This window comes from Collinsella sp. CLA-ER-H11 (genome assembly GCF_040092445.1).
Taxonomy (GTDB): domain Bacteria; phylum Actinomycetota; class Coriobacteriia; order Coriobacteriales; family Coriobacteriaceae; genus Collinsella.
The window spans coordinates 1-56,077 of the sequence record NZ_JBBNLN010000006.1 but is presented as its reverse complement, the minus strand read 5'-3'; the positions used below and the strand labels follow the sequence as shown (position 1 = coordinate 56,077).

Annotated in this window: 54 protein-coding genes, 1 tRNA gene and 1 pseudogene (1 of these 56 cut by a window edge); 14 read left to right on the top strand and 42 right to left on the bottom strand. The window is 60.9% G+C overall.

Features of this window, described 5'->3' with window-relative positions; translation table 11 throughout:
- Positions 1-828, bottom strand: partial view of a PTS transporter subunit EIIC gene (locus AAAX35_RS05855; protein ID WP_118226878.1) — the 5' portion only. It extends 516 nt beyond the left edge of the window; 828 of the gene's 1,344 nt are visible here — the first part of the coding sequence; it begins with the start codon at positions 826-828; its stop codon lies off the left edge, out of view.
- A 120-nt stretch (positions 829-948) separates the two neighbouring features.
- A complete protein-coding gene (locus AAAX35_RS05850) occupies positions 949-2,349 on the bottom strand; it encodes a glycoside hydrolase family 1 protein (protein ID WP_271738972.1) in 1,401 nt (466 codons plus the stop codon).
- A gap of 303 nt (positions 2,350-2,652) precedes the next feature.
- On the opposite strand from AAAX35_RS05850, the gene AAAX35_RS05845 reads away from it, so the two are divergent.
- Positions 2,653-3,372, top strand: a complete 720-nt coding sequence (locus AAAX35_RS05845) for a GntR family transcriptional regulator (RefSeq protein ID WP_118334227.1) — start codon at positions 2,653-2,655, stop codon at positions 3,370-3,372.
- Between the two features lie 68 nt (positions 3,373-3,440).
- Positions 3,441-4,379, top strand: a complete 939-nt coding sequence (locus tag AAAX35_RS05840; RefSeq protein ID WP_349117041.1) for a type I phosphomannose isomerase catalytic subunit — start codon at positions 3,441-3,443, stop codon at positions 4,377-4,379.
- 279 nt (positions 4,380-4,658) lie between these two features.
- Here AAAX35_RS05840 and AAAX35_RS05835 read toward each other — a convergent pair whose 3' ends face one another.
- Positions 4,659-7,559, bottom strand: coding sequence for a UvrD-helicase domain-containing protein (locus AAAX35_RS05835; protein WP_349117040.1), 2,901 nt, complete (start codon positions 7,557-7,559; stop codon positions 4,659-4,661).
- 333 nt (positions 7,560-7,892) lie between these two features.
- A complete protein-coding gene (locus AAAX35_RS05830) occupies positions 7,893-8,873 on the bottom strand; it encodes an undecaprenyl-diphosphate phosphatase (protein ID WP_055310402.1) in 981 nt (326 codons plus the stop codon).
- Between the two features lie 247 nt (positions 8,874-9,120).
- Between AAAX35_RS05830 and AAAX35_RS05825 the strand changes: the two genes are divergently transcribed.
- The gene (locus tag AAAX35_RS05825) at positions 9,121-9,558 is read left to right on the top strand and encodes a universal stress protein (RefSeq protein WP_006235921.1); all 438 of its coding nucleotides are present in this window, start codon (positions 9,121-9,123) and stop codon (positions 9,556-9,558) included.
- A 292-nt stretch (positions 9,559-9,850) separates the two neighbouring features.
- Here AAAX35_RS05825 and AAAX35_RS05820 read toward each other — a convergent pair whose 3' ends face one another.
- The 4 genes and pseudogenes from AAAX35_RS05820 to purH all read right to left on the bottom strand — a co-directional run bounded on the left by AAAX35_RS05820 (position 9,851) and on the right by purH (position 14,178).
- The gene (locus AAAX35_RS05820) at positions 9,851-10,894 is read right to left on the bottom strand and encodes a sensor histidine kinase (RefSeq protein ID WP_349117039.1); all 1,044 of its coding nucleotides are present in this window, start codon (positions 10,892-10,894) and stop codon (positions 9,851-9,853) included.
- 9 nt (positions 10,895-10,903) lie between these two features.
- Positions 10,904-11,576, bottom strand: a pseudogene (locus AAAX35_RS05815) (response regulator transcription factor).
- Positions 11,577-11,757: 181 nt separating this feature from the next.
- Positions 11,758-12,489 carry a hypothetical protein gene (locus AAAX35_RS05810; protein ID WP_349117038.1) on the bottom strand — a complete coding sequence of 244 codons (732 nt, stop codon included), beginning with the start codon at positions 12,487-12,489 and terminating at the stop codon, positions 11,758-11,760.
- A gap of 81 nt (positions 12,490-12,570) precedes the next feature.
- Positions 12,571-14,178 (bottom strand): bifunctional phosphoribosylaminoimidazolecarboxamide formyltransferase/IMP cyclohydrolase, encoded by a 1,608-nt coding sequence (gene purH, locus AAAX35_RS05805; RefSeq protein ID WP_349117037.1) that lies wholly within the window; start codon positions 14,176-14,178, stop codon positions 12,571-12,573.
- 277 nt (positions 14,179-14,455) lie between these two features.
- Here purH and AAAX35_RS05800 point away from each other — a divergent pair, with 277 nt between their 5' ends.
- Positions 14,456-15,097, top strand: a complete 642-nt coding sequence (locus AAAX35_RS05800) for a GNAT family N-acetyltransferase (RefSeq protein WP_349117036.1) — start codon at positions 14,456-14,458, stop codon at positions 15,095-15,097.
- A gap of 139 nt (positions 15,098-15,236) precedes the next feature.
- On the opposite strand, the gene AAAX35_RS05795 is transcribed toward AAAX35_RS05800, so the two are convergent.
- A complete protein-coding gene (locus AAAX35_RS05795; RefSeq protein ID WP_349117035.1) occupies positions 15,237-17,180 on the bottom strand; it encodes a DUF2207 domain-containing protein in 1,944 nt (647 codons plus the stop codon).
- Positions 17,181-17,736: 556 nt separating this feature from the next.
- Between AAAX35_RS05795 and gluQRS the strand changes: the two genes are divergently transcribed.
- A complete protein-coding gene (gene gluQRS, locus AAAX35_RS05790; protein WP_349117034.1) occupies positions 17,737-18,741 on the top strand; it encodes a tRNA glutamyl-Q(34) synthetase GluQRS in 1,005 nt (334 codons plus the stop codon).
- Positions 18,742-18,756: 15 nt separating this feature from the next.
- Here gluQRS and AAAX35_RS05785 read toward each other — a convergent pair whose 3' ends face one another.
- The 3 genes from AAAX35_RS05785 to AAAX35_RS05775 are packed head-to-tail and all read right to left on the bottom strand — an operon-like array spanning position 18,757 to position 20,399.
- A complete protein-coding gene (locus tag AAAX35_RS05785) occupies positions 18,757-19,482 on the bottom strand; it encodes a metallophosphoesterase (protein ID WP_349117033.1) in 726 nt (241 codons plus the stop codon).
- Complete coding sequence (locus AAAX35_RS05780; RefSeq protein WP_349117032.1) at positions 19,479-20,117, bottom strand: hypothetical protein; 639 nt, start codon at positions 20,115-20,117, stop codon at positions 19,479-19,481. Before AAAX35_RS05780 ends, AAAX35_RS05785 begins: the two co-directional genes overlap by 4 nt.
- A 42-nt stretch (positions 20,118-20,159) precedes the next feature.
- Positions 20,160-20,399, bottom strand: coding sequence for a hypothetical protein (locus AAAX35_RS05775; protein ID WP_349117031.1), 240 nt, complete (start codon positions 20,397-20,399; stop codon positions 20,160-20,162).
- 385 nt (positions 20,400-20,784) lie between these two features.
- Here AAAX35_RS05775 and AAAX35_RS05770 point away from each other — a divergent pair, with 385 nt between their 5' ends.
- The 4 genes from AAAX35_RS05770 to AAAX35_RS05755 all read left to right on the top strand — a co-directional run bounded on the left by AAAX35_RS05770 (position 20,785) and on the right by AAAX35_RS05755 (position 25,511).
- Positions 20,785-22,194 carry a hypothetical protein gene (locus AAAX35_RS05770; protein WP_349117030.1) on the top strand — a complete coding sequence of 470 codons (1,410 nt, stop codon included), beginning with the start codon at positions 20,785-20,787 and terminating at the stop codon, positions 22,192-22,194.
- Between the two features lie 691 nt (positions 22,195-22,885).
- Positions 22,886-23,428 carry a uBA/TS-N domain protein gene (locus tag AAAX35_RS05765; RefSeq protein WP_022093856.1) on the top strand — a complete coding sequence of 181 codons (543 nt, stop codon included), beginning with the start codon at positions 22,886-22,888 and terminating at the stop codon, positions 23,426-23,428.
- Between the two features lie 18 nt (positions 23,429-23,446).
- Complete coding sequence (locus tag AAAX35_RS05760; protein WP_349117029.1) at positions 23,447-24,232, top strand: response regulator transcription factor; 786 nt, start codon at positions 23,447-23,449, stop codon at positions 24,230-24,232.
- The gene (locus AAAX35_RS05755) at positions 24,216-25,511 is read left to right on the top strand and encodes an ATP-binding protein (protein WP_349117028.1); all 1,296 of its coding nucleotides are present in this window, start codon (positions 24,216-24,218) and stop codon (positions 25,509-25,511) included. Before AAAX35_RS05760 ends, AAAX35_RS05755 begins: the two co-directional genes overlap by 17 nt.
- A 295-nt stretch (positions 25,512-25,806) precedes the next feature.
- On the opposite strand, the gene AAAX35_RS05750 is transcribed toward AAAX35_RS05755, so the two are convergent.
- Together AAAX35_RS05750 and AAAX35_RS05745 are read right to left on the bottom strand one after the other, a co-directional pair.
- Positions 25,807-26,181: a VOC family protein gene (locus AAAX35_RS05750; protein ID WP_117769941.1), complete on the bottom strand. Its 375-nt coding sequence runs from the start codon at positions 26,179-26,181 to the stop codon at positions 25,807-25,809.
- Between the two features lie 11 nt (positions 26,182-26,192).
- The gene (locus tag AAAX35_RS05745) at positions 26,193-26,480 is read right to left on the bottom strand and encodes a PTS sugar transporter subunit IIB (protein WP_117564906.1); all 288 of its coding nucleotides are present in this window, start codon (positions 26,478-26,480) and stop codon (positions 26,193-26,195) included.
- A gap of 163 nt (positions 26,481-26,643) precedes the next feature.
- On the opposite strand from AAAX35_RS05745, the gene AAAX35_RS05740 reads away from it, so the two are divergent.
- Both AAAX35_RS05740 and AAAX35_RS05735 read left to right on the top strand, forming a co-directional pair.
- Positions 26,644-27,267, top strand: coding sequence for a hypothetical protein (locus AAAX35_RS05740; protein ID WP_349117027.1), 624 nt, complete (start codon positions 26,644-26,646; stop codon positions 27,265-27,267).
- Positions 27,268-27,298: 31 nt separating this feature from the next.
- Positions 27,299-27,383: transfer RNA gene (locus AAAX35_RS05735), tRNA-Leu, on the top strand.
- A 228-nt stretch (positions 27,384-27,611) separates the two neighbouring features.
- Here the strand turns inward: AAAX35_RS05735 and AAAX35_RS05730 are convergent.
- From AAAX35_RS05730 to AAAX35_RS05710, 5 genes are read right to left on the bottom strand one after another with little or no spacing between them, the layout of a single operon-like run.
- On the bottom strand, positions 27,612-29,399 hold the full coding sequence (locus AAAX35_RS05730) for an ABC transporter ATP-binding protein (protein ID WP_349117026.1): 1,788 nt from the start codon (positions 29,397-29,399) through the stop codon (positions 27,612-27,614).
- Positions 29,400-29,459: 60 nt separating this feature from the next.
- On the bottom strand, positions 29,460-29,726 hold the full coding sequence (locus tag AAAX35_RS05725; RefSeq protein ID WP_349117025.1) for a PqqD family protein: 267 nt from the start codon (positions 29,724-29,726) through the stop codon (positions 29,460-29,462).
- 25 nt (positions 29,727-29,751) lie between these two features.
- On the bottom strand, positions 29,752-30,522 hold the full coding sequence (locus tag AAAX35_RS05720) for a hypothetical protein (protein ID WP_349117023.1): 771 nt from the start codon (positions 30,520-30,522) through the stop codon (positions 29,752-29,754).
- Complete coding sequence (locus AAAX35_RS05715; protein WP_349117020.1) at positions 30,519-31,040, bottom strand: S24/S26 family peptidase; 522 nt, start codon at positions 31,038-31,040, stop codon at positions 30,519-30,521. Before AAAX35_RS05715 ends, AAAX35_RS05720 begins: the two co-directional genes overlap by 4 nt.
- Entirely contained in the window at positions 31,030-32,211 is a 1,182-nt protein-coding gene (locus AAAX35_RS05710; protein ID WP_349117018.1) for a nucleotidyltransferase family protein, read from the bottom strand. The genes AAAX35_RS05715 and AAAX35_RS05710 overlap by 11 nt, the downstream gene beginning before the upstream one ends.
- Before the next feature lie 316 nt (positions 32,212-32,527).
- Between AAAX35_RS05710 and AAAX35_RS05705 the strand changes: the two genes are divergently transcribed.
- A complete protein-coding gene (locus AAAX35_RS05705) occupies positions 32,528-32,656 on the top strand; it encodes a hypothetical protein (protein ID WP_349117017.1) in 129 nt (42 codons plus the stop codon).
- A 370-nt stretch (positions 32,657-33,026) separates the two neighbouring features.
- Here the strand turns inward: AAAX35_RS05705 and AAAX35_RS05700 are convergent, their stop codons facing one another.
- The 3 genes from AAAX35_RS05700 to eno all read right to left on the bottom strand — a co-directional run bounded on the left by AAAX35_RS05700 (position 33,027) and on the right by eno (position 36,298).
- Complete coding sequence (locus AAAX35_RS05700) at positions 33,027-34,037, bottom strand: hypothetical protein (RefSeq protein WP_349117016.1); 1,011 nt, start codon at positions 34,035-34,037, stop codon at positions 33,027-33,029.
- A 20-nt stretch (positions 34,038-34,057) separates the two neighbouring features.
- Positions 34,058-34,819: a hypothetical protein gene (locus tag AAAX35_RS05695; protein ID WP_349117015.1), complete on the bottom strand. Its 762-nt coding sequence runs from the start codon at positions 34,817-34,819 to the stop codon at positions 34,058-34,060.
- Positions 34,820-35,008: 189 nt separating this feature from the next.
- The gene (gene eno / locus AAAX35_RS05690; protein ID WP_349117014.1) at positions 35,009-36,298 is read right to left on the bottom strand and encodes a phosphopyruvate hydratase; all 1,290 of its coding nucleotides are present in this window, start codon (positions 36,296-36,298) and stop codon (positions 35,009-35,011) included.
- A gap of 343 nt (positions 36,299-36,641) precedes the next feature.
- On the opposite strand from eno, the gene AAAX35_RS05685 reads away from it, so the two are divergent.
- Positions 36,642-38,009, top strand: coding sequence for an ATP-binding protein (locus tag AAAX35_RS05685; RefSeq protein WP_349117013.1), 1,368 nt, complete (start codon positions 36,642-36,644; stop codon positions 38,007-38,009).
- Positions 38,010-38,048: 39 nt separating this feature from the next.
- On the opposite strand, the gene mazG is transcribed toward AAAX35_RS05685, so the two are convergent.
- The 3 genes from mazG to larC are packed head-to-tail and all read right to left on the bottom strand — an operon-like array spanning position 38,049 to position 40,004.
- Positions 38,049-38,909, bottom strand: coding sequence for a nucleoside triphosphate pyrophosphohydrolase (gene mazG / locus AAAX35_RS05680; RefSeq protein WP_349117012.1), 861 nt, complete (start codon positions 38,907-38,909; stop codon positions 38,049-38,051).
- Positions 38,910-38,911: 2 nt separating this feature from the next.
- Positions 38,912-39,460 carry a phosphodiesterase gene (gene yfcE / locus AAAX35_RS05675; protein WP_349117011.1) on the bottom strand — a complete coding sequence of 183 codons (549 nt, stop codon included), beginning with the start codon at positions 39,458-39,460 and terminating at the stop codon, positions 38,912-38,914.
- Between the two features lie 58 nt (positions 39,461-39,518).
- Positions 39,519-40,004: a nickel insertion protein gene (gene larC, locus AAAX35_RS05670; RefSeq protein WP_349117009.1), complete on the bottom strand. Its 486-nt coding sequence runs from the start codon at positions 40,002-40,004 to the stop codon at positions 39,519-39,521.
- A 193-nt stretch (positions 40,005-40,197) separates the two neighbouring features.
- On the opposite strand from larC, the gene AAAX35_RS05665 reads away from it, so the two are divergent.
- Positions 40,198-41,109, top strand: a complete 912-nt coding sequence (locus AAAX35_RS05665; protein WP_349117007.1) for a PHP domain-containing protein — start codon at positions 40,198-40,200, stop codon at positions 41,107-41,109.
- Positions 41,110-41,429: 320 nt separating this feature from the next.
- Here the strand turns inward: AAAX35_RS05665 and hisE are convergent, their stop codons facing one another.
- The 17 genes from hisE to AAAX35_RS05580 form a co-directional block, all read right to left on the bottom strand.
- The gene (gene hisE, locus AAAX35_RS05660; RefSeq protein WP_349117006.1) at positions 41,430-41,747 is read right to left on the bottom strand and encodes a phosphoribosyl-ATP diphosphatase; all 318 of its coding nucleotides are present in this window, start codon (positions 41,745-41,747) and stop codon (positions 41,430-41,432) included.
- A gap of 46 nt (positions 41,748-41,793) precedes the next feature.
- A complete protein-coding gene (gene hisI / locus AAAX35_RS05655) occupies positions 41,794-42,123 on the bottom strand; it encodes a phosphoribosyl-AMP cyclohydrolase (protein ID WP_349117005.1) in 330 nt (109 codons plus the stop codon).
- Complete coding sequence (gene hisF / locus AAAX35_RS05650) at positions 42,124-42,906, bottom strand: imidazole glycerol phosphate synthase subunit HisF (protein WP_349117004.1); 783 nt, start codon at positions 42,904-42,906, stop codon at positions 42,124-42,126.
- A 3-nt stretch (positions 42,907-42,909) separates the two neighbouring features.
- Positions 42,910-43,653 carry a HisA/HisF-related TIM barrel protein gene (locus AAAX35_RS05645; protein WP_349117003.1) on the bottom strand — a complete coding sequence of 248 codons (744 nt, stop codon included), beginning with the start codon at positions 43,651-43,653 and terminating at the stop codon, positions 42,910-42,912.
- Positions 43,650-44,351, bottom strand: coding sequence for an imidazole glycerol phosphate synthase subunit HisH (locus AAAX35_RS05640; RefSeq protein WP_349117002.1), 702 nt, complete (start codon positions 44,349-44,351; stop codon positions 43,650-43,652). The genes AAAX35_RS05645 and AAAX35_RS05640 overlap by 4 nt, the downstream gene beginning before the upstream one ends.
- An 81-nt stretch (positions 44,352-44,432) precedes the next feature.
- Positions 44,433-45,020 carry an imidazoleglycerol-phosphate dehydratase HisB gene (hisB, locus tag AAAX35_RS05635; protein WP_195919704.1) on the bottom strand — a complete coding sequence of 196 codons (588 nt, stop codon included), beginning with the start codon at positions 45,018-45,020 and terminating at the stop codon, positions 44,433-44,435.
- Positions 45,021-46,136: a histidinol-phosphate transaminase gene (gene hisC / locus AAAX35_RS05630; RefSeq protein WP_349117000.1), complete on the bottom strand. Its 1,116-nt coding sequence runs from the start codon at positions 46,134-46,136 to the stop codon at positions 45,021-45,023.
- A 1-nt stretch (position 46,137) separates the two neighbouring features.
- Positions 46,138-47,574, bottom strand: coding sequence for a histidinol dehydrogenase (gene hisD, locus AAAX35_RS05625; protein ID WP_349116999.1), 1,437 nt, complete (start codon positions 47,572-47,574; stop codon positions 46,138-46,140).
- Between the two features lie 104 nt (positions 47,575-47,678).
- On the bottom strand, positions 47,679-49,394 hold the full coding sequence (gene hisG / locus AAAX35_RS05620; RefSeq protein WP_349116998.1) for an ATP phosphoribosyltransferase: 1,716 nt from the start codon (positions 49,392-49,394) through the stop codon (positions 47,679-47,681).
- 169 nt (positions 49,395-49,563) lie between these two features.
- Positions 49,564-50,400, bottom strand: a complete 837-nt coding sequence (locus AAAX35_RS05615) for a sugar phosphate isomerase/epimerase (RefSeq protein ID WP_349116997.1) — start codon at positions 50,398-50,400, stop codon at positions 49,564-49,566.
- A gap of 83 nt (positions 50,401-50,483) precedes the next feature.
- Entirely contained in the window at positions 50,484-51,320 is an 837-nt protein-coding gene (locus AAAX35_RS05610) for a PTS system mannose/fructose/sorbose family transporter subunit IID (RefSeq protein WP_117564887.1), read from the bottom strand.
- The gene (locus AAAX35_RS05605) at positions 51,310-52,101 is read right to left on the bottom strand and encodes a PTS sugar transporter subunit IIC (RefSeq protein ID WP_349116996.1); all 792 of its coding nucleotides are present in this window, start codon (positions 52,099-52,101) and stop codon (positions 51,310-51,312) included. The genes AAAX35_RS05610 and AAAX35_RS05605 overlap by 11 nt, the downstream gene beginning before the upstream one ends.
- Positions 52,102-52,109: 8 nt before the next feature.
- Complete coding sequence (locus tag AAAX35_RS05600) at positions 52,110-52,580, bottom strand: PTS sugar transporter subunit IIB (RefSeq protein ID WP_099432278.1); 471 nt, start codon at positions 52,578-52,580, stop codon at positions 52,110-52,112.
- A gap of 17 nt (positions 52,581-52,597) precedes the next feature.
- Positions 52,598-53,014, bottom strand: coding sequence for a PTS fructose transporter subunit IIA (locus tag AAAX35_RS05595; protein ID WP_349116995.1), 417 nt, complete (start codon positions 53,012-53,014; stop codon positions 52,598-52,600).
- 95 nt (positions 53,015-53,109) lie between these two features.
- Positions 53,110-54,171 (bottom strand): SIS domain-containing protein, encoded by a 1,062-nt coding sequence (locus AAAX35_RS05590; protein WP_349116994.1) that lies wholly within the window; start codon positions 54,169-54,171, stop codon positions 53,110-53,112.
- 170 nt (positions 54,172-54,341) lie between these two features.
- On the bottom strand, positions 54,342-55,556 hold the full coding sequence (locus AAAX35_RS05585) for an MFS transporter (RefSeq protein ID WP_349116993.1): 1,215 nt from the start codon (positions 55,554-55,556) through the stop codon (positions 54,342-54,344).
- A 91-nt stretch (positions 55,557-55,647) separates the two neighbouring features.
- The coding region (locus tag AAAX35_RS05580) for a PTS system mannose/fructose/sorbose family transporter subunit IID (RefSeq protein ID WP_349116992.1) at positions 55,648-56,077 on the bottom strand (430 nt) is incomplete at its 5' end.

Genomic DNA, 56,077 nt, shown 5'->3' with positions numbered 1-56,077 from the left:
GGTCAGGATCGGCTCGACGGTAGCGCCAGAGATGGTGGACTGGTGAATACCGACGCAGAACAGCAGGTTGGCAAGGGTGTAGATGAGGATAACAGCCCACGGACCGGCGTTCATGATGCTCTTGAGCGGGTTGGAGATGCACGTGGAGATGATGGTGCACAGATCGGTGCCGGCGCACACGGCGAGCAGGGCCGCGGCAAGAGCGAAGATCGCGAGGTTGAGCAGCATCGGGATCATGACGTTGAAGGAGTTGGAGACCGCGGGGGGCACGCCCTCGCCCAGCTTAACCTTGAGCTTCTCGACGCCAGAAATCTTGATGAAGAGCGAGACGGAGAGCAGAGCGATGATAATGGCCGAGAACAGACCGTTAGTGCCGGTGTTGGCAGTCGAAAGGGCGCCCGTGACCTCGGCGGAGGTGATCTTGTCGGTGAGCAGCGGGCTCGTGGCGGCAAGCGAGGCGGTGATCTGCTGCGGCATCATGATGACGAAGGCAGAGATGGCGACGACCACGCAAGCGAGCGGGTTATCGAAACGCTTGTTCTTGGCGAGGCTGTAGCCAATCAATCCGGCCAAGATAATGGCAGAGACGTTGAGGGTGCCCAGCGTAATTGCCGAACCCCACGTCTGAAGGTTGGCAAGGCCCGCCGCATCGAGCGGGAACAGAGGGAACACGACGTTATTAATAAGAACCGCGATACCCGCAAGGATATAGAGCGGCGTGATGGTCGCGAAGGCGTCACGCAGGGAACGCAGGTGAACCTGATTTCCCACCTTCGCAGAGACCTCGGCAAACTTGTCGAGGAAGCTCTTTCCGTTGTCACTGGCCATGATTGCTCCTAACTTTCAAATCCGGCCTTTTCCTATGCGCACGGTGGTCTGTCGCCCTCTGCCACCAGATGTGCCATGTGTTGCGCGCGGCGGCGCGCGGTCTGGGCGTTCGCCCGGTCGCTAATCAACCACGTGGGTCGTGGCGACCTGTTTGAGCCAGGCTGCCGACTTCTTAAGGCGGCGCTTGTAGCCGTCCATGAGATCGACCTCGACAAAGCCATAGCGATTCTTAAAGGCATTGGCCCAAGACCAGTTATCGATGACGGCCCAGTAGTGATAGCCCCGGCATTTGGCGCCCTCGGAGATTGCCTTGGCAACCCACTCCAGGTGCTGGCGCACAAAGTCGACGCGGTAGTCATCCTGGATGGTTCCTTCGGCATCGCGGTTCTTGTATTCGTCCATGATGCCGATGCCGTTCTCGGAAACGAACCACTCAAGATCGGGGTAGTTCTTAGCGCAGTCCATGCCAAAGTCGTAGAGGCCCTGCGGGTAGATCTCCCAGCCGCGGCTCTCATTCATAACGGCATCGGGCCATACGTACTCGTCGGCAAAATGCGGCAGGCCGTACTGGTCGACCTTGCTCGCCGGTGCCTGAACACGCGTGGGGTGGTAGTAGTTGCAGCCGAGCCAGTCGACAACACCCTGCTTGAGAATCTCTTGGTCGCCGGCACGGAACGGGAGCTTAACGCCGCCCTCGGCCAGGCTGTCGAGCACATCGGCAGGAAGCTCGCCCTTGGTAATAAGGTCGAGCCACCAGCGATTGTTGATGCCGCTGGTCATACGCACGGCCTCGAGGTCTGCCTCGCTGGGGTTCTCCTTGGTGTAGACCGGAGTAAAGCAGTTGATCATGCCGATCTTGGCATCGGCGCGAATAGCGCCCTCGTCATAGGCCTTACGATAGTTGGCCACGGCCAGCGCGTGCGCCAGCGAGATGTGATACTGCACGGTGCGGGCGCGGTTGAAGTCGTGGAGCTGCGGGAACCACACGCCCTCCTGATAGCGCTGTTCGGGCTCGACGATGGGCTCGTTAAAGGTGAACCAGTACTTAATCTCCTGGCCAAACTCGTGGAAGGCGACGTCGGCGTAATGCGCGTAAGCCTCGACGACCTCACGGCTCTCCCAGCCGCCACGGTTAAAGAGGTAGGTGGGCATGTCAAAGTGGTACAGGTTGACGAACGGCTCCAGACCAGCCTCGCGAGAGGCGCGGAACAGCTCGTGATACCACGCGGCGCCCTCCTCGTTAAGGTTGCCGTCGGCATCGAGCAGACGGCTCCACTGGATGGAAGTGCGATAGGTATTCAGGCCCAAGTCCTTCAAAATGCGAAAGTCTTCCTGGTACTTGGCCATAAAGTCATTGCCGGCATAAGAGCCAACGCAGTTGTAGAACGAACCCAGATCCTGGATGGACCAGGTGTCCCACAGGTTCTCGAGCTTGCCGCCCTGGTTCCACTGACCCTCAGTCTGCGGGCCGGACATAGCAGCGCCAAAGAAGAAGTCGTTGGGCAGCTGATACTGTGCCATCAAAGTCCTCGCTTTCGTGTTCTAGAGCTTCCGGTTGGAGACGGGTTTGCTTTGGCAGGTTATCCGGCGCGGGCGCGCACCGGTCATACCGATATCCAACCCGCCAAAACAAAACCGTCCCCAAACGGTCGATCCTGTTGTGCGGAAGGATTCCGTTCGTTGCTTAAACTATAGCGCTCTAATTTTAAAAGTAAAGCGTCTTTTTCTTTTTTCTTTCTCGAACTTCTTAGATAAAAGTAATATGGGTGCCCTGTTGAGGGTTATACTTACTTTTGTATTCATATATGTCGGAAAGGAGGTTCCATGATTCCCAAATACGAGGCGATAGCTGCAGATATTCGTCGAAGTATCGAGGATGGCGCTCTTAAACCGGGCGACAAGCTTCCCACCGTCGTTGAGTTCTGCGAGCTCTATAGCGTTTCCAAAATCACCGTCAAACGAGCTATTGAACAAATCACCGAGGAAGGTCTTATTACCAGTCGACGCGGATCGGGTACCTACGTTAAGGACACGGCGGGGCTTCCCGGCCAGGCGTTTTTCCAGGGCAAAAACGACCGTGCCCAGGGTTTTTCGTATGAGCACCGCGGGGAGAAGGTGACCTCGGTGGTCTACGATTTCTCGATCGTTAATCCACCGGCGGACATCGCAGCCCAGCTGGGAATTGCCGAGGATGACTTTGCCTATCACGTCGTGCGCGTGCGTCAGGCCGATGAGAAGCCCATCGTTATCGAGTACACCTACATGCCCCTCGAGCTGATTCCGGGGCTGAAAAAGAAGGACCTATACGGATCGCTCTACCGATTCATCCGCGAGCAATGTGGGCTGAAGATTTCGAGCTTTCACCGTACCATTCGCGCCGTGGCAGCAACCGAGGAAGAAGCTGAGCGCCTGGATACCAAACCCGGCTCTCCCCTGCTCGAACTCAACCAGATTGGCTTCTTGGATAGCGGCGCCGCCTTTGAGTATTCGGTCTCGCGCAACGTTGGCGACCGCTTTGAGTTGCACAACGTAACGTTGGCATAGGTTTTTGTAGTCATGCGGGCGCTCGTTTTGAGCAGTTTTACGCGGCGCCCACGCAGCACAATGGGAGTATGAACATGTCCGATTTGATTAAACTGACGCCGATCTTCCACGAGAAGATCTGGGGCGGCCGTCAACTCGAAACCGTATTTGGTTACGACATTCCCGATGGTCCCATCGGTGAGTGTTGGGCCATCTCGGCCCACCCCAACGGTGACTGCCAGATTGCGGAGGGCCCGTATGCAGGCCACACGCTTTCGTGGCTGTGGGCCGAGCACCGCGAGCTCTTTGGCAACTGCGAGGGCAAGGAGTTCCCGCTGCTCATTAAGATTCTGGACGCCAAGGACGACCTTTCGATCCAGATTCATCCCAACGACGAGTACGCCGCTGAGCACGAGAACGGTAGCCTGGGCAAAACCGAGTGCTGGTATGTGCTGGATTGCGAGCCTGGCGCCACGATCATCGTCGGCCAGCGCGCGCATGACCGCGCCGAGGCCGCACAGATGATCAAGGACGGCCGCTGGGACGACATGCTCAACGTACTGCCGATCCACAAGGGCGACTTTTTCCAGATTGATTCCGGTACCGTGCACGCCATCAAGACCGGCACGCTCATTTTGGAGACGCAGCAGTCGAGCGACGTGACGTATCGCCTGTACGACTACGACCGTCCCGGCACCGACGGCAAGCTGCGTCCGCTGCACATTGAGCAGAGCCTCGACTGCATAAACTTTGATGCTCAGGCTCCGACCGACGGCACGATAACCGCGCCCGAGGTGGACGGCGTGACCGAGCTCGAGTCCAACCCCTGCTACACCGTCGATCGCGTGCGCGTCAACGGCAGCAAGACCCTCGACCAGCGCTGGCCCTTCATGTGCCTGTCGGTCATCGACGGCAAAGGCACCGTCTGCGGCGACCCCGTCCACAAGGGAAGCCACCTGCTGGCCCCCAGTACCGTCAGCTCCATCGACCTCGAAGGCAAGATGGAACTGATCATCAGCCACCTCTAGTTCGCACCAACAACCCAAACGCAACAAGGGGCTCCCCCGTTCACCAACGGGGGAGCCCCTTGTCCATATATATCAGCCCACCCGGCTCTCCAGACCAAAAAGCGAACGAGCAAAGCAACGCTCGTCTAGCAACGTTACCCAAGGACCTGGGCGGGCGTATAGGGCAACATCGATCGCGAGTTCCGCACGCAAAGGAGGCCACTTAATGTGGCCTCCGTCTTGCGCAGGACTGCCCGAGCAGGCGATGTTGCCCCATACGCCCGCCCAGGTCCGCCGGGATCACGACAGCTTGACGATCGGTGCAAAACCTTTCATAAGCTTTTTGGTCTGGCCGGTCTTTTCGAATTGAACCTCGATCATGTCTCCGGCGACCGAGATCACGGTACCCGTGCCAAAGGTCTTGTGGCTCACGGTATCGCCTGCGGCAAAGTCCTGCGATGCGCTGGCGCGATCGACCTTGCGCTCCACCGTCGGGGACACCTTGGACGAGGGCTTTTTGGCTCGCGGTGCGCCCGAGCCAAAGGTCGAGGCAACACGGCCGGCGTCTGGCGAGACCCCACGATGGCGCTCGGTCCCGTAACTGCTGCCGCCAAAGAAGTCGTCAAAGCTCGATCCGCCGCGCGAACCGGAACCGCCGGTCGAGCGCGTATGCGAACCGAACACCTTGCCGCCATACATGTCCGAGCCCATGCCCGATCCAAAGGTGCCGTGTCGGTCGCCGCGCTTCTCCCAGCCCGTGCCCTCAAAACCGGCAGAACCGATACCGCTAAACTCGATATCCTCAAACGGAATCTCGTTGAGGAAGCGCGAGCGCGGATTGGCAGAGGTCGAGCCGTAGGTGCGACGCGTTGCCGCATAGGTCAAGAACAGGCGCTTGCGAGCACGCGTGATGGCAACGTAGGCCAGGCGACGCTCCTCCTCGAGCTTGCCCGGATCATCGCTGCCGCCAAAATCGTGCACGTGCGGGAAGATGCCCTCCTCCATACCGGCCACGAACACCGCCGGGAACTCCAGGCCCTTGGCGGAGTGGATGGTCATCATGGTGATGGCATGCGTCTCGCCTGCCAAAGAATCCAAGTCGGAGCGCAGGGCCAGCCACTCCATGAGTGCCGGCAGTGCCTTACAGGTGAGCGGACCGTAGGTGCGCTCGATCTCGTCGGCATGCACGGCACCCGCCGGCATCTCCGTTGGCGTGGCATAGGCGTTACCCGCGATGGCGGCGGCCAGGGCATCCTGCGGCGAGAGCGCTGGAGCGGCTAGGCTATCGAGCGGGTTGGAACCAGCGGCGTCGCGAGCGCCGACCAGCGCCTCAAACGAAGACGCGGGCGCGGACGGTCCCGGCTCGGGCGCGGGCGCGCTCACCACGACGGGCTCGAGCTCGGCGCCGGCGGGCACGTCGGCAACACCGGCCGCGCGCAGCTCTTCTAGGCTCTCGAGCGTGCCCTCGATATCCTCGTGCGTCTCTTCAAATTCGGCAGCGACGCCCAGGAATTCCTGGATGTTCTCGGCGCGGCTCTCGGACTCCATGGTGCCTTCGGCGCGGAAGGCCTGCAGCAGGCCCGTCTTGTCGACGATCATCTCGACGACGTCCTTGAGTTCGCCGTCCATGCGGCGACCCTCGCGCACCAGCGACACAAAGCTCGACAGGCCGTTGCGGACCTTGGCGCTAAACATGCCCGTCTCGGCCGTCGCGATCTCGCAGGCCTGGAAGAACGAGCAACGGTTGTCGCGCGCCAGCTGCTCGATCTTTTGGATCGAGGTGGAGCCGATGCCGCGGCGCGGCGTGTTGATGACGCGCTTGACGCTCATCTCGTCGGCCGGGTTCACGATCATCTTGAGGTAGGCCATGACGTCGCGGATCTCGGCGCGGTCGAAGAATCGCGTGCCGCCCACGATCTTGTAGGGCACGCCCGCACGCAGGAACATATCTTCGAGAATACGCGACTGGGCGTTAGTGCGGTAGAACACGGCGATGTCGTCGTAACTCGTGCCCTTGGAGTGCAGCTTTTCGATCTCGCCGGCAATCCAGCGGCCCTCGTCGCGCTCATCGCTTGCTTGGAAGGCCTGAATCTTCTCGCCGTCGCCCTCGGCCGTAAACAGGCGCTTGTCCTTGCGCTGCGAGTTGTGACGCACCACGGCGTTGGCGGCGCTCAGGATATGGCCCGTAGAGCGATAGTTCTGCTCCAGCTTGACAGTCTTGCAGTCTTTAAAATCCTTCTCAAAGTCCAGGATATTGGTGATGTCGGCGCCACGCCAGCTATAAATGGACTGGTCATCGTCGCCCACGACCATGAGGTTTTGGTACTTGGCGGCCAGCAGATTGGCGATCTCGTACTGGACGTGGTTGGTGTCCTGATACTCGTCGACGCTAATGTAGCGGAAGCGCTCTTGGTACTTGTCGAGCACCTCGGGGCGGGTGCGCAGCAGCTCGAGCGTGCGCACGAGCAGGTCGTCGAAGTCCATCGCGTTGGCGGCGCGCAGGCGGCGTTCCAGCTCCAGGTAGACCTGCGCGGCCTTTTTGTCGTTGGGGCTGTCGGCGGATTTGAGCATGTCCTCGGGGCCGATCATGGCGTTTTTAGCTGAGCTGATCTTGCTGCGGATCATGTTGATGGGGAACTGCTTTTGTTCAATGCCGAGCGCCTGCATAATGTCGCGCACCATGCGCTTTGAGTCGTCATCGTCGTAGATGGTGAACTGCCCGGTGTAGCCCAGCAGGTCGGCGTCCTCGCGCAGCATGCGCACGCACATGGCGTGGAAGGTGCACACCCACATGCCGCGGGTGCCACTGGGGATGAGCGCCGCCAGACGCTCGCGCATCTCGGCCGCTGCCTTGTTGGTAAACGTGATGGCCAGGACCTGCCAGGGCTTAACGCCCAGGTCGCCAAGCATATGCGCGATGCGGAAGGTCAGGACGCGGGTCTTGCCCGAGCCGGCGCCGGCAAGGACCAGCAGCGGGCCCTCGGTGGTCAGGACCGCCTCGCGCTGGGCGGGGTTCAGGCTATCGATATCGACGAGCGGCTTGGCGGGTTTGGGCGCCGGAGCCGGGGCGTCGTAGATGTCGAGCGGAACGAGCTCGGGCTCCGGCGCAGCAGGGGCGGTGTATGCATCGAGCGGCACGGGTTCCGGCGCGGGCGGCACAGGTACCGCGACATTCTTTTCCCAGGGCAAGGGCTGGGTCATGGGCGACTCCTCATCTGACGGACGGCGCGCCTGCGGGCAGCGCCATAGTTTGAGCCGTACCAGTATACCGAGCCGCGCGGACACCGACGCAAATCACACCACGACTCCGTGCGTCACCGTCAGGCTCGCCCCAGCGGATTTGGTGCAATGGGGTCAGGTTAGTCTGCGCCAATCTATTGACAATCACGAAACCGCCGATGTCATGGCAGCAGCAGCGAGCGACGGTCAGGGCGAACAAATTAGCATGAAAAGGGGGCGGCATAGACCTTTTGGTCATGCCACCCCCTTTGAATGACAAGTTGTCGCCCTGGCCGCCGCGCAGTGTCGACTAAGTTAGAGGCCGAGCATCGGCTCCAGAACGAAGAAGTATGCGAGCACTACGATGCCCAGGATGATGCGGTAGACACCGAAGCACTTGAAGTCGTGACGGCGGACGAAGCCCATGAGCCACTTGATGGCGATGAGCGAAACCACAAAGGCCACAACGCAGCCCACGCCCAGGATAGCGACCTCGTTGGCACCGAACGTGCCGCCCTTGATGAAGTACTTGACCAGCTTGAGCGCACTCGCGCCAAACATGACCGGGATGGCCAGGAAGAACGTAAACTTGGACGCCACCGAACGCGTGCAGCCCAAAAGCAGGCCGCCGATGATGGTAGAACCGGAGCGAGACGTACCAGGCACCAGCGAAAGCACCTGGAAGCAGCCGATACCCAGCGCAGTCTTCCAGCTCAGGTCCTCGAGCGTGGCGATGGAGCCAAAGTCCAGATTCTCGTCATCGTCCTCATCCTCAGCGGTAGCCGCGGCGGGTGCCGCAAAGTGCGCACCGGCGGGACGTCCACCCGACACCACAGCACGCGAACCAAACGAACCGGCAACAGCCATTTCCTCGCGCTTGCTCGCGCGCCAGTTCTCGATCACGATAAACAGCACACCGTACACAATGAGCGCCAGCGCCACGACGGGAGCATTGTAGAAATGCTCCTCCATCCAGTCGTTGAGCGGCAGGCCGATTGCCGCGGCGGGAATGCAGCCAAGCACAATCTTGCCCCACAGCACCCAGGTGTCGCGGCGGCCCTCCTTGCCCTTGCTGGGCGAGAACGGATTGAGCTCATGGAAGAACAGCACGCAGACGGCCAGAATGGCGCCGAGCTGAATCACGACCAGGAACATGTTCCAGAACGTCTCGCTCACGTTCATCTTGACGAACTCGTCCACCAAGATCATGTGACCGGTCGACGAAACAGGCAGCCATTCGGTGATGCCCTCGACCAGGCCCATGAAGGCAGATTTTAGAAGCTCGATGATATCCAAAGGGACCCCCTCGTTAGACACCCGCCGATATTGTTCTGCGGACGGTGCGGGCGATGTCCCATTATCAACCGTTCGGGCGCGTCTGCGCCTACCCTTACCAAAAAACTCGTCCGTTCACAGAATTGCGAGCGGTCAAACCGAAATCCTTGGGTATAACTGCAACAAGATAAAGTGTTCGGCGGCCAACGCGCCCGCGCCCGCCCGAGGCACGAGCCCCGCGCCCGTGCGATAGACCAAGGAGGAAACCATGAACGAGGGCTACACCAAGGTATTTGTTTCACTCGATGGTACTGAGCAGCAGGATTTTGTGCTCGCACGCGCCATCAAGGTCGCCGCGAACAACGGCGCCAAGCTAATCATCGGCCACGTTATCGATTCCACGGCGCTCGAGAGCGCCGGTTCCTATCCGGTCGATCTGGTCAACGGCCTAGAGGAGGCATTTAAGAACTCCATCGCCAAGCAGCTCGAAGAGGCCAAGGCCAATCCCGATATTCCCGAGGTCGAGGTTATGATTCGCGCCGGCCGTATTCGCGAGACGCTCAAGGACGAGATGCTCGACGTGGTTAAGCCCGACCTGGTGCTCTGCGGCGCACGCGGCCTGTCCTCGATCAAGTATGCGCTGCTGGGTTCGATTTCGACGTTCCTGCTGCGCAACACCGACTGCGACATCTTGGTCGTGAAGTAGGTTCCTTCCCGCCGGCGCAGGGCCTGCGGGGTTATCACGCCGACGTCCTCGCCGCTTCGCGGCTGCGGGATGTCGGCTTAGATAACCCCTCCCGGCCTTGCGCCTTCGTCACCGTACTTCAACGAGTTGGCTGATAAAAGATGGCGTGCCGCCCCGTTTGGGGCGGCACGTTTTTTATGGGGCGATTCATTTAAATCCTTGCGGCTATATTCACGTTCGGGAACATAGCGCCAATTGCCTTAGCTAAGTTCACGTTCGGGAACATAGCCGTCCGCACCGTAAGACGGGCTGGCTACTCGAAATATTGGAACTTGTTGGTTGAGAAGGCGAATGTTACGACAAAGCCTTCGCCGGGCTCGGATGCCGCGGTGACGTCGATGCCCATCTTGGAGCACAGGCGCGCCACCAGGTAGAGGCCGATGCCCGTTGCGCGCTTGGTGGTGCGGCCGTTGTCGCCGGTAAAGCCCTTCTCGAACACGCGCGGCAGGTCTGCCGCACACACGCCGCAGCCGTTGTCCGCGACGGTAAGCTCGATGCGCTCGCTTGCCAGACCCTCGTCCAGCAACGCACCCGAAAACACGATCTTTGCGCCGTCCTCACGCGCATATTTAATGCTGTTCTGAATGAGCTGGCCCAGAATAAACTCGAGCCACTTCTCGTCGGTAAAGACCTCAAAGTCGAGGTTCTCGCACACCGACGCCACGTGTGCCGCGATGAGCTCACGCGCATTGGCCTTGATTGCGCCCGTCACCAAGGTCTTGAGATCCCAGCGGCGAATCAGGTAGTCGCGCTCCACGACTTCCGAGCGCGCATAGTACAGAGCTTGGTCGATATAGCGCTCCACGCGGGCAAGCTCGCGTGCCAGATCGTCCACGCGCGACAGGTCGTCTTCGCTACCGTCCAGGTTTTCCAAAATCAGATGGGCCGCCGCCAGGGGCAGCTTGGCCTCATGGACCCAGCTCTCGATATAGTCGCGATAGTCATCGGTCTGACGGCGGCCTTCGGCAACCTCGTCGCAAGCGGCTTTGCCCACCCGGCGCAAGACCTCGTACTCGAGCTCGCCCTCGGCATAGGTCGGGCATTGCACCATCTCCTGCACCCATGCGGGACTCTCGAGCTCCTCGGCCGCACGCTCCAGCTGGCGCAGAAAACGACGACGGCGCGCGTACTCGATCACGATGCCGAGCATACCAAAGATATAGGACACGCCGACCGCCACGACCACGATAGAAACGGGTGCGCCGGCGACCGTCAGCACAAAGCAGCTCAGCAGCACGCCGCACGTCCACACGGCGACGGGAAGCAGCGCGTCTTTAAAGAACTTGGCAAACGACATAGCCGGCCCCTAGACCGAATAGCCCTGGCCGCGGTGCGTGGTCAAATACCCCTTGATGCCGATTTTTTTCGAGCGTGGTGCGCAGGCGGTTGATGTTAACGGTGAGCGTATTGTCGTCCACGAAGGCGTCGGAGTCCCACAGGTCCTGCATGATGGCCGAACGCGAAACGATCTTGCCCGCGCGGCTCAGAAGCAGCGAGAGGATACGCAGCTCGTTTTTGGTGAGCTCGGTACTGGTGCCGGTTTGCGTGTTGGTGACCATGGAGCGTGCGAGGTCGAGCTCCAGTCCCTTGTGGACGAGCGTGCTGCGCTCGCCCGCCGCCGCGGTGCGGCGCAGCAAGGCATTGATGCGGGCCACGAGCACGCGCGCGCTGTAGGGCTTGGGAACAAAGTCGTCCGCGCCGAGCGTCATGGCCATGACCTCGTCGATCTCGGTCGTGCGCGACGTGAGAACGATGATGGGGACCTCAGATTCGCGACGGACCTCATGGCAGATGTGCTGGCCGTCTTTGACGGGGAGCGTGAGGTCGAGCAGCACCAGGTCGGGCGCGGCGGCGAGAATATCGCGCGAGACGTGCTCAAACGATTCGCAGGCCTCGACCTCAAAACCGGCACGGGCAAGGATGTCGACAAGCTCACGACGAATGGGCTCGTCGTCCTCAACGATATAGATTAGCGCCATGGATTCCGCTCCCCCTCTTGGTTGTCTTGCCACCATTATGGCTGCGAAACTGCAGGTGCGCGCCACGCACGTCGCCAAGGTGACAGAACTGTTCGCGAACGGGGGGCGTTTTGTCCGCCTTACGCTCGCGACGGGAACGGAGACTAAAATGATTCTTTAATCCCCGTCCCAGAAAAATCATTTAGCGGCGGGCACGAAGCTTTTCGTAGCCTTCGGCAAAGAAGGCGACCGTGGCGGCATCGGCCTCGGCGGCGTCCGTCTCGGTCGCGGGGACCACGCCGTGCTCGTCGCTCACTAGGAACAGCGCGCCCTTAAGCTGCGCGGGAATGTCTACACGCGTGACCGGGATGCCCTTGGTCTGGGCCAGCTGCTCGATGAGCGTCGCCGTGCCGCACAGAAACTCGTCCGCCGGCGCCACAAAGGCGAGCTCGCCGTTGTTGACGGCGGCGAGCAGCTCGGGCGCCACGCCAGTTTCGTCAGCCTCGGAGCGGGCCTCAGCGGAGCGGGCACGCAGCGCCTTGGCCGACGTATCGGCGAGCGGCTCGTACTCCACCACCGTCATGGCGGCGTTGCCGTTGATGTCGATCACCAGCATGAGCACGCCGTCGCGCGCGGTGTAATCGCCCTCGGCAAGCGACCACTCAACGTGCTGCTTTGCCCAGCTGAGCATGTTATGGGTAAGCGGCTCGCCCTGCACCAGGCGCTCGGACAGCGCGCGGATGTGACGGTTGAGCATGGGCACCTTTTTGTTGGACATGCGCCAACGGCATACAAGCGCGGGCTTGTCGAGCGTAAACTTCTCGACCGCCTCCTGATTGGCGCAAAAGTCCTCGTACGCACGCTGATCCTCGGCATTGCCAAACAGCTCGGCATCATCAATCTGGGGCATGGTCATACCTTTCGTGTTAGTCATTCCGTCCTCTTATACCAAAAAGACGGCCCTCCAAACGGAGCAGCCGTCTTTTGCAGAGATTATTTTGTTCCGGGGCGAAACTTAGTGCCTAAAGTGGCGGGCGCCCGTAAAGACCATCGCGATGCCATGCTCGTTGCAGGCCTGGACGCTCTCGTCGTCGCGCTTGGAGCCGCCGGGCTGGATGATGCAGGTCACGCCGTGCGCGGCAAGCACGTCGACGTTGTCGCGGAACGGGAAGAACGCGTCGCTTGCACAGGCAAAGCCGCCCTTCTCCACGCCCTCGCGCTCGCAGAAGTCCTCGGCGCGCTCGCAGGCAAGCAGTGCAGAGTCAACGCGGTTGGGCTGACCCGGGCCCATGCCAATACCGGCTTTGCCCTTGGAGACCAGGATGGCGTTGGACTTGACGCCCTTGCAGACCTTCCAGGCAAACTCGAGCTCGGCCATCTCGGCGTCGGTGGGCTTGCGGTCGGTGGGGAACGTAAAGGTCGCGGGGTCCTCGGTCACGTGGTCAACTTCCTGCACCAGCATGCCGCCGTCGACGGAGCGCAGCTCCACCTGGGCGCCGTGGTCCACGCCGCCGGTAGCCAGCACGCGCAGGTTGGGGCGCTTGGCCATGCGCTCGAGTGCCTCGGCAGTGTAGCTCGGGGCGATGATGACCTCGACGAACTGCTTGTTCTGATCGGCAAAGTGCTCAACCAGATCAAAGGGAACCTCGCGGTTGCAGGCGATGATGCCGCCAAAGGCGCTCTTGGGATCGCAGGCGAAGGCGCGGTCGTAGGCAGCCGTGATGTCCTCGGCCACGGCAGAGCCGCAGGGGTTCTGGTGCTTGAGGATCACGCAGGCCGGCTCGTCGAACTCGCGGACCAGGTTCCAAGCGGCGTCGGCATCCAGATAGTTGTTGTAGCTGAGCGGCTTGCCCTGGATCTGCTCGGAGCCCACGAGTGGGAACTGCGAGCTCGCGGTGTTCTCGCAGCCCTCGGCAAAGCGATAGACCGTGGCCTTCTGCTGAGGATTCTCGCCATAGCGCAGGTCGTCGACCTTCTCCAGCGAGATCTCGAGCTTGGCAGAGGTGTCCGCCACGTCGCTTGCCTGGGCGGCAAGCCAACGGGAGATAGCCGTGTCGTAGGCGGCGGTGGTCTGGTAGACCTTCACCTGCAGGCGACGACGGGTGGAAAGCGTGGTGCAGCCACCGGTCTCGTGCATCTCGGCCAGGACGGCATCATAGTCGGCCGGATCGGAGATGACGGTAACGCTCGCGGCGTTCTTGGCGGCAGAGCGCAGCATGGAGGGGCCACCGATGTCGATGTGCTCGATGGCATCCGCGAAGGTGACCTCGGGGTTGGCGACGGTCTTCTCGAACTCGTACAGGTTGACGACGACCAGGTCGATCAGCTTAATGCCGTGCTGAGCGGCCTCCTGCATGTGCTGCTCGGAATCGCGGCGGGCCAGCAGCGCGCCGTGAACCTTGGGGTGCAGGGTCTTAACGCGGCCGTCCATCATCTCGGGATAGCCCGTGAACTCCTCGATGGGGGTTACGGGAACGCCCGCGTCCTCGATGGCACGAGCCGTGCCGCCCGTAGAGATGATCTCGACGCCAAAGTCATCGACCAGCGTCCGTGCGAAATCGACGACGCCCGTCTTATCGGTAACCGAGATCAACGCGCGTGCGATCTTCACATCAGATCCCATGCAGTCCTCCTGTCTGGTACGCCGCCGTGCTCTGTGAGCCGGTGATACGTCGATCTGCAGCGCTCGCGCAGCGGCATTGAAAATACTGATTCAATGTAGCGCATCGAGCGCATCGATGCACCCCGCAACGGGCGCATATGCAGAAAAAGTTTGCGAGCGGAGGAGATGAGCACGGCACCGGGCACGGTGAGTTCATGGAACACAGGGGCACCATAATTAGATGCCAATAGCGTGGTAGAACTGTGCTCGATATGCATCCGCAAAAGAAAGAGGCACCATGGTCTCGCGGGTTCTCTACCGACCGTTTGATACCGAAGACTTCGACGCCATCGCGCTGATTCTGCAGCAGCTTTGGCATAACAATTCGGATAACGATGAGTACAACCGCCTTGAGGCCGCGTGCGACCTCGCCTATTGCCTTTCGTCGTCGACCTTTTCGCAGGTTGCCGTAATCGACGGTCAGGCGCGCGGCATTGCGCTCGCACGTGCGGGACAGAGCTCCGGCGCCACCGTCAAGGAACATTGGATGGATACCGAACGCGCGCTGCTATCGCAAATGCGCGAGCTGGAGCCCGATGCCTGCGCCGAGTATCTATCGTTTGTGCGCGCAACCATCCGAACCAACAACCGCCTGCTCGAAAGCAGCCCGTTGCCACACGACAACGAGGTCACGCTGCTTGCCGTAGATCGCGACGTCCATGGCCTGGGCGTTGGCTCGGTTTTGCTCGATGCCGCGGTCTCGTACCTGTCCTCGCGCGGGGCGACGAGGGCACACCTGTACACCGACTCCAACTGCTCGTGGAAGTTCTACGAGCTGCACGGCTTTAAGCGCGCGGCCACGCACCGCGCCAACCGCGAAGAGCGCCGCCACGACATGCCGCGCGAAAGCTTCCTCTACGAACTTGACCTAACGGCCTAGGCCCAGCAGCCATACCTAGTCATTTAGGAACGTCCCCAGTGACGAGTCGCTGGGGACAGTCTTCGTAGGTAGCGCATAAAAAGAGGATGGGCTTTCCCCAACGGCTGTCGAGAAAAGTCCATCCCGTAATTTAGGACCGTTAGAACGTTCCGCCGCCGCCTCCGCCGACGCCGCCGCCTCCGCCGCCCGAGAAGCCGCCACCACCGCCGCCGCTCGAGCTATCGGAACTCGAAGCCAGCTCACGGATGCTCTCGTGATACACATCATCGAACGAATCGAGCGGGGACTGGTTTCCGTAGTGATGGTAGTACCACCAGTAGCAGGGGTAATTGTCGTAGAAACCGTCGGCCTCGCGCACCTCGGGAGGAACAGCCTCGGCAAGCTGACGCAGGACTTCCTTCGAAACGCCCAGCGCCGCACCCATCACCAGAAGTTTATTCCACAGCACCAGATCGCCGGGGACGGCTTCCTTTAGACGCGTGAAGTCCTCAAGCCAATGCTTAAGCGCCTTGCAGCGAGCCGCCACCTCGGCGCCCTCCGGCGTAAAGCGGCGGAACGTAAGGCCCACGCCAATACCCACCAGCACAATCGGCACCGAGATAACCGCGGCGACAATGTTCGCCTGCGCGCCGTCGGTAAAGAAGATGGATCCCGCGGGAACACAGGCGATCAGAATACCGAGAACCAGGCAAAACACCATTGCGACAATGCCGTCCGAGGCAACGTACTCGCTATCGGCCAGCTTGCCCTTAACGGTGTTCTGATAGTCCTCGAGCTTGTCGCCCACGGGTGTAGCGTGCTGCTTGACGTAGTGCTGCAGCTCGTCAAACGTGCGCGAGCGGTCGCCGTTCTCGTCGGGCTTAGCACCGGCAAAGAAGACCTTGAGCACCATGCGGTCAATGCCCTTGGCCGACTTCCAGCCCGCATCACTCACCGTCACGCGATACGTCTGCTCTTCTTTTTCACGCCCCAACAGACCTTTCTTGGCCTTGGTCACGGTCGCCTGCTCCAGCTTGATCACACGGTCGTCGGTGAGCTTCATGAGCGTGGCGATATATGCCTGATCGGGCACCTCGTTCCAGCTCATGAGGGCCGAAAGCACGGCGGGATGGTCGTCCGAAGGCACATCGCGGAAATATTCGTCCTGGAAAAGCGGTTTGGGCTTGCGGCGGCGCAGCTTGAGCACAACGATTGTGCCGGTAAAGGCCACCGCCGCGACAACACTTAGTACGGCAAGTACATTGGCAATCATGCGAGCGTGAGCGCGGCGGGCGTTAGCCTCGTCGGCCCATGCCTTCTCCTCGCTCAGGATTGTCGGCATGCGCTCCTCGCTCGAAGCGGCAAGCTGCGGCACCCAGTCGCTGGGGAAGGCGATGCGCGCCTCGGCGAATTCGCCCTGGTGCACGCAGGGAATGGTATAGGTGACCATGGGTTCATCCGCATCGAGCGATACGTCGCCCGTCAGCGGGCCGTGCCCCCATGCGCGGAAGTTATCGCCCTTGACGGCCACCGTCCCGGCAGCGGCATTTGCGAAGTACACTTCCATCTCGACGTCATCGGAATCCGCGGACCAGCCGTCGCCCACGAATTTCCAATAGAGCTCGGCGGTATCGGCCCAGTTCATAACCGCACCGGTCATGGTGTAGCTCACGCAATAGATCGCGCTATCGCCGCTCTCGTGAGGGCTGAACACCTTGATCTTTACGCCGTCACCAGTCTGCTCGACCGTGTAGACGCCAGAGTCACCCTTGTTCGCGCTGTCGACCTTGTTAAACGCGGTGTCGTCTTCCTCGACGCTCAGCACATTGACGCCCGCCGCGCCGCCCTGCTGGTTAGAGCCCGTATTGATCTCCCAAAACACGCCGTTGATATCGTCATCGAAATCAAACTGGCGTCCCTCGACAACGGTCAGCGAACCGTCGGCCTCGACCGTGGCGCCGATATAGGTTTGGGTCATGGAGTAGCCGTCGGCGTGCGCGGCGACAGGCAGTAGCAACAACGCAAGCGCGACGAGCACGCAGACGGAAGCGAATCGCGCAAACAGGCAGCGCTGCCGACAAGTACTGGCAACGGGGGTGTTCATAGGCACATCCTTTGTCTGTAAAACCAACAGCGCCATTGTCCCACGTTTGCGGGTACGCATGACGAACATCTAGGCGACCGGAGTGCCAAACGGGATGAAAGTCACGCCCGCACCCCGACACTTGGAAAATGATCTATTGGGGACGGAGGAAAACGGATCATTGGGCTGAACCGACAGGCAGCAACAAAATTGTCGTTTGGGACGCTCTTTGGCCGAGTCCCGCGTCAGCAATAGATACCACTTCACAGCTCCGTCACAGGTGTAGCGGCTTTGTGTTGCTGCGGCGCGCGCTGATTGAGCCCGCGAGTAAAGGGCATAAAGCAGTTGAGCGAAAACGGTTGCCCCTTTCCCGTTCGCTCGTGGATCATGTCCCCCTTTTCCGCGGAAACCCCGGCAGTTGCGAAGAGCTGCCGGGGTTTCTGTTGTCTAAGGTGCCGAGTTGACGGACAGGAATCAAAGCACCGAGTCTGCGGCCCGCCATACGCAATGCGGGTCCTCGACAACTTGCGGACCACAGTGATGCCTCCCCATCGTGCCCCGCGCTATACTCGTCCGCATGGATATCAAAGCACGCAACATAGCAACGCCCGTCGCGGACGCGCCAACGACGACTCCCTCTCCCGCACCTGTCGTGGGTCGCTTTGCCCCGTCGCCCTCGGGCCGCATGCACTTGGGCAACGTGTTCAGCTGCCTGTGCGCGTGGCTTTCGGCCCGCAGCCAGGGCGGCAGCATCGTGTTGCGCATCGAGGACCTGGACGATCGCTGCAAGCGCCCCGAGCTTGCCGCCCAACTAATCGACGACCTGGCATGGCTAGGGCTCGAGTGGGACGAAGGCCCCTACTACCAGCACGATCGTCTGGACCTGTACGAGAGCGCCCTGCACCAGCTGCAAGACGCCGGCCTCACCTACCCCTGCTTTTGCACACGTGCCGAGCTCCACGCCGCAAGCGCACCGCACGCCAGCGACGGCACGCTCATCTATCGCGGCGCCTGCCGAGGCCTTTCTGCCGAGGAGGTTGCCCGCCGCAGTGCCCTGCGCGCCCCGGCCACGCGTTTGCGCGTGCCCGCCGTCGATGACCTCGCGGACGACGTGATCGAATTCGTGGACCGCACGTACGGCGCCCAATGCGAAGCGCTCGCCACCGAATGCGGCGACTTTTTGGTGCGCCGCAGCGACGGCGTGTTTGCCTATCAGCTAGCCGTGGTGATCGACGACGCCGCCATGGGCGTCACCGAGGTCGTGCGCGGATGCGATCTGCTGGGCTCCACGCCGCGCCAAATCTATCTGCAGCATCTGCTGGGACTTCCCACGCCGCACTACGCGCACATTCCGCTGCTCATGTCGCCGGACGGCCGCCGCCTTTCCAAGCGCGACCGCGATCTGGACCTGGGCGAACTACGCGCCCGCTTTGGCACGCCCGAGGCACTGCTGGGCTGGCTCGCCGGGCAAACGGGCATCGCGCCGGACACCACGCCGCGTACCGCCGAGCAGTTGGTCGAGCACTTTAGCTGGAATGTCATCCGCGCGCACCGGGAGAACATCACTGTAACGGCCGAGTAGCCGCTCAGTCCGCCCCTACGCAACATCCCAGGGCTGGAGTTCGTCACCCAGGCGAACGATGCAGTCGTAGAGCACGGTGTGGCGTTCGGCCGGGTTGGCATCCCGATGGAAATGCCCGTAGTACCAGCGTTTGTAATCCAAGTGGTCTTCCAGCTCATCGAAAAATGCCGTGAGCCGATCAACGGCGGGGTAATTCCAGCCGGGTGCCGGATAAAGCGTGGGCGAAAGCATGCGCGTAGAGCAGGTGTGGGTGATCACGTAGTCGACCTTCCAGCCCATGCTGTCGAGCTTTGTCCGCGCCTCCTCAAAGTTGCGCTCATCCGGCAGCTCCTGCGGCCACCAACTGGAATAGGGAATGCGGTATTCCTTGTCCACGCTCGTGGCGCCACCCATGGTAAAGATCATTGAGCCGTCGAGTTCAAAAACCTCGCCACGCGTCAGACGCCGTATGAGCGAGGTATCCGACAGGCGCTGCGTCAGCCCGCCGTGCCACAACTCCATGGGACGCTCCGCCCAGTGATCGAAACGCTCGTGATTGCCGTCGACGAACAGCACGGTATAGGGACGCGATTCCAGCCAGGCAATATCGGCACATTCCTCGGCAGAGAAATCCCACGGAAAGCCAAAGTCGCCCGCGACAATCAGATAGTCGTCGCTCGTCAGGCTATCCCCAAGGTCCCAATCGCGCAGCTTTTGCATGTCGAGGCCGCCGTGAATATCGCCCGTCACATAGACCGTCATCGGATTACCACTTCTCTCTTATATGTTTCGAGATCGTGCTCAATCTGCTCGTCACCCGTGGCGTTGACCCACCTCGGCCATTTAACGCAACACACCGGCTCGTCTACCTGCGCAAACCACGACCTGAGCTCCTTCAGGCTCACGGGGGCGTAGCCGTTAGCGTCCACACCCACGTCATAGCGCAGCAGCCCCTGTCTGAGGTTGAACTTGTTGTACGCGCCGCCGCAGCTGTGAATATGCCCGTGCAGATGCCAGCTGCCGTGCGACATGCCCTGCCAATCGACCATGGGATAGTGACTCAACACGATTTTTTGGCGGTTGATCTTGAGCACGCAAATGGGCGGCTCGACGATAAAAGCATCCGCTACGCCAGACTGCGTCCAGTCTTTGTCGTGGTTGCCGGGCAGTAGGTGGACGCGCTTGCAGGCAATGCTTTTGCGCAGCTCACAGGCGTCTTGGACCGTCATCTTAAAGCTGAAGTCGCCCAAGATGTAGAGCTCGTCATCCGCAGCGACCTTGCTGTTAATGTTAGCGACCATGGCGTCGTTCATCTGCGCAACAGTCGACCAAGGCCTATCGCTAAGCCGTAGCATGTTCTCGTGTCCAAAATGAGCATCGCTAGTAAACCAGATCACGGGGACCTCCTAACGCTGCGAGGCATCTGCATCCCTTAGGGCTTACCCTTCGTTCTTCCATCCAAACGGGTCAAGCACCCAAAAAACCAGATCGAGCACGCCGCCGGTCATCATGGCGCCGGCAAGGGCCATGCAGACGTGCAGAGAGACGGCATTTCGGAGCACGTCGAACGGCCCCAGAATAGCCAGCAGCGCGACCGCTGCGCCGGCAAGGCACAGCGCGAGGCACGGCCCCGCGTCCTTAACGCACTTCTTTGCGAGATGCTTGGTGTTGTCACTCATTGGTATCGAGCTCCTTAGAGAGTCGTTGTTCGGGTACATGCCGCCGCGGCAGAGCAGGGCGGCAGGGCAAGTGTCACATGTCGTGCGGACACAAATGCCGATTGCCGTCACTTACCTACCGTTCACAATAAGCAGTCTGATTTATTTCCACGAAGATCTTGATCTCTTCCTCGGTCAGTGAGATCCTTCGATCAAGCTTCCTGGATAGGGGCTGGAAGATGAGACGGATGTCTCTAGGCACAACACCATAACGCCCGATCACCGTTATGGCTTTCGTCTAGAGCTGGGAGACCAGCTTTTTTATTAGCGATGCTCCCTTTCAATCTCCGGCACTCCAAGAGCGCAGGCCTGTTGTTTTGACTACTTTAGACGAAAGGGTTTTGCTATGAGCACCGACATTATTGTTCGATTTACCGACAGCTACGTGCAAAAGCTTGGGGATATAAAAAAGGTCGTCGGCTTGATGTCTCCCAAATCTCTTATCCAAATAATTGATACGCTCGACCTCGATGCCAACCCTCGCAACTCTCGCTTGGGATCCGTTACCGATGCCATTCAGGCTTCCATCCGTGCGGACGAACTATCCCCTGAACAAAAGCTATTTCCTTTTAAGTCAAAGGGAATTTTGCTCGCGTCTTCGAACTATGAACCCCTTGAGCGCGGTCGCTATCGTTTGAGCTTTACCCCCAATGATGAGGTTGAGGGAATTCTCGACGGCGGACATAACACCCTCGCCATCGGCAGTTACATTCTCAGTGAAGCAGAGCTTGCGCTCGGCAATCGACCCCCCAAAAAGAGCGAAGTTTCGATCTGGGACTCATTCAAGCAAACATGGATGAACCGTCGAGCCGATATTGAAGACTATCTGTCACTTCTCCGTGAAGAAAAAGCGGCCCTCAAAGAGAAAGGCATAAGCACTCTCGACTTCTCGATTCCCGTTGAATTGCTCGTTCCCACCGATCCCAACGATGCGCTCTGCGTTGAAAACTTCCGCACATCGCTTCTGGAAATCTGCGATGCCCGCAACAATAACGCCCAGCTCACACAGGGCACCAAAGGCAATCAGGAAGGTCTTTTTGATTCCTTTAAAGCCCTCTTTGTCGAAAAGTACCCTGAATTTGCAGGCAACATCAGTTGGAAGACTAACGACGGCAAGCCCATTGAATCCAGAAAGCTTGTCGCGCTCTCCTGGATCCCGTTATCGCTCATCTCAAGTACCGTCACCTCTGGTGATATCGAAGCGCCGCAACCTCCTCTAGTCTATAGCGGCAAGGAAAAATGCCAGGAGAAGTTTTTGCAGCTGATGAGGGATGATCGAGTAACCAGAGCCTCTGGTTCGGCGCGCCGCGAACTCAAGAATCCGCAAGTTCTTAGCGCACTCAAAGTGGCTACGGACCTCCCCGGTCTATACGATGAAATCTATTCGCGCTTCCCCAAGTACTACAACAAAACCGGAAGCTACGGAAAAATCGGCGCCGCCAAGAGCCTTAAAAACAGTCGCGATGAATACCGAACCCCCTTCTTTAAAAACAAGGCGGGTAACCCTGTACCCGAGGGCTTTATCTACCCCCTAGTCTGCGGCCTCCGCGCCTTGATGGAAACGGATGATCAGGGGAAAGTACGTTGGAAAACAGATCCGCATGAGTTCCTCGATAGCCCAGCATTTGAAAACGTCGTTGCCCAGTACAGCGGTGTCATCCAGCAATCTGACTACGACCCGCAAAAGGTCGGCAAGGGCGCTATGAGCTACACCGCCGTTGAAAACTCGATGAAGCTTGCAGTTCTTATGGGCTAGCATCTTTCACCGAAGAGCCTGTTGACCGCCATTAATCCAAGATGGATTCCGACCTATCGAAACGGCATCGCGATGGGTCAGAATCCATCTCATAAACGATCTAGATAGAAGCAGTTTGTTATAATGAATTAATCCAGTTGGAGATGCGGCAATGCGTCACATTGCAAGCTAGTCCGCTATATCCTCCGCAGTTTAAATCTACTTTTGCAACGTGATTTTTGATCCATGTGATCCGTTTGCCTTATTTATCCCATTCTCTGACGCCGTTTTGCACCGGCACCCCATCCCCCGCTATCGAGGTCTAATACTTTTCCGCGAAGTGAACGTCTGTTTTAGGACCCCTGAAGCATCCACATTTTTCGTCGGCAAAATCGCAGGATTCCAGTATCGAAACCGCAGGAAACGATGCCCTTAAAGTGTCGATACTTCGGGGGTCCGATTTAGCTCGTTCACTTCTCGGAAAAGTATTAGACCTCGCTGCTAGCTACCCAGAAGGACATCTCTTCCTTCCCCACCGCCACCCAAAAACTCATCCAACATTAATCTTGGCTCAAGAATCGCTTAATCTATAACCTGCACTATAGAGTTCGACCAAGGGCGGGGCGACGCCGCGCAACGCAGGCCGCCGAACGCAACGCTCGCACCCGGGCAGATCGCCCGGTGTCGCGCCCATCGAACGAAAGGACAGGTCATGGACGACCTCGAAAAAGTTGAAACCATCCGCACCAAGTGCAACGTGAGCTACACCGATGCCAAGGCCGCGCTCGACGCTGCCGACGGCAACGTTTTGGATGCCATCATTTGGCTCGAGTCGCAGGGCAAGACCCAGACCACGTCGGCGCACGCCGCCACCGAGTCCGCGCCAGTCGATGAGCCCTCGGCCGAGATGGTCGCCGCGCAGGCCGCCTACGAGAAGTCGAGCGAAAAAACCGACTTCTCCAAGAAGATGGACAGCGTTTGGGAGTACCTCAAAAAGCTCTTCCGCCTGAGCCTGGACACCAAGTTTATCGCCACGCGCCGCGATGCGATCATCCTCAACATCCCCATCCTGATTCCCATCGTCGCCCTGTTTGCCTGGGGCGCCACGATATGGCTGATGCTGATTGGTCTGTTCTTTGGCATGCGCTACCGCATCGACAGCGACGGCGATGTGCCCGGCAGTATCAACAACCTTATGAATCACGCCGCCGACGCCGCGGACGACATCAAGCAAAATCTCAACGACGACAAGTAATCTCAGACGGGGGCACGCATGGCACGGATCCTGATCGTAGAGGACGAAGAGAAAATCGCCCGCTTTGTGACGCTCGAACTGGAGCACGAGGGCTACCAGGTGGAGCACGCCGCCGACGGCCGCACTGCCGTGGACCTGGCGCTGGAGCGCGACTACGATCTGATTCTGCTCGATGTGCTGTTGCCGCAGCTCAACGGCATGGAGGTCCTGCGGCGTGTCCGCAAGCACAAGGACGTGCCGGTGATCATGGTCACCGCGCGCGATGCCGTGATGGATAAGGTTGCCGGGCTCGATGCCGGCGCCGACGATTACCTGACCAAGCCGTTTGCGATTGAGGAGCTGTTCGCACGGATCCGCGTGGCGCTGAAGCGCTCTGAGGCCGTGCGGGCGGCTTCGGGCGTTGGTGGCGCCGGCGCCGGGGCTGGCGTAGCGAGCAGCACGGCCGCCGGTATCGCCACAATGTCCCCGGCAACCGACACGGCCCAGACCGCTGCCTCGCCCTCCCCCGCCACGCTCACCGTGGGCTCGGTTGCGCTCGACCCCAATCGCCGCGAAGTCACGGTTGGCGGCTCGCCCATCGTGTTGACTGCCCGCGAGTTCGATGTCCTCGCCCTGCTTATGGCGCATGCCGAGACCGTACTCACGCGCGAGCGCATCGCGCACGAGGCGCTGGGCTACGAATACGTGGGCGACACCAACAACGTCGACGTGCACATCGCACACCTGCGTGCCAAAATCGAGGACGCCGGCGGTGCCCGCATCATCCAGACCGTGCGCGGGGTGGGCTATGTCTGCCGTGCGTAATGCCGAGGCCAAGCGCGTCACCTCCATCGCCCGCGCCATCAACTGGAGCTATATGTGGCGCCGCCTGATAAGCTACGTCTGGCTCGATCTGCTGCTGATGGTGATTGCGGCGGCGATCCTCGTCTATGGATACAACCAGACGCTGCCCGACAGCGCGTTTACCGCAGGCTGGATCCCCGGCGCCACCGTTCACGGCATGTCGCTGACGCCCGCACGCGGCTGGGACCCGACAACGCTCACCTATACCGTCGAGCTTGCGCGCACCAGCAAGACTTTCCCCCTCGCGCAGGACCTCGTCGCGCTATGGCCTCTCTACCTTGCCGCTGTGGGTTGGCAGGTCATCAGCGTGCTCAACATGCTCGGTGGTGCCCGCCGTGTGCGCCGTACCATGGCACCGCTCAACGACTTGGCCTTGCGCGTGGACGAACTCGGCCGCATGCAGCTCGCCGGCAGCAAGATGGAAACACTGGAGCAGGCCATCGAGCGCGCAAGCATCGACTCGCCGAGCGTCACCACCGGCGACGCCGACCTGGCAAGCATCGAGGTCGCGCTCAACCGCCTGCTGCGCCAGATGCAAGAGGCCAAGCTGCAGCAGATGCGCTTTGTCAACGATGCAAGCCACGAGCTGCGCACGCCCATCGCGGTGATTCAGGGCTACGTGAACATGCTCGACCGTTGGGGCAAAGACGACCCGGACGTGCTGGCGGAATCCATCGCGTCCCTCAAGGCCGAAAGCGAGCACATGCAAGAGCTCGTGGAGCAGCTGCTGTTTTTGGCGCGCGGCGATGCCGGGCGCACGGTCCTGCGGCGTGCGCATACCAACCTGGCCGCACTGGTCGGCGAGGTATGCGAGGAATCGCAGATGATCGATACCGAGCACACGTATCGGCTGGCCTTTGACGCTGCGCTTGCCAGCGACCCGCGCTGCGACGCACCCGTCGACGTGGCGCTCGTGAAGCAGGCTCTGCGCGTGATCGTGCAGAACGCCGCCAAGTACTCGGATGCGGGAACGACCGTCACATTTGGCATAACGCCCGATGCGGGCATGGGCACGATCGACATAAGTGTTGAGGACGAGGGCATCGGCATGAACCAGGAATCAGCAGCTCACGCGTTCGAGCGGTTCTACCGTGCCGACAACGCGCGCGATGCCGGCGCGCAGGGCTCGGGCCTGGGGCTCGCCATCGCCAAGTGGATCGTCGACAGCCACGGCGGCGTCATTGGCGTGACCTCAGTCGAGGGCGTCGGCAGCCGCTTTACGATTCGCCTGCCGCGGTAGGGGCGTCTCTCACGAATCGAAGGTGAATGGTTTTCCGCGAAGTGAACGACCTATTTTGGACCCTCGAAGCATCCGCACTTTTTGGCGCCAAAACCGCAGGAAATACCTGACAAAACCGCAGGAAACGGCGCCTCCAAAGTGTCGATGCTTCGGGGATTCGATTTCACTCGTTCACTTCGCGGGAAACCATTCACCTTCGTTTTACGACAGCCCGTCAGTCACCCTCTCGGCATTAAAAATGGGGTAAGGCCACGTGGCCTTACCCCAATTTTAGTTAGCTGTAGCAGCTTATGCGCTACTCGCGGCACAGGTGCACGGCGAAGCCGGCGAACTCGCGCTTAAAGTACACGAGCTTGGTGCCGCCGTCGGGCAGCAGCACGCGCGACTCCTCGTTGACCTCGAGCCCGCGCTCGGCAAACCACTTCTCGGCCGCATCGATGTCGTTGACGGCAAAGCCAATGTGGCCCTTGGCGCCACGACCGTTCTGCTTCATGATCTCGACCAGCGAATCGTTAAAGTACGAAACGGGGGTCTCGATGACGGGCAGACCCATCATCGTCGAGAACAGCTCCGCGATCTCCAGGGCGTCTGCCGGGTCGGCAGCGTTAATGCCCACATGGGCAACGCGCATGCCAAAGAGCTCGACCGGATTGGCGTTCTGCTCACTCATACAGGCAGCGCCTACTGAGCCATGACGTCGAGAACGGCCTTCTCAGCAGCGACGCGGTTCATGCCAGTCATGAAGGGCACGCCACTCACGTACGGGCAGGTGAGCCCCTCGGGGGCAACGGTGGTGGCGATCAGCAGATCGGCGCCCTCGTCGCAGTAATCCTTGGCCTCGGAGATGGCGCACTGCACGATCTCGTACTTGCCGGCGTAACCGTTGGCGTCGAGCAGGGTGGCGACCTTCTGGGCAACGAGCGTGGAAGTAGCAGCGCCAGCACCGCAAGCCAAAACGATCTTCTTCATAGGTAATGTCTCCCTTCATGGTTTACTTTAGGTAAGTGTACCGCAGCGAGCGATGGCACTCGGCCTCGATGAGCTTTTATGCCAGTTTGCTTGCGCGCTGCGTATAATACATCTAGTACGTGTTGTCATACCGCTCGCTTTATGAGCGACTAAGGACCCTAATATGCCCGATTCCCGCACACTCTGGACCGCCGTCGTTATCATCTGTATCGCCGTGTCGGTGTTCTTTAGCGTCAAAAAACGCACCACGTTTAAACGCCTGCAGCAGCTCATGGCCGCCAAGCAGTGGGACGAGTTCGATCGTTTGCTCGACGGCAAACTCACCAGCATGCTGTACCCGCGCTACAACCGCGACTACCTGCGCCTGAACTCCTATCTGCTGCGCGAGGACCACGAGCACGCCAGCGAGATGTTCGACCTGCTGCTGGGACTCAACCTGCCCAAGATGCAGCGCGTCGACCTGGTCATTAAGGCCTTTAACTACTACGTTGGCCAGGAGGACCGCAAAAAGTCCAAGGAGTTGCTGCACGAAATCAAGGGCTTTGAGGGCGGTCAGGCCGAAGCAGTCGCACACGAATGCCAGCTGATGTACGACACGATGATCCTCAAGCGCCACAACGACATTCCCGAGCTGGAGCGCATGCTCGAGGAGGCCGGTGACGACAAGGTCAAGAGCTGCCGCCTGGAATACCTGCTGGCCCTGCAGTACAAGAACAAGGGTGACGAGGCCAAGTTTGCCGAGTACTTGGAAAAGTCGGGTCAGCACTCGATGGCTGTCAACGCGTAACGGACGGCTTGTGCTAGACTTCTAGTCTCACGGGGGCGTGGCGGAATTGGCATACGCAGGGGACTTAAAATCCCTCGCCGCAAGGATTGTGGGTTCGAGTCCCACCGCCCCTACCATGTATTGCCTACGAGCCCGTATCCCTTTGGGGTGCGGGCTCGTTTCTATTACACGCCGGTGGGGCTCGAGTTCGCCCCCCTCGCCATCAGCCGACTTGTCTGGTTAGGGGCGGTTTTGCACCATGCGACAGCCCCATACATCTGCCTTATCCGAGAGTCTAGCAGTCAGAAGGGGAGCCTTTTGCGGCACGGGATCAACGCGGGCCATCGCAACTCCAAAGCCCGATGTCATTCGGAAAACTCGATGCGCTTGTCGCACACTTCAAGCGCTGCAGGACGATGGGTTACCGCGATAACGGTCTTGTCCGTCAAAGCGCTCAGGTTCTGCAGAACGCGCCGTTCCGTATCGGGGTCTAGCGAACAGGTCGCCTCGTCCAATAGGAGCACTGGCCTATTGCTGAAAACCGCACGGGCTATGGCCAGGCGCTGAACCTGCCCCTCCGATAAGCCGCCACCGCTTTCGCCCAACTGCGAATCAAGCCCCTCGGGCATCTCCCGCACAAAATCGGCGCATGCGATACGCAACGCATCCCACATGCGCAAATCGCAGGAAGCTCCTTCCGTATCGCCAAAGGCGACCGCTTCGCGCACCGTACCGCCCATAAGGTGGTTACCCTGGGGCACATAAGAGAAAAGGGAACGCCAGCGCGCCGTCAGAGGCTGGCGGGACCCATCCCCGAGCAGCACGCAGCACTCACCCGTTTCGCAAGGGCAAAACGCCATCATCGCCTTCAGCGTGGTTGACTTTCCGCAGCCGCTCGGACCGGTGAACGCAACGAACTCGCCTCGCCCGATGTTCATGTCGGGGCAACGAATTGCCCGCGGGCCGCAGGCGTCGGCGACATTGGGTGCCTCGGAGCCGTATCGGCATGACACCCCACGCAGCTCCAAGCCGGCAAAACCAGTCGTGTCCGCTTCGGGTCCCTCCCCCGAATCGGCAACGCCATCATAAGGCAGCGCTTCGGCATCCATCAGACGCTCGGCACTGGCCGTCATAGCGAAATACCGCGGAATGCAACCCGAGATGTTAGCCAACGGGCCCTGCACCTGACCGACAAGCTGCAACGCCGCCACGAACGTACCGTAGCTCACCGAGCCTCCGAGGATCCCATATGCACAATAGGCGGCAGCCACCAGATACGCGCCGCTCATGGCCAATCCAAATCCGATGTTGCACAAATTGGAGAATCGAATACGCCGCATGCATGCAGCCCGATAGTCTTCCAACAGCACAGCAGCGCCGCGCTCGGCGAAATCTTCCCTCTGGAAGCTCTTCACGACAAGCAGGCTGTTAAGGCACTCGACAAGATGGGAACGCGCGCATCCATCGGTTTCGCGGATGCGCTTGTGAAGGCGTTTGAGCACGCGACGAAAGCCCAACGTGAACCCAGCGAGCACGATTCCCGCGGGAATGAGCATCCAAGCGATTTGAGGGATCATGACAACAAGCAGCGCAAGCGCTCCGACAAGCCGGGCAAGCATACCCGCCGCAGAAGGCACAACCGTGGTGGCGTTGGATGCCACGATACGCGCATCATCGGTCAGGCGGCTCATCCATTCGCCGGTGTGGACAGCCTGCACGCTGGAAAGCTCGGCATGCAACACTTTGTCGAGGAATCTTAGCCTAAGGATATTCTGGAACATCGTGCGCGCACGTTCCTGCAGAAAGCGATACAGTGCCTGCAGCGCGATCAACGCAGCCGAAACGGCCGCGAACACGACAACGCTGAGGCGAAGCGCATCAGAAGCGCCGCCAACCGCAGCATTGACCAGGTCGCGCATCACCCATGCGGTGTAAACACCGCCACCGGCGATGACCACTTCAAGTCCGACAAGGGCGGCAACCATCCAGAGACGGCTCCCTAAAACGCGAATCATCCAGGGAACGGCATGCAGTTTGGAACCGGAATCCACGAGACTGGCCTCCTTGCGGGAAACACGATGTGAAGGGGCCCCGATCCCGCAGTCGAAGCGCCCTTCGCGATTAAGGACACAGGGCCGGACGCTGCGCAGCAAGGGGCACTTTGCCGTTTGCCCCTCCGAATCGGCGCATCTCTACCGCCCGAGAGGCGTAGCCTACTCCGAGGCGATCCCCGCCTTCACAAGCGCCTGCAGGAAGGTGTCGACATCGGCGGCCGCGCGCGGCTCGTCCACATCGTACGATTCGACCACGCGCGCAACGATCTGGTCGCGTGACAAACCCTCCTCGATGCCGCGCCATACGATCGCGGCGGTATCGTTAAGCTTCACGATGCCGCTGAACTCCGCAGCCGCTGCCCCCGTTGCGACGGCAACCCATTGACCGCCTACTTCCTGGATAACGAAGCCTTTCTTGATGTTCATGGCTAATTCCCTTCATGCCGTTTCCCTATTGCTTGCGAACAACCTTTGCATATGACTGCCCGGTCATGGCCTCGAACGAGGTTTTGACAGCGGTTTCCGATATATCGCACCCCATTGCCCACACGGGCACTTCGGCGAGCACCCGATCGATGCATCTCAAGACTGTCAATGCGCCAACAGGGCTTTTGCGCGGTATATAGCATTGCCTTACGATGGTTTCCGAGGCATCGGCTGGGGCCAAGCGCTCGATGGAGCAAGTTGGTGCCTGGCGAAGCACGCAGATGCCGGCAAGCGGGGCGTGCCCGTTATAGCCCCAACCTTCCTTGCCCGTCCACGGGCATCCGTAGACCATGGGTTCCCCACACTCGGGGACGTATAGGAACGGCTTGTCCCCGCAGAGAATCTTCGCCCCCCGGTCGCCAAGGTATCGCATCCATAGCCGTGCGTGCGTTGACTTGCCGGTGCCGCTGCGTGCGGTGAAGGCGAATGCGCGTCCCTCATACTCGACCACGCAAGAATGGAACACCACACGGCGCAGCGGCGCAACCTTCTCGGCGATCAGCCGGTGCACGGTGCAAAGCTCAACGCAGGGGTCGGAGTATTCTGGGGCCATCGCCCTATCGAATGCCAGATCGTCATCGCTAGCCCTTATGGTAAACAAGGGCTCATCGTCCGCGTGCTCCTCGAGATACGGCTCGCCAACCCGTTCGAGCAAGCCGAAACGAGAAGCCACCTGCACCGGAACGCCCGCGATCCTAAACCTCAAAAGACGCTCGCTATCTTCGCTTTGCGTCATGACCTACCCCTTCCTCGCTTCCGCTGATTCCAACGTCTTGATAGTCTAGGAAACGCGCGCTTGAGCGTCCGTTTTGCCCGCATGGCCAGCCGACGCCTTGCGATACGGCAGTGTTCGCCCCGGCGCAGCTTGCTTACATAAGCAAGGTAATCGGGATCGTCGACCGAGCACATCTTGCCATCGCGCACGAACGAGACCAGGATGCCGAGCACGTCTTCGAACGGGACATCGCGTTCATAGGTGACGCAATTGTCGCCAAGGATAACGTAGCCCGCGGGGCCCACCCCCACAATGCGATGCAGCACGTACCTACCAGCCGCCTGGTAATACAGCACCACATCGTTCTCGCGGAAACGCTCGCCGGGCTTTGCCGCCCTGATGGTCACAAGGTCGCGACCCTGCCGCAGCATAGGCTCCATGGACACGCCGCGCGTGCGGTACACGAGCACGCCGTCGCGGGCGAGCACTTCCTTGAATGTGCTTTTGGTTACGGGAACCGCTTCGTTATCAGCGATCATACAGCCCCATCTCCGAACCGAGGTTGCGGCGCCGGGCGGTTTCCTCCATATCGAAACGCACGCTACCCGCAATGTCCTTGCGCGTCAAAACCACGCGAACGCACCGCCCCGCTTGGTACACCCAGGCGAAAGGACGCAGCAGCGCATGCTTGCGCGCGGCCTTCCAGTTGCATACGCCGCCTCTTTGGAGATACCTGAAAAAGCCGACGGGGCCTCGGATTCCCGATAGCGCTGTGGCACCGGTCTTGCCCTTGATCTTCTTACCGAAATTACCCAGCAGCATCACATGCTCGAGCAGGTCGGCACAAACAGCGGGCTCCACCTCGGCGCACCATTCGAAGCCCTCCTCGGGAAGGCCCAGGTATATCTGGCAGAAACGCGTGAGGCACGTTGCCGTGCGCTCGACGCGTTCATCGCCCAAAAGCTCGGAAAACTCCGTCCAGCCATCATGGGCGAGATATGCCTTCGCAAACAGCATCCAGTCAATCACCTGGCGGAAGCCCAAGCCCCCAAGCGCCAGGTGCTTGCGCGCATGAAGCAGCAAAACGACGCCGTTGACCATGGGAGGGAACACGGGGAAGCTGTGCCCCTGCACGCAAGCTGCTTCCGTGTGTCCGAGCGCCTCCTGGAACAGGGCCTTCAAACCAGGTGTGCCCTGGGGAATGCCGTTTGGCTCCCAATGAAGCTCCAGGTGCACGCCGTCCTTGTCCAACCCTACGTGGTGATCGCAAACGCCGTCGTCGTCCTTGTCCTCAAAACCTGCGGCCACCAACGCAGCGCGGGCGCGCTTAAAATCGGCAGGAGACACCATGAAGTCGATGTCGCCATAGGAGCGCAAACCCGGATCAGGATACAACATGCCCGCCGCCGCGCCTTTTAGGATGACGGTCGGGATACCCTTTGCCTCCAAAACGGAGAGCATCTCATCCTGCACGTCAAGCAAATGCCCAAACAGGGCACGGCGACCTAGATCGTGGTTGAGCCAAGCGGCGGCAAGCGCGTTGTCGGCACAGGCGTCAAGCAGCCCGCCCGGCAACAACGCAAACCCGGGGATAGCCTGGGCCTGCAGCTCGGCATACACAACCGAAGGCTCAAGGCCTTCCGGCAACTTCAGCGACCCGTCTTCGGAGAACGCCGAACGGATGATTTGGCAAACGGTACTTTCGAGCAATGTCGTCGTCTTTCCAGTCTACTCAGATAGCCCGCAATGGCAGCTGGAATCCCTATGGTAACCGCCACGTCAGCATATCGGAACAACCTATAGCAGGCATATTACCCCCATCTGGTGGGGATGGTACTGGCAAGCACAACGGAATATGCCACATGACCCCAGGCGGAAAGCCATCGTTCACGAATCCGATAAAAGTTACCATAGGTACAGCATATGTGGGGATTTCCGCATGTCAGCCCCCTTGTTGACTGCCAGTCGTCACAGAATTAGACTGAAAATCGCATTGCAAGATTACAGGAGAAAAGGAAGCCTGCAAATGTCTGAGAATCAGTACAATGCGCCTGCTATGGAGCTCGTGGAATTCGGTAAGGAGGATGCCGTCTGCACCGCATCCACCGTCGAGGGCGGTAGCGGCGAGGATGGTCAGATCCCCGGCGGTCTTTAAAATTGTCTGTGTAAGTCTCGCGACCCGGGATTCCGATCCCGAGGAACGGAGGCACGCATGGTGAACTGCATCCCAAAACTTGGACGGCTTAAATAAAGACTACGCCGCGAAGGACTGGCTCCGGAACTCCTCCGGGGTCAGTCCTTTCAGTTTAACCCGCCTTCGCCTCGTGTCCCAATGGTCGACGTACGCGGCCTGGCGGGCGGCGTGATCAGCCGAAGGGGAAGCGGGGCGCCGGGCGTCCGGATGCGTCATGCCGAAATGGCGCGAAGCACGCGGCTGAAAAAACTATAGAGACACGTCCCAGAAAACTCATTCGCGGAAAGTCTCGAGTGGGCGATGCAGCTAAAAAGCACCGTCCCAAAAAAGACTACTCTTGGAAGGCGCTGAGGCCGGGGGTCCAGGCGATGGTGGGGGTCGCGCCGTCGAGAACCTCGTTGATGGTGGCGGCCATGCCGGCAAGCAGGCTGTTCTCGCTTACGGTGAGCGTGTCGTAGCCGCCGGCTCGCATGAGCTCGCGAATCACCACGGCACCTGCCAAGATCACGCCCGCGCGCTTGGGTTGCACGCCCGGTAACGCGGCGATGCCCGCAGCATCCAGCGCGGACATGCGCTCGATAGCGGTCGAAACCTGCTCCAGCGAAAGCTCGCGCAGGTGCACAAAGCTCGAATCGTACGGCTCAAGCTCGTGAACGAGTGCCACGAGCGTAGTGACGGTACCACCCACCGCCACCAGGCGCTCGGCGCGCTCAAAGTCGACAGGCAGGCTCTCAAAATAGCCCGCAAACTGCTCGTTTGCCCAGCCGGCAGCAGCCGCAAGCTCGTCCGTTGACGGCGGCAGCGCCGAGAAAAACCGCTCGGTCACGCGACGGCAACCGATGTCCAGCGAGCGCGTTCCCTCCAGAGCAAAGATACCGCGCTCCGGTGCATAGACGCCCGTCGCGAGCTCCGTGGATCCGCCGCCCGAATCGGCAACGATGATGCGCTCGCCGGCAAAGTCGTGCGCCACGCCAAAAAACGTCAGGCGCGCCTCGACCTCGCCCGGAATCACCTGCGGCTCAAGCCCCAGATCGCGCAGGCCGTCCAGCAGCAGCGCGGCATTGGACGCATCGCGCGCGGCGCTCGTGCACGTGGTGCAGACGCACGCGGCCCCAAAGGCACGGGCCTCGTCCACAAACATTCGGCACGCAGCGAGCACGCGTTCAACGGCCGCCTCGCAAAAGCGCCCCGTCGCGTCCACGCCCTCGCCCAAGTCGGTAATCTCGGTATGCTTGGACGATTCCACGATCGCCCCGCCCTCGACCTGGGCCAGCACCAGTCGCGACGACACCGTTCCCAGGTCAATCGCCGCCACCTTATATCGTTTGTCGCGATGCGTCATTGCAGGCTCCCCTCCGGGCGCTATTTGCCGTTGGACACGACCGTCTGGCCCTCGACGCCGTTAAATCCAAACAGCATATCGAGCGTCTGGATGTACCACGGCGCGTCCTTGCCGACCTCTTCGATCTCTTTGGCGACTTCACTGGCCTTCTTGGCGTTCGAGGACTTTTTGCTCGACGACGAGTCCGAATCATCGTCCAGGCCCAGCACGTCAATCTTGGTCTCGCCGGGCATCACCAGGCCCAGGTCCTCGGTCGCCGCGTCCTTAATGCCCTCCTCCGAGAGCAGTTTGTCGACGCTTTTCTGCAAGTCGTCGTTGTACTGCCGGCGAATCTCGACCTGCTTGGCCAAGATATCGCTCGAGCGCTTGGCAACGTAGAGGTCGCGCACGGGAAAGTACAGGCTCACGAGCACCAGGACGACGACAATGCCAATAAACAGCCCGCGCTGGGGTCCATGGGTAAAGTCGTAGATCGCCTTGACCACCGCGTTGTCGTTGGCGTAGCGCATAAAGTCCGAACCGGAGAGACGGCTCGAGGGCCTGGTCGACTTTTCGTGTGTTTGAGCCGAGGGACGCTGAGCATGCATCGGGCGCGCCGAACGTGGCGGGCGGTCCGTCGGCATATTCATTTGAGCACGGGGGCGTGAGGCGCTTGCCGGACGCTGTGCGCGGCGATCGACGCCGGCGTAGTCGGACCCGCCGAGCTGCACGGTACCCGTACGGCGAGGCGACGGCTCGCGCGAACCGGCGGAATAATACCTGTTGTCGTAAATCTGATCCATGTGCGCCTTGTGCGGTTGAGGTTTGTTTGCGCTAAGTCCTTTAGTTATAGCACGAGCGCCCGCACCGCCTTCGTCAGCCTTTGCTCGACATAAAAAAGGCGCTGAGCCGTATGGCCCAGCGCCCAATGGTGCTCAACAGTGCCCGGCGGAAGCGAGGCGAATCCGAGTCAGCCCCGCACACGCCGCTGCCTAGCGAATGTTGTAGAACGCAGACTTGCCGGCGTAGCGCGCGCTGCCCTCGAGCTCGTCCTCGATGCGGATGAGCTGGTTGTACTTGGCGATGCGGTCGCTGCGGCACGGGGCACCCGACTTGATCTGACCGGCGTTAACACCCACGACCAGGTCGGCGATCGTGGAGTCCTCGGTCTCGCCGGAACGGTGGCTCACGATGCAAGCGTAGCCGGCCTCCTTGGCAGTCTCGATAGCCTCGAGCGACTCGGTGAGCGTGCCAATCTGGTTGACCTTGACCAGGATCGAATTGGCGGCACCCAGCTCGATGCCCTTCTTAAGGCGCTCGGTGTTGGTGACGAACAGGTCGTCGCCTACGAGCTGCACCTTATTGCCAATGCGGCGGGTGAGCTCAACCCAGCCGTCCCAGTCCTCCTCGGCCATGCCGTCCTCGATGGAGATGATGGGATAGGTGTCGACGAGCTTCTCCCAGTAATCAACCATCTGGGCGCTCGTGTACGCTACGCCCTCGCCCTTGAGCTCGTACATACCGGTCTCGGCGTTGTAGAACTCGGTGGACGCCGGATCCATGGCGTACATGAAGTCGACGCCGGGCTTAAAGCCAGCCTTCTCGACGGCCTTGGTAATGTACTCGAACGGCTCGGCATTGGTCTTGAGGTTGGGGGCAAAGCCGCCCTCGTCGCCCACGCCGCCGCCCAGGCCGGCCTCGTGCAGCACGCCCTTGAGGGTGTGGTAGACCTCGGCGCACCAGCGCAGGCCCTCGGCAAAGCTCGGGGCGCCCACCGGCATGATCATGAACTCCTGGAAGTCAACGTTGTTGTCGGCATGCACGCCGCCGTTGAGGATGTTCATCATGGGCGTGGGCAACAGGTGGGCGTTGACGCCGCCCAGGTACTGGTACAGTGACAGACCCGCCGACTCTGCCGCAGCGCGAGCAACGGCCAGCGATACGCCCAGAATGGCGTTGGCACCGAGCTTGGTTTTGTTGGGCGTACCGTCCGCGGCGATCAGCGCGGCATCGACGGCACGCTGATCGAAGGCATCGAGGCCCACGACGGCGTTGGCGCACTCGTTGTTGACGTGCTCGACGGCCTGCGAAACGCCCTTGCCCAGGTAGCGACCCTTGTCGCCGTCGCGCAGTTCACATGCCTCAAAGGCGCCGGTCGAAGCGCCCGAAGGCACCATCGCGCGACCGAAGCTGCCATCCTCGAGCACGACCTCGACCTCGACGGTGGGGTTGCCGCGGCTGTCGAGCACCTCACGACCGTAGACGTCCAAAATGTCACTCATGTTGTCTCCCTCTCACTTGGAAACGTAGTGGATGCAAGCGACCGGCTGACCGTGCACCGTCGGTGCGTCTCCGTAAGTTAGCCATGTCGCACTTTTTGCATTATGCCCTAAGTTAGCCGAGGGATACATATGAATTGGAGAAATCATTCTTTGGGGCGCTCGTTTTTGCACCGAGCATTCATCTCTAGAGGTCGACCCCCCCCATTAAATTCTTCTATCGGCATACCGTCTTTACCTGGCTTGCGAATGAAAGAGCCAATAATGTGCTTTTACATCGTGCAAAGTTCTGGATATCGTGCAATTCTAAGGGTCTGAAGTTCTGGATATCGTGCACGAGGTAGCCATGCTTAAACGAAAAGCCTATGACAAACTACTAAAATGGAAGCATGAAAGCGCTGGTAAAACAGCACTTCTTATTGAAGGAGCCCGCCGCGTCGGCAAGAGCACGCTTGCCCGCACGTTTGGAGAAACCGAATACAAGTCCTGCCTTGTCATTGATTTCTTTCAAGCACCTGCCGAAGTTAAGCAATATTTTGAGGACTATCGCACTGACTTCGACTCGCTCTTCCTCTATCTCTCGGTTTTCTATAACGTCAAACTCTATGAACACGAGACGCTTATCGTCTTTGACGAGGTCCAGATGTACCCGCAAGCACGCGGACTCATCAAGTATCTCGTTGCAGACGGACGTTACGACTACATCGAAACTGGATCCCTACTCAGCATCAAGCAGAACATTAAAGATATCGTCATCCCATCCGAGGAAGAGTCTCTGGAACTTGAGCCCCTCGACTTTGAGGAGTTTCTTTGGGGCATGGACGAAAAGGGGCTGGCCGATCTCATTCGCATGAGTTTTAACAAGATGAAGCCGCTCCCCGATGCCCTACATCGCAGAGCGCTCTCCCTTATGCGCGAATACATGCTCGTAGGTGGCATGCCTGAGCCGGTATCCATCTATGTTGAACAGCGCGCTTTTGCGCCTGTCGACGCTTCGAAGCGCCGAATCGTCCAGCTCTATCGCAACGATATCTCTCGTTTTGCAACCGGTTACGAATTCAGAGTCGTCTCCGTACTCGATGGCATCCCGGGTCAGCTCTCTAGGCACGAAAAACGATTCAAGCTTTCCTCACTTGATAAAAACGCACGCATGCGCACCTACGAAAAAGCCTTCTTTTGGCTGGCAGACGCGCGAATTGCCAATATCTGCTATGCCGCAAGCGAACCGAGCGTGGGCCTTTCACACAGCATGGAGCAAACGGCCCTCAAGTGCTACATGGCAGACACCGGCCTGCTTGTAACGCTTGCCTTCTCTGACAACAACGATACCGATGAAGACGTTTACAGGGCCGTGCTTCGCGGCGACATCGGATTGAACGAAGGAATGCTTACCGAAAACTACGTTGCCCAATCTCTAAAGGCCAATGGGCACAGGCTCTTCTTTTATTCCCAAAGCGGAAAGAAGGAGGGGGAGGAGCGCATGGAAATCGACTTCCTCGTTACCCGACCCTATGTCAATGCCGCCGGAAAGCCGCGCATCAGCCCCATCGAAGTTAAGTCGCCACGCAGATACGGAACCATCTCCCTCGACCGATTCCGCGCGCGCTTTAACAAGAAGATTGGGATGGCTTACGTGTTGTACCCTAAACAACTCGAGTGGGATGCCGAAGCGCAGCTGGCACATCTTCCGTTGTATATGGCTTTTTGCTTGTAGAGACCTCTCTACGAATGGATGTCGTGAGAGACGCAGGCCTCACTCGCTTGCTTTTGCTTGGTCCCACAGGTCGTTGAGTTGAGCGGTTGAGCAGGCGGCGAGGTCATCGCCCGCCTCGTGCACGGCGGCCTCCATCGCGGCCCAGCGACGGCGGAACTTTGCCGTGCTGGCGCGCAGGGCACTCTCGGCGTCGATCCCCTCTTTGCGCGCGACGTTGACCAAGGCAAAGAGCAGGTCGCCAAACTCCATTTCGCGCTCGGGCGAGCCGGGCTCCTCGGCCTCAAACTCGGCACGCTCCTCGGCAACCTCGTCCCACACATCTTGGACCGTCTCCCATTCAAAGCCCACGGCAGCCGCCTTGCGCGACACCTTCTGCGCCTGCATCAGCGCCGGCAGATGCGTGGGCACGCCGTCGAGCAGGCCCTCGGGCGCAGCCTCGCCCGCCGCCACGGCCTTGTCCTTGGCAGCCTTCTCGGCAAGCTTGACCTCGTCCCAGATCTTGAGCACCTCGTCGGAGCTCTCGGCGTCCGCATCGCCAAACACGTGCGGATGACGGCGAATGAGCTTGGCGTCGATATCGCGCGCCACGTCGGCCAGCGTAAACTCGCCGGCATCCGCCGCAATCTGCGCATGCAACACTACCTGCATGAGAACGTCGCCCAGCTCCTCGCGCAGGTGTGCCGCATCATCGGCCTCGATGCAGTCGAGCGCCTCGTAGGCCTCCTCGATCATGTTCTTGCCGATGCTGCGGTGCGTCTGCTCGCGGTCCCACGGGCAGCCATCGGGCTGACGCAGGCGCCAAATGGTCTGCACCAGATGCTGCAGCTCGGCCGACGCGTCGACCAGCGTGGACAGATCGCGCGAGCCCTCGGCATTTTGCTGAGCCATATGCTGTGCCACGGTTAGTCCTCCTCCATGATCACGTGGCGGAACGCGCCGCCCTCGTAGACGCCGTAGCTGTGCGTGCCGTCCTTGGGGATGCTCACGCTGCCGGGGTTGAAGAGCCACAGGCCCGGGTGCGCGGCGCTCTCCTCGTTGACCTTGATGTGCGTGTGGCCGTAGACGAGCGCGGAGCCCTCGGGCAGCGCGGGCACGTGGTCGACGCTGTTGTGCATGCCGGCGCCAAAGACGTGGCCGTGCGTCAGGAACAGCTCGCGGCCGGTCTCGTCGAACAGCGTGGCGTAGTCGGCCATAACGGGAAAGTCGAGCACCATCTGGTCGACCTCGGCGTCGCAGTTGCCGCGCACCGCGATGATGCGGTCGGCCAGGGCGTTGAGCAGCGGAATCACGCGCCTGGGAGCATAGTCGCGCGGCAGGTCGTTGCGCGGACCGTGATAGAGCAGGTCGCCCAGCAGGACGATGCGGTCGGGCTGCTCGGACTCGATGGCGGCGACCAGGCGCTCAGTCCAATATGCCGAACCGTGGATGTCGGAAGCGATGAGGTATTTCATGGGGAGATCCTTTCGAGATGGGGCTAATGTGGCTGGGCGTGGGATGTCGCCGGCCGCGCTATTCAAATCGCAGTGCCGCGCTCTGAGCTGCCTGCATCACGCGCTGGAGCGGCACGTTATGCTCGCAAGCGAGGCGGGAGCAGTCCTCGTACTCGGGCGCCGCGCGCTCACTGCCGTCGGGCAGGGTGGCCACTTTAACGGACACCTCGCCCCATGGCGTCGTTACGCGCTCAAAGCGGCGTGGTAGGCAAACGCGCTCCATAACCTGGCGGCGGATGCCATTGGTCGTGGTTTCCAAAAAGATAATCGTCTGTAGGCGTTCGATATCCTCGTGGGTGCAGATTACCTGCAGCTGCCAGCCGGGGCGGCCTTTCTTGCAATAGAGGGGCAGCCAATGCACCTCGCGCGCACCAGCCTCGCGCAGGCGGTCGGCGGCGTAGGCGAGCACCTCGGGCGATGCGTCGTCGATATCGCATTCCAGCTTGACGATGGTCTCGGGCGCATCGGTCTCGCGGGACAGCGGAGATTTGCTATCGCATGGCATACGGTCCGGCTCCTTTCCGCACGGGCTCGTTTTGTTCACCCAAACGCTAACACATCGCGGGCGGCGTGGATGTGGCGGAGCGCGATGAGCGCGATTTTCCCTGTCCGCAAGAAACCGACACCCCGGCGCGCTCGTCGCATCGGGGGCCGCGCCGTTACAATGGGGCGGATTCGCTTGACGCAAAGGAGCCGCCATGTCTGCTTGCCCGCTGGTCGATTGCCATACCCACACCTCGTTCTCGGACGGGCACGCCTCGTTTGAGGACAACGTCCGCGCTGCTGCTGCGGCCGGTTGCCGCGTCATGGTCTCGACTGACCACCTCACCCTACCCGCCAGCATGGATGCCAACTGCGAAGTGCAGGTTGTCGAGGGCGACCTGCCGGCACATCGTCTGGCTTTTGAGGACGCCCGCAAGCTTGCCGCGCAGATCGCGCCGGAGCTCGAGCTTATCTATGGCTTTGAATGCGATTGGTACGAGGGCTGCGAGCCTTTGGTCGAGCGCTGGTCAGCGGGTGCCATAGTGCGCTTGGGCAGTGTGCACTGGACTGGCGATCCGGGCGATATCATGGCCGGTGCTGCGGGCACGGCGGGGACGGAGGACGTCGCTCGTCCCGATACGCCCGATTCGCGCTGCGGCTGGATCGACGACGACACCAACCTGCACGTTTGGGAAAACCTGGGCGTGCGCGGCGTGTGGGAGCGCTATGTCGATGACTGGTGCCGTGCTTGCGAGAGCCCGCTCAACTTTGACGTGATGGCCCACCCCGACCTGGTCATGCGCTTTTCGAAGGAAGGCTTTGCGCCCGACTTTGACCCCGCGCCATTCTGGGAGCAGATGGCCGAGTGCGCGCACGATACGGGCCGCCGCGTTGAGGTCTCGACGGCCGCGCCGCGCAAGGGGCTCGACGATTACTACCCCGCGACCGGATTGCTGCGTTGCTTTGCCCACGCCGAGGTGCCGATTGCTTTTGGCTCGGACGCGCACCGCGCCTGCGATATCTGCTGGAACATCCGCGAGGCCCAGGCCCACGCCTACGACTGTGGCTATCGAACCTTCGACATCCCCCACCTCACCGGCGAATGGGAATCCACGCCCCTCGCCTAAGACTAGTCATTGGGGACACTCTTCACAAATGACCCCTTGGAGACGGAGGAAAACAGGTCGTTTTGCTCACCACCGACGCCCGTGCAACACCGCCCGCCAAAAAGAACGCCCGTTTACTACGATGAACCGCAAACCTCCGGCCATCGGCTTAATGCGGAAAATAAAACCGCAGGTAGAAGTGTTGACGATTTGCTCAAAACCGACGTGTGGTCAGCAGCTCCAGTTTCATCGTAGTAATTGGGCATGTTATTTGGCAGCGCCGGCAAAGACTGTCCCAAACGACTAGTCGTTTAAGAACGTCCCCAATGACTACCCAATGACTAGTGGCGGCGGGCGTTGAGTTCGCCGGCCAGTTCGTCGAGGGTGATGCCGTAGCGCTCGAGCGTCACGAGCAGGTGGTAGACCAGGTCGCCGGCCTCGTAGCGAATGTGATCGTGGTCGTTATCCTTGCAGGCCATGATCACCTCGCTCGCCTCCTCGGCAAGCTTCTTGAGCAGCTCATCCTCGACATCGGTCAACAGGCGAGCGGTATAGCTTTCCTGCGGCGACGCGTCGCGACGGTCGTGAATCACCTCGGCCAGCCCCGTCAGCGTATCGCCGATATTTCCATCCTGAACATTCGCTGTGCGCACACCCATGGTTCAATCCTTTCTGGTTGGCCAAGCGCTTAGCCGAGCGCCCGCCCTACGCGAGTTTCTTAAAGAAGCAGGTGCGGTTACCGGTATGGCAGGCCGGACCCGGCGAGTCGACCTTGACCAGCAGCGTATCGCTATCGCAGTCGGCCCAGAGCTCCTTGACCTCCTGCATGTTGCCGCTCGTCGCGCCCTTGTTCCAGAGCTCCTGACGGCTGCGGCTCCAAAACCACGTGGTACCGGTCTTGAGCGTCAGCCCCACCGACTCCTCGTTCATCCAGGCGACCATAAGCACCTCGCCGGTGTCATACTGCTGAACCACACAAGGAATAAGCCCACGGGCGTCGTATTTGAGCTCGGACGCAGTTGTCACTTGCTCCATTTAAAAATCCAATCTCACGGGAATTCCCTGCGACGCCATATACTCCTTCACCTGGCGAATGCTGAAGGTTCCAAAGTGAAAGACACTCGCCGCCAGCACGGCATCGGCCTCGCCCTCGATCACGCCCTCGGCAAAATGCTCGAGCGTGCCCACGCCGCCGCTCGCAATCACCGGGATCGGCACCGCGCGCGCCACGGCACGGGTGAGCGCCAAGTCAAAGCCAGCCTTGGTGCCGTCGCGGTCCATGCTGGTCAGCAGGATCTCGCCGGCGCCGCGACGAGCCGCCTCCTCGGCCCACGCCACCGCGTCGATACCCGTGGCGTTGCGGCCTCCCGCGGTAAAGATCTCCCACTTGTCGGCACCGGATGCGCCGGGCAAACCGACGCGCTTGGCATCGATTGCCACGACCACGGCCTGACTGCCAAACGCCGCGGCAGCCTGGCTGATCAGCGACGGGTCGCGCACGGCCGCCGAGTTGAGCGATACCTTGTCGGCACCGGCAGCCACCATGGTGCGCATGCCCGCCAGGTCGCGAAAGCCGCCGCCCACGGTATAGGGAATGGCCAGCTCCTCGGCAGCATGCGCCGCCATCTCGATGGTCGTCGCGCGGTTGTCGCTCGTGGCGGTAATGTCCAAAAATACGACCTCGTCCGCACCCTCGCGGTCGTAGGCGCGCGCCAGCTCCACCGGATCGCCCGCATCGCGCAGACTCACAAAGTTGACGCCCTTGACCACACGGCCGTCCTTGACGTCCAGGCAGGGAATCACGCGTTTGGTAAGCATAGGCTACTCTTCCCCTCGGACGGCGGCCAGCGCCTGGACCAGCGTAAAGTTGCCCTCGTAGAGCGCACGACCGGTGATGGCGCCTTCAATCGCGCCCTCACCCACCGCGGCCAGTGCGCGGATGTCGTCGAGCGTCGAGATACCGCCCGAAGCCACGACGGGAAAACCCGCAACCTCGGCCACATGGCGATACGCCGCCACATCGATGCCCGTCTGCATGCCATCGCGCGCGATGTCGGTATACACCAGATGCTTAAAGCCCAGCTCGGAAAGCTGCGCCACGGCATCGTCGAGCGCCACGCCCGCGCCGTCGCGCCAGCCGTTCACCCTGACCTGGCCGTCGCGCGCGGCAATGTCAGCCACCAGCAGCTCGCCAAAGCCTTGGGCTGCCACCTCGGCAAAACCCGGCTCGGTCACCAACACGGTGCCCAGCGCAATGCGGCGAGCACCATAGCCGGCCAACTCGTCGATGCGCGCGAGCGAGCGGACGCCGCCGCCCACGTCCACGGACAGACCGTCGACGCCGCAGATGGCCTTAATCGCCGCTGAGTTGGCAACGCACATGTCCTCGTCCTCGCCAAAGGCAGCGGACAGGTCGACGACGTGCACCCAGCTTGCGCCCTGCTCGGCAAACGAGCGGGCGACGGCCACGGGGTCGTCGGAATATACCTTGCAGCGGCTGCGGTCGCCGCGCTCCAGGCGCACGACCTTGCCGCCGATCAGATCGATTGCGGGAAATAGGATCATCGGCCACCCTCCTCGACGATGCTCACGAAGTTCTTAAGGATGCGCTGACCCAGCGCGGAGGATTTCTCGGGATGGAACTGGCAGCCCCACACGCTGCCATGGCGCACGATGCACGGGAAGCTCCGCGTATAGTGCGTGAGCGCCAGCACATCGGCGGCATCGGCGTCGTCGGCCACCGCATAGCTGTGGGTGAAATACATGTTGGCACCCTCGGCAAAACCGGCAAGCAGCGGATCGGCCGCACCGGCGGACGTCATGTGCACCTGGTCCCAGCCCACGTGCGGCACCTTCAGGCGGCTCGACTCCAAGCACGTGCACGAACCGCGCATAATACCCAGGCCATCGACCCAGGGACCACCAGCCTGCTCGGAGGCGCTGCCGTCGGCGACCACGCCCTCGTCCGCTGGCACGCCCTCGTTGCCGCGCTCAAAAAACAGCTGAAGGCCCAGGCAGATGCCGAGCAGCGGAATCCCGGCGGCGACGGCATCGAGCACGGCCGCCTCCTCGCCGCTCCGACGCATAAAGGCGATCGCGTCATAGAACGCGCCCACGCCCGGGATGACCAGGCCGTCGGCATTGCGGATCTGCTCCGGATCGTCCGACGTGCAGGCGGCGGCACCGGCGCGCGCAAGCCCGCGCACAACGCTCGACAAGTTGCCCTTGTGGTAGTCGACCACCACGATCTTCGGTTCGCCCACGCGACCCCTCCTCTTCTCATCATCCAAAACCACCACAAAGGTGCCTGTCCCCTTTGTGGTGGTTTTTGCCTTTTTGGCAGGTTACAGCGAGCCCTTGGTGCTGGGGATGCCTTGCACGCGGGGATCGAGCTCGCAGGCGTGGCGCATCGTGCGGCCCACGGCCTTAAAGGCGGCCTCGATAATGTGATGCGAGTTGCCGCCCGCCAGCTCGCGCACGTGCAGCGTGAGCTTGGCATCGCGCGCAAAGGCGTAGAAGAACTCGACGGCCAGCTCGGTATCAAAGCTGCCCACGCGCTCGGTCGGCACGGGCAGCTCGCAATAGGCCTGCCCGCGGCCCGAGATATCCACGGCGGCCATCACGAGCGTCTCGTCCATGGCAATCGCCGCGTCGGCAAAGCGCGTAATGCCCGCCTTGTCGCCCAGCGCTTGGCAAAACGCCTCGCCCAGCACAATACCCGTGTCCTCGACGGTGTGGTGCGCGTCGACCTCAACGTCGCCTACCGCATGTACCGTCAAATCGAACAGGCCATGGCGGCCAAAGGCGTTGAGCATGTGGTCGAAAAACGGCACGCCGGTCGAGATATCGCACACGCCGCTTCCGTCAAGGTCAAGCTTTACGACGATGTCGGTCTCCCCCGTCTTGCGGGTCACCTCGGCATAACGCCCCATCTACATCTCCTCCTTCACCAGCGCGGCAAACGCAGCCAGCACCTCATCGTTTTCCTGCGGGGTACCCACGGTAATGCGCAGACAGTCCGCAAGCCCCGGCGCGTAGCTAAAGTCGCGCACCAAAATCGAATACTCGTCGCGCAGGCGCTCGCGCACGCGCGTGGCATGCGGCGTGCGCACGAGCACAAAATTCGCCGCGCTCGGCCATGCCTCCACGGGCATGCCCTCGGCAGCCATTGCACGCAGGGCGCACAACTCGCGCTCGCGCTCGGATGTAACTTGCGCCACCACGGGCGCATACGCATCGCGCGCACGCACGCAGGCAAGCGCTGCTGCCTGACTCAGCACGTTGACCGAATAGATCTGGCGAATCGCCGCGAACACGTCGATGACCTCGGGTGCCGCGATCACGTAACCCAGGCGCGTGCCGGCGGCGCCAAACGCCTTGGACAGCGTATGCAGAATCACCAGGTTGGGATGCTCGGCGATAAGCCCTTGCGCAGTGGTGGCCGCGCCAAACGAATCGTCGGCAAACTCAACGTAGGCCTCATCGACCATCACCACGCCGGGGCAGGCATTGCACAGGGCCGCGACAAAGTCGAGCGGTGCCACGTCGCCCGTGGGATTGTTGGGCGAGGTCACAATCGCCAGGTTGCACGCCGGCGCCGCTGCGAGCACAGCTGCCTGGTCAAGCTCAAAGGTCGCGGGGTCGCGCCACACGTCGCGCACCTCGGTCTGGCAGAGCGACGCAAAGAACGCGTACTCGCTAAAGCACGGTGGGCAGTTGAGTAGAGTCCTCCCCGCGCCGCCAAACGCCAGCAGATAGTTATAGAGCAGCTCGTCGCCGCCGTTTCCCACGCAGATGTTCTCGCGCGTCACGCCATGCCAGGCAGCAAGCTCATCGCGCAGGTCGTTGGACATGGGGTCGGGATAGCGGTTGAGCGGCGTGGCAGCCAGGGCGACGTCGACCGCCTCGCGCACGCCAGCCGGCACGGGATAGGTGTTCTCGTTGGCCGAAAGGTTAATGCGCGTGGGCGTAAAGTTGGGATCATAGGGCTCAATGCCGGCCAAGTAGGGCTGGACGAGCTCCTTCATGCGGGGCGTGAGTTCGGCCATATTAGGCCTCCCCGCCGGTCGCGCCAGCGCCATCCGCGCCTGCAGCCGCCAGGTCCACGCCCTCGGCGACCGTCGCCACGGCATCACCCGGCCAGGCGACCTTGGTCAGGTCGGCCGCGGCCAGCGACTCAGCACTCACGGCATCCTCGCCCTGCTCCAGCACGCGGCGACGCAGTGCGGCCGAAAGCGCGTGCGCCCACAGGCCCTCGGCCTCGGCTAGACGCTGCGTGGCGGGAGCGTCGGAGAGCAGGCCCTCGGGCGTATAGCAAATGACGCTCGAGCGCTTGACGAACTCCTCCACCGAAAGCGGGTTGGAGAACATGGCCGTGCCGCCGGTCGGCAGCGTGTGATTGGGGCCGGCAACATAATCGCCGAGCGGCTCGGAGCTCCACGCGCCCACAAAGATGGCGCCGGCGTTGCGAATGCCGCCGAGCAGGCCCATCGCGTCCTTGCAGTGCAGCTCAAGGTGCTCGGGCGCCACAGTGTTCACCGCCTCGACGGCGGCAGCCATATCGGCGGCCACCACGATAGTGCCCTCGTTATCGAGTGAGGCGCGTGTGATCTCGGCACGCGGCGACTGCGCCACCAGAATGTCGATACCCGCCTCGACCTCACGCGCAAACTGCTCGTCGCAGGTCACCAGATAGCAGGCTGCCAGTGGATCGTGCTCGGCCTGGGCCATCAGGTCGGCCGCGACCACCATGGGCTTGGCCGTGGCGTCGGCCAGCACGCAGACCTCGGAGGGACCGGCGACCATATCGATACCCACGTCACCCGAGACAATCTGTTTCGCAGCGGCGACAAAGGCGTTGCCCGGGCCGGTGATTTTGTCGACGCGCGGAATGGTCTCGGTACCGTACGCCAGCGCGGCCACGGCCTGAGCGCCGCCCACCATATAGATTTCGTCCACGCCGCCGAGCTTTGCCGCGGCGAGCGTGTAGGGGCTGATCAGGCCGTCTTTTTGCGGCGGGGTCACCATAACCACGCGCTTGACGCCGGCGACCTTGGCGGGAATGGCATTCATGAGCACCGTGGAGGGATACTGCGCGCGACCGCCCGGCACGTAGATGCCGGCCGCCGCGAGCGGGGTCACCTTAACGCCGAGCATCGTGCCGTCCGCACGCGTGGTAAACCAGCTCTGCTCGACCTCGCGCTGGTGGAATTCGCGAATCTGGCGCGCAGCCTTCTCGAGCGCGGCGACAAAAGCCGGGTCGAGGCCTTCGAGCGCGGCATCAATCTGCTCTTGCGGCAGACGGAAGCTCTGCAGCTCAACGCCGTCAAAACGCCGACAGTAATCGCGCACCGCGGCATCGCCGTTGGCACGCACGTTGGCCACGATATCGCGGGCGGCGTCGACGATGTTTTGCGGCAGCACGCCCTTGCGGTTGAGCTGGTTGGTAACGAGACGCTCACCGGGAGCAAGCTTAATAGTCTTCATATCGGTATCCCCTATCGGTCGAGGTTATGTTCGAAAAACGAGAGGTCGGGCGGCGGCGCCAACGGCCCGCAGCCCAGACGTTGGGGCGCCCGTGCGTGCTCGCGCTATTGTGCCGAGCCCGCAACGGGCTCAAAATGCTTGTCCTTCACGGCCGCCGCCAGGCGGTCGGCCAGATTGCGTACGCGCGGATCCAGACGTGCGGCGCCCGGATTGACAAAGAAGCGGGCCGTGCAGTCCATAATGCGACCGGTGATGACCAGGTCGTTGTCGCGCAGCGTGGCGCCCGTGGCGGTGATATCCACGATACGGTCGGTCATACCGACAATGGGGCCCAGCTCGATGTTACCGTGCAGCGAAACGATGTCGACATTCACACCGCGTTCGGCATACCAAGCGCTCGCGATGCGCGGGTACTTGGTGGCCACGCGAAGAGAACCGCGACGGGCATAGTTGCGCTCGGCCTGGCCAGCGCGCCACGCGGGCTCCGCCTCGATAAACGTGCACAGGCCGTAGCCCAGGTCGACCAGCTGCAGCAGGTTGAGGTCTGCCTCGATAAGTGAGTCCCAACCGCAGATGCCGCAGTCGGCACCGCCACAACCCACAAAAGCGGGCGCGTCGCTGGGACGCACGATAACAAACTCGATATCGCCGACCGCACCCTCGCCGGCACGCGTGTCGCGGCCGCGCACGATCAGGTGACGACCGGGATCGCGCAGCTCCGAGACATCCAAGCCCGCGGCCTCGAGCACGTCGAGTGTGTCGGCCTTAAGCGAGCCCTTGGGCACGGCAATGCGCAGCGGACCCTCGGCGCCACGGCCCGCGGCGTGATCGCCATCGGAAGCAGCGTCCTCGGCCGAGGTGTGCGCGGCCTCCAGGCGCTCGAGCGAAAAGGCGAAGCCCGCCGCCGGCACCTCGATGCCATCGCCAAATGCACCGGTAAAGATGGAGTCGTAGCGTCCGCCCGAACCCACCGGATCGGGCAGACCGCCGGCATAGGCCTTAAAGACCAGGCCCGTGTAGTAATCAAACGAGTTCATGATGGAGAAGTCGAAGGACAGTACCTGGGCGTCCTCGGGAGCCAGGCCCTCGACCAGGGCGCGCAGCTCGCGCGTAAGCGACGCGACAATGCCCGCCGCCGCCAGCAGCGCGTCGACACGGTCGAGCACCTCGGCACCACCGTGCAGGCGCGGCAGCTCGCTAATGGCGGCCTTGACGGCCTCGGGCTCAGCACTTGCCGCCACGCGGGCATCGAGGCCCACAAAGTCGTTGGCGTGCACGCAGCGCAGCGCCTCGGCAGCCAGCTCGCGATCTTCGCACGCCGCAAGCAGTTCCTTAAACGGACGCACGCTGCCCGCGATAATGCGCGCACCGGGAAGTGCCAGCTTGCGCACGGCCTCGGCAACCAGTGAGACAATCTCGACATCACCCACGGTGTCGCCCGCGCCGATGAGCTCAAAACCCAGTTGCGTAAACTGACGCGAGCCACCGGCATTGCGCTGACACTCGCGGACCACCGGCGCCTCGTAGCGCAGGCGCAGCGGCAGATCGGCCGCACGCATGCGAGTCGAAACCAGGCGAACGATTGGCAGCGTGTTGTCGGGACGGACCACCAGCAGGCGACCGTCGTCATCAAAGAGCTTAAACGGCGTGTCCGCAATGCGGCCGCCCTCCTCGAGCGAGCCCTTGTCCTCGAGCAGCGGCGTCTCGACCGGAAGGTAATGATGATCCCTAAAGCAGCCCTTCACCGTCAGCGCAATCTCCTCGCGCGCCTGAGCCTCCTCGGGCAATATGTCCCGGAATCCCCACGGTGTGGCCGTCATCTGGTGAACCTCCTCATGCTGTGTTTCGTATAGAACAGAAGACCGGCATAGCTCCGCCGGTCTTCTGGGTACTTTAGCATACTAGAGTGCTTGCGGGGAAAATCCGTCGCAGCCGCTCACACCGTATTCATTTGGAAACATAGGATAGGTTGCCGCAACCCAACCCCACCTAGGCGCCAATCGCGCGACGATACTCTGCCATTACCTGCGCATCGGCAGCTGCGGGGTCGGCAAAATAGCGCCAGTCATAGGTCTCGGCCGAAACAACTCCGCGATAGCCGCGCGCCACCAGCCTATCCAGGTCGGCGCGCATATCGCGGTCGCCGTCACCCCAGGCAAGATGCGTCGTGCCGTCTGCCGCAACATCGACAAAATGCACGTGGGCGACATCATCGCCAAGCAGATCGAAATAATCGTCGATGGTATCCCCCGCCACCGCCATAGCGCCCAAATCCAGACACGCCTTAAGTGCCGGATGATCAACTGCCTCGATCATGCGCTTCGTATCGGCCGCCGAGTTCACGATCATCGACTCAACCGGCTGTAGGGCCTCGAGCACCAGTCGAACGCCGCACTCTCCCGCATGCTCGGCAATCGCACGCAGCATCGAGGAGCTGCGACCCCACGCGTCCTCGATCGGCTCGTTCAAAAATGCCCAGCCGCTCGAGACCATGACCTGCTCGGCTCCAAGTTCCGCCGCGATATCCACAACGTTCTTAAAGTACGCGAGCGTGCGAGCACGCGCCTCATTCCCGCGCGCCGCGATATTCCACGGCTTGGGGTTGTTCTGTTCGGGACAAAGCCCCACAATCCGAACCCCATACCGCTGCGACAGCTCCCGCACCTGCCCGAGCGAATCGTATCCATGGCAATCGACATACAGATGCATCGCCCCGGTCCAAAGCTCGCAACACGTATAGCCCGAGGCCGCTGCCGAAGAAAAGAATTCCTCAAGGTCAAAATAACGATGGCTGATATTCATGACGGCAAGCTGCGGATACTCCATCTTGTCCACCTTTCGGCAAAAGGGCGCCGCAGCACAGTGTGCGCGACGCCCCCTCTTACATTGTTCTCATTATGACGGATACTCTACTGGACACCAAGCACTCCAAAGAACGCACCAGCGATACTCACGAGCAGGATCACGAGCATGATAAGCAGAGGATTCATCTTCTTCTTGAGCATGAGATAGACGATTCCAAACAGCCCCATCGTGACAAAGCCCGGGAAGATTCCGTTGAGCAGCTCGGCCAGCGTCTGAGCACCATCGCCCGCGCCGACCATGAGCGGAATGTCCACGGTGACCATCTCCATGGTCATAGCACCGATCACCATGGCGCCCATGATAGAGGCCATCTTGACGATCGTGTCCATAATGCCCGATTCCTGGACCTTGCTGATCATGTCCGAGCCAAAGCGATATCCCACAAACGTCAGCAGGTAACGGATGATGTAGTGAGGGACGTTGAACACGAGCAGGAACAAAATCGGGCCAAGAATGGAGCCCTGCAGCGCCAGCGACGTGCCGACACCCGTTGCCAAAATTCGCAGCGTGCCCCAGTAGAAGGCATCGCCCACGCCGGACAGCGGTCCCATCAAAGCAAGCTTGACATTAGAGATCGCGCTCGTGTCAAAGCTATCGTCAGTAGCGTTGACCTCCTCCATTGCAGCGGCGATGGACATGGGGAGTGTCGAGATGTACGGCGTGACGTTATAGAGCTCCATATGGCGCTTAAGGGCGGCCTTAAAGTCCGCATCCTGCGGATACAGCTTTCGAAGGATCGGCATAAGGGCCCACATAAAGCCAATATGGCCCATACGCTCGTAGTTCCAGGAATGCTCATAGGGAATCGAGCGCCAGAACAGCTTCTTAAGGTCTGCGCGGGAAATCAGCCCGTCGTAAGAAGACTCAAACTTAAAACTCATCGAACCCACTCCCAATCGCAGGATCCTCGGTTGCCACTGCGGGCTGCTCCGCTTTTTTCTTATCACCCAAAACCGTCATCGCGACGACGATGATCGCGGCAAAGATCGCCACGCCCGTCGTGCTAATGCCAAAGTAGGCGACGAGGAAGAAGCCAGCGAAGAAGAACGGAGCCACCGTTTTGTTCATGATCATCTGAGCCAGCATCGCAAAGCCGAGTGCGGGCAAGAAGGCGGCGGCGACATCCATGCCGGTCTGAACGAAATCGGGGATGATGTTGAGCAGGCTGGCAACGGCATCGGCGCCAAAGAAGAATGCCAAGGGAATAATCAGCAGGCCGCACCAGCTCTGCGCGTAACCGGCGATGAGCATGTTGCGCGTGATGGCCTTGGTGTCCCCGTCCTCGACGTTTTTGTCGATACGGTGCACCAGCAGTAGCATCACCGGCTGGCCCAGGGCGGTATCGAGCGCCAGGACGATCGTTGCGATGGGAATGCCCAAGGTCAGGGCCGCCGAAGCGTCCGCGCCGGCCTGCATGGCAAGCGACACACCCAGAATGGTTCCGGAAATCGTATCGGGCGGGTTATACGCACCGACCGAGATGGCGCCGACCATGGCAAGCTCCATCGTGGCGCCCATGACCGTGCCGGTCACCATGTCGCCCATGACAAGGCCAACCAGAGGTCCGAGCACGATCGGGCGCTGGAGGTAGCTCGTGCCCGTCAGCCACTCGGAATAACCCAAAAGGGCGATCAGGAAAATCAGGATTGTCTTGATAACCATGATGTCCCCTAACCGATGACCTTCGCGGCGTCAGTCTTCGCATCTGCCGGAATCATCTGAATGAACAGCTCATAGCCCTCGCCGAGCAGCTCCTTCACGTAGGCCTCGTTCTCGGGCGTAAGGAACACGCTCGTCGAGACCTGGCGGGCGTCCTCGCTAAAGGCAACATTGCCGAGGTTAATCTTCTTGACGCCCATCGCCTTGGCGACGGCACCGGCCTGCTGGATCGTCTCGCAAACCACGAAAAGCTTGTACTTATCGGTCACACCGCTCTGGAGCGCCTTGACGGCATCCTCGGTGTTTTTGACGACGACCTTGCATCCTTCGGGCTTTGCAAGGGACAGGGCCTGCAGACGAAGCTTGTCATTGAGGACCGTGTCGCTCACCAACAGGATGCAGTCGGCACCCAGAGCCGAGGTCCAGCTAACGGCAACCTGGCCGTGCAGCAGTCGATAATCTACACGAATCATCTGAATCATGATGTGCTCCCTAGCGATTAAAACTCATCGAGTTCGGCCTGCCCCAGCAGGTCGTTGACGTACTTGACCTTGGTGTCGTCCGCCTCGACGATCTGGCGAATGGCCTCATCAATTGGGGTGGAGTCGGGCACGAACAGCAGCTGAATAAGGAGCGGCAGGTTCATATTGGTCACCAGGTGCGTGTTGGGGCGCGTCTGGACGATCTTGGTGAACTCATTGTTGACGCTGCCGCCAAAGAGGTCGGTGCACACGACAACTTCGTCGTCCGCAGCAAACCCATCGAGAACCGCCGTAGCCTCCTTGGCCAGGTCCTCGTTTCCGTCGACATACATAGACAGCGCATGGACGTTTTCGCGCTCGCCGGAAAGCAGTCCAATGCTCTCGACGATTCCGGACGCAAAATGAGCATGGGATGCAACGATAAACTGTCTCATTCGATTCCCCTTTTCTTGCGAATTTCGGCATAAAAATGCCCGGACGCATGCGCCCGGGCAGGGTGCTTCTTGATCAGTAGCTTATTTGTCACCGATTAGTAGTCGAACTGGTGATAGTAACGACGGTAGTTGAGGTTGTGCTTGGTGACCGTCTCGTAGTAAGCGGCAAGGCGATCGGTGATCAGCGAGGAGAGGATCCACGGAGACACGATGACGCGGAACTCGTCGTCAAGGCCGGGGATCGCGAACTCGGCGGTGTCGATGATGTTGATGTCGGTGTCGCCGGTCACGCCGCGGGTCAGGAACGCGCGGACGCGCTCGTCGAGCTTGCGGTTCTCGTCCTCGCCCATGAACAGGAACACGGGGACGCCGGGCTCCACGAGCTCGAGGGTGCCGTGGAAGAAGTCGGCCGAGGTGATGTAGCGGGTGCGCTTCCACTGCATCTCCTCGAGGATGCACATCGAGAACAGAATGGTCTCGCCCCACAGGGCGCCGGAGCCGATGAACATGGTGTAGGGGGCCAGGGCGTACTTCTTGGCGAGCTCCTCGGCGCGCGGCTCGAAGCTCTTGCGGATGTCGACCAGGTGGGTCCAAACATCCTTGGTCTGCTCAATAAACTTATCGAACTGCGGGAAGCAGCCACGGCGGTTGAGCAGGCGCAGGCCGAAGCAGTCGGCGAGGTAGTAGCCCATCTCGCAGCCGCCCGAACCATGGTCAGAAGCCATGGCGACGCAGTTCTCGGCACCCACAGCCTGGCCGATGGGGCCCTCGGGCTTGGTCATGGCGTAGACGCGAATGCCCTTTTCCTTCATCTTCTTGACGGCCTCGAGGACCTCGGGGGTGGTGCCGGACTCGGAGGCGGTGATCACGACGGACTTCTCGGTCATGCGCTTGTGGCCCATGGCGTTCCACTCGGCGGCGTGGATCAGGTAGACCTCGAGGTCGCGGTCGCCGAACTTGTTCATGAGGTACTCGAGCTGCATGAGCTCGTCCCAGGTGCCGCCGACGCCCATCAGGAACACGGCGTCGTAGCCCTCGTCGGCGACCTTGTCGGCGAGCGCGGTCATCTTCTTGCCGGTCTCGTAGAGCGCCTTGCCGTCCTCGAGATAGCCCTCCTGGCTAAAGTGCATGATCTCGATCTTCTCGGTTTCCTTCATGGCTTTTCCTTTCTGTCCTGCACGCGAATCTATACATCGCGTTTCTTTTCGATACCAATTATAGACATACACCCAACGTGTTTTTAATACCACTTTTCAATCTGTTCCAATCCTCGGTGAACGGTCGAAATTCTCTGGTGAGTGGTATTAAATTAGAATTTGATGTATAGCTAACGCCCCCGGCGTCTCCCTTGTGTGACAAAGAACAGCGTTCCTACCAGCGCAATAATGGTCGATGCTCCAAACAGTACCGTCTGGACGCCCAAAGCCTCCGCCAAAAACGGAGCCGCCAGCAGCGGCACCACGCCGGCGCTCATCAGGCCAAAACGCACAAAGCCGGTAATGCGCCCCAGGTATTTGATGTCGGCGCGCTCCTGAATCAAGATCATCTGCAGCGGCTCCAGGAACCCCCAGGCCAGACCGTTAATCGCCTGACCGATAATCGCGACCCCCAGCATATCGGTGCCCACGTACACCATGGACCCAATGCCCACGGCCATGAGCGCGCCGAGCAGCAATCGCAGGTTGACATGGCGAGCAGAAAGCTTGGTCAGGATGAACGCGCCCACCGAGGAAGTGAGGCCCACGACCGAGGACAGCCAGCCCAGCCAGACGATATCCACGTTGAGCACATCGCGGTAGAACAACGACTCCAGCGAATCGAACGCGCCAAACGCAAAGAAACCCAAAAAGCCCGAGATAAAGATGAGGCGCAGATCGTGGTCGCGAAACGTGAGTCGCGCACCCTCGGCCATACCGCCCAGAATACCGCCCTTCGGCTTCTCCCCTTTTGCGGGAGCAGCACACTCGTGACAGCCCAAGGAGAGCACGGCCGCCACACCCATCATGCCCGCCATGAGCAGATAGACCGATTGCGTGGCAAAACAGCTCACGATGGCACCACCGAGCAGCGGGCCAGCGGTATAGGCGATATTGCTGTAGAACACCATGAGGCCGTTCACGCGGGTACGACCCTCGGTGGTCGACTCCAGGTATCCCGGAAACGCATGCGTGCAGGTGTTGATAAAGCCGCCCGCAAGTCCCAAGACGCACGCGGCAAACACAAGCCCGGGGACAGACAACGGCGCTAACCCCACGCCAAGCGATAGCACTGCCGTAATCACGCACGTCACAAACGACGTCCGGCGCGGTCCAAAGCGATCGATGACCGAGCCCGACACCATATTGCCCACCGACGTCATAAGATTGCGCGCGAGCGTAATGGCGGCAACCAAAAAGGCCGTGCCGGCCAGATCATACGTGGCCGCACCGATAAGCCCCAAAAAGTAGACCGCGTTGTTGGCGCACCACTGCAGGGACTCAATAAGAATCAGCCTGACCTCTGCCGGCGTCAGGCGCATTGCTTCGCGACCCTTCGCGAACATACGAACTCCTTCTATACAAAAAGGGGATGGAGAGCATAGGCCTGCTCCATCCCCTTTCCAGGTTGCAACGAAAATCTATGCAGCCGGGCCCTTACGCCAGCACGCCGAAGAACGCGCCGATGATGCCCACGACCATGGTGGCCACGATCAGCACCATGGGGTTGATCTTCTTGGACAGCAGCCAGTAGTACAGCCAGAAGGCGATCATGCCGAGCATGCCGGGCATGATGCCGTCCAGGATGTCCTGGAGGGTCTGGGCGTCCTCGCCCGAGCCGATGGCCACCGGGATGCTGGCCCAGAACATGTCCTTGCACATGGCGCCCACGACCATGACGCCCACGATTCCCACGCAGGTCATGATCTTCTGCATGAGGCCGGTCCTCTGGGCCTCGTCCAGGAAGCCCACGCCCAGCTCGTAGCCCTTGACGGCGCCCCAGATGCGCAGCGCGAAGCCGGGGACGTTGTAGATGAGCAGGAAGGCGATGGGGCCGAAGGGGTTGCCGGCCTGGCACAGGCTGATG

Excerpts from the sequence above, each read along its gene's own strand:
- AAAX35_RS05850 (WP_271738972.1), bottom strand. The coding sequence starts at position 2,349 with ATGGCACAGTATCAGCTGCCCAACGACTTCTTCTTTGGCGCTGCTATG.
- AAAX35_RS05845 (WP_118334227.1), top strand. The coding sequence starts at position 2,653 with ATGATTCCCAAATACGAGGCGATAGCTGCAGATATTCGTCGAAGTATC.
- AAAX35_RS05840 (WP_349117041.1), top strand. The coding sequence starts at position 3,441 with ATGAACATGTCCGATTTGATTAAACTGACGCCGATCTTCCACGAGAAG.
- AAAX35_RS05835 (WP_349117040.1), bottom strand. The coding sequence starts at position 7,559 with ATGACCCAGCCCTTGCCCTGGGAAAAGAATGTCGCGGTACCTGTGCCG.
- AAAX35_RS05825 (WP_006235921.1), top strand. The coding sequence starts at position 9,121 with ATGAACGAGGGCTACACCAAGGTATTTGTTTCACTCGATGGTACTGAG.
- AAAX35_RS05820 (WP_349117039.1), bottom strand. The coding sequence starts at position 10,894 with ATGTCGTTTGCCAAGTTCTTTAAAGACGCGCTGCTTCCCGTCGCCGTG.
- AAAX35_RS05810 (WP_349117038.1), bottom strand. The coding sequence starts at position 12,489 with ATGACTAACACGAAAGGTATGACCATGCCCCAGATTGATGATGCCGAG.
- purH (WP_349117037.1), bottom strand. The coding sequence starts at position 14,178 with ATGGGATCTGATGTGAAGATCGCACGCGCGTTGATCTCGGTTACCGAT.
- AAAX35_RS05800 (WP_349117036.1), top strand. The coding sequence starts at position 14,456 with ATGGTCTCGCGGGTTCTCTACCGACCGTTTGATACCGAAGACTTCGAC.
- AAAX35_RS05795 (WP_349117035.1), bottom strand. The coding sequence starts at position 17,180 with ATGAACACCCCCGTTGCCAGTACTTGTCGGCAGCGCTGCCTGTTTGCG.
- gluQRS (WP_349117034.1), top strand. The coding sequence starts at position 17,737 with ATGGATATCAAAGCACGCAACATAGCAACGCCCGTCGCGGACGCGCCA.
- AAAX35_RS05785 (WP_349117033.1), bottom strand. The coding sequence starts at position 19,482 with ATGACGGTCTATGTGACGGGCGATATTCACGGCGGCCTCGACATGCAA.
- AAAX35_RS05775 (WP_349117031.1), bottom strand. The coding sequence starts at position 20,399 with ATGAGTGACAACACCAAGCATCTCGCAAAGAAGTGCGTTAAGGACGCG.
- AAAX35_RS05770 (WP_349117030.1), top strand. The coding sequence starts at position 20,785 with ATGAGCACCGACATTATTGTTCGATTTACCGACAGCTACGTGCAAAAG.
- AAAX35_RS05765 (WP_022093856.1), top strand. The coding sequence starts at position 22,886 with ATGGACGACCTCGAAAAAGTTGAAACCATCCGCACCAAGTGCAACGTG.
- AAAX35_RS05760 (WP_349117029.1), top strand. The coding sequence starts at position 23,447 with ATGGCACGGATCCTGATCGTAGAGGACGAAGAGAAAATCGCCCGCTTT.
- AAAX35_RS05755 (WP_349117028.1), top strand. The coding sequence starts at position 24,216 with ATGTCTGCCGTGCGTAATGCCGAGGCCAAGCGCGTCACCTCCATCGCC.
- AAAX35_RS05750 (WP_117769941.1), bottom strand. The coding sequence starts at position 26,181 with ATGAGTGAGCAGAACGCCAATCCGGTCGAGCTCTTTGGCATGCGCGTT.
- AAAX35_RS05745 (WP_117564906.1), bottom strand. The coding sequence starts at position 26,480 with ATGAAGAAGATCGTTTTGGCTTGCGGTGCTGGCGCTGCTACTTCCACG.
- AAAX35_RS05740 (WP_349117027.1), top strand. The coding sequence starts at position 26,644 with ATGCCCGATTCCCGCACACTCTGGACCGCCGTCGTTATCATCTGTATC.
- AAAX35_RS05725 (WP_349117025.1), bottom strand. The coding sequence starts at position 29,726 with ATGAACATCAAGAAAGGCTTCGTTATCCAGGAAGTAGGCGGTCAATGG.
- AAAX35_RS05720 (WP_349117023.1), bottom strand. The coding sequence starts at position 30,522 with ATGACGCAAAGCGAAGATAGCGAGCGTCTTTTGAGGTTTAGGATCGCG.
- AAAX35_RS05715 (WP_349117020.1), bottom strand. The coding sequence starts at position 31,040 with ATGATCGCTGATAACGAAGCGGTTCCCGTAACCAAAAGCACATTCAAG.
- AAAX35_RS05705 (WP_349117017.1), top strand. The coding sequence starts at position 32,528 with ATGTCTGAGAATCAGTACAATGCGCCTGCTATGGAGCTCGTGGAATTC.
- AAAX35_RS05700 (WP_349117016.1), bottom strand. The coding sequence starts at position 34,037 with ATGACGCATCGCGACAAACGATATAAGGTGGCGGCGATTGACCTGGGA.
- AAAX35_RS05695 (WP_349117015.1), bottom strand. The coding sequence starts at position 34,819 with ATGGATCAGATTTACGACAACAGGTATTATTCCGCCGGTTCGCGCGAG.
- eno (WP_349117014.1), bottom strand. The coding sequence starts at position 36,298 with ATGAGTGACATTTTGGACGTCTACGGTCGTGAGGTGCTCGACAGCCGC.
- AAAX35_RS05685 (WP_349117013.1), top strand. The coding sequence starts at position 36,642 with ATGCTTAAACGAAAAGCCTATGACAAACTACTAAAATGGAAGCATGAA.
- yfcE (WP_349117011.1), bottom strand. The coding sequence starts at position 39,460 with ATGAAATACCTCATCGCTTCCGACATCCACGGTTCGGCATATTGGACT.
- larC (WP_349117009.1), bottom strand. The coding sequence starts at position 40,004 with ATGCCATGCGATAGCAAATCTCCGCTGTCCCGCGAGACCGATGCGCCC.
- AAAX35_RS05665 (WP_349117007.1), top strand. The coding sequence starts at position 40,198 with ATGTCTGCTTGCCCGCTGGTCGATTGCCATACCCACACCTCGTTCTCG.
- hisE (WP_349117006.1), bottom strand. The coding sequence starts at position 41,747 with ATGGGTGTGCGCACAGCGAATGTTCAGGATGGAAATATCGGCGATACG.
- hisI (WP_349117005.1), bottom strand. The coding sequence starts at position 42,123 with ATGGAGCAAGTGACAACTGCGTCCGAGCTCAAATACGACGCCCGTGGG.
- hisF (WP_349117004.1), bottom strand. The coding sequence starts at position 42,906 with ATGCTTACCAAACGCGTGATTCCCTGCCTGGACGTCAAGGACGGCCGT.
- AAAX35_RS05645 (WP_349117003.1), bottom strand. The coding sequence starts at position 43,653 with ATGATCCTATTTCCCGCAATCGATCTGATCGGCGGCAAGGTCGTGCGC.
- hisB (WP_195919704.1), bottom strand. The coding sequence starts at position 45,020 with ATGGGGCGTTATGCCGAGGTGACCCGCAAGACGGGGGAGACCGACATC.
- hisC (WP_349117000.1), bottom strand. The coding sequence starts at position 46,136 with ATGGCCGAACTCACGCCCCGCATGAAGGAGCTCGTCCAGCCCTACTTG.
- hisD (WP_349116999.1), bottom strand. The coding sequence starts at position 47,574 with ATGAAGACTATTAAGCTTGCTCCCGGTGAGCGTCTCGTTACCAACCAG.
- hisG (WP_349116998.1), bottom strand. The coding sequence starts at position 49,394 with ATGACGGCCACACCGTGGGGATTCCGGGACATATTGCCCGAGGAGGCT.
- AAAX35_RS05615 (WP_349116997.1), bottom strand. The coding sequence starts at position 50,400 with ATGGAGTATCCGCAGCTTGCCGTCATGAATATCAGCCATCGTTATTTT.
- AAAX35_RS05610 (WP_117564887.1), bottom strand. The coding sequence starts at position 51,320 with ATGAGTTTTAAGTTTGAGTCTTCTTACGACGGGCTGATTTCCCGCGCA.
- AAAX35_RS05605 (WP_349116996.1), bottom strand. The coding sequence starts at position 52,101 with ATGGTTATCAAGACAATCCTGATTTTCCTGATCGCCCTTTTGGGTTAT.
- AAAX35_RS05600 (WP_099432278.1), bottom strand. The coding sequence starts at position 52,580 with ATGATTCAGATGATTCGTGTAGATTATCGACTGCTGCACGGCCAGGTT.
- AAAX35_RS05595 (WP_349116995.1), bottom strand. The coding sequence starts at position 53,014 with ATGAGACAGTTTATCGTTGCATCCCATGCTCATTTTGCGTCCGGAATC.
- AAAX35_RS05590 (WP_349116994.1), bottom strand. The coding sequence starts at position 54,171 with ATGAAGGAAACCGAGAAGATCGAGATCATGCACTTTAGCCAGGAGGGC.
- AAAX35_RS05585 (WP_349116993.1), bottom strand. The coding sequence starts at position 55,556 with ATGTTCGCGAAGGGTCGCGAAGCAATGCGCCTGACGCCGGCAGAGGTC.